A 56,988-nucleotide genomic window follows, 5' to 3' on the forward strand; every position below is an offset into this window, starting at 1 on the left:
GCTGCGCAGCAAGGCCTGGCCGGCGGGGACTTCGCCAAAAACGGTGATGCAGATATTGAGCGGGCCTTGCGTGGTGTCGCCGCCGACCAGTTCGCAGCCGTGCGCATCGGCCAGGGCCAGCAGCCCGCGCGAAAAACCCGCGAGCCACGCCTCGTCCACGTGTGGCAGCGCCAGCGCCAGCGTGAAGCCCAGCGGCCGGGCGCCGCAGGCGGCAAGGTCGGACAGGTTCACGGCCAGGGCCTTGTGCCCCAGCGTCTCGGGCGACACGTCGGCAAAGAAGTGGCGGCCCTGCACCAGCATGTCACTGGAGACGGCCAGGTGCATCCCGGGCGCGGGGGCCAGCAGTGCGCAGTCGTCGCCCACGCCCAGGGCGGCGCGCTGCACAGGGCGCGTGAAGTAGCGTGCGATCAGGTCGAATTCACCCATGGACCGAGCATAGGCCATATGCCAGCACTATTGCTGCAGCTCGGCGACAGGGCCATAGTGGCCGCCCCATTGGCTTGTTTTGTCCGGAGGTCGTATGAGTCGTGTCTCTCGCATCGCAGCCGTTGTGGCGGCAACTTCTGGTGTGCTTTTGGCCGCCGCGCTGCCCGGGGCCGCCTGGGCGCAGGGGGCCAATCCCTTTGTCGGCAAGTGGACCGTGACATGGGACGGCAAGAGCCGGCCGCAGCAGGCAAATCTGGAGATCACCGAGTCGGGCGGCACCTGGAAGACCCTGGGCGCCAAGAGACTTGATGCCTGCATCTGGCCTGCGGCGCCCATCGAGGTGCGCAGCGCCGGTGCCAAGGAAATGGTGTTCACCATTCGGTTTTCCGAGGCGCTGCAGGGCTGCAAGGACAGCGAGGTGAAGCTGACGCAGCAAGATGACGGCCGCGTCACCGGCGAGCGCAGCGGCAACCGGGATCTGACGCTGACGCGCAGATAGCGCCGCACTGCGGGCGCGCCGAGTCTCGTCTACAGTGGCTGGCCACGAAAGCGCTGCGCCGCCTGCCGGCTCACTTCGGCCAGCAACTGCTCCTTGCGCTGGCGCTCGCGCAGCCAGCGCGCGTCATTCTGGCCCGCTTCGGCCTCGGTGCGCAGCATGTGCATGGCGTTGGCGGCGCCGTGCATGGCGGCGTGGGTGGCGATCTGGTCCATGGTCATGCGAATATGGTCGCGCAGGGGCATGTGGCTGCCGGTGGAGGGGTCCACATACACGGCGTCCATGCCGAAGCGGCAGGCCTGGAAGCGGTTGTAGGTGTAGACGAGGTAGTCGTCCTCCTGCGGCATGAACGGCTGGTCGGCCAGGAACCAGGCCCCCAGCGACTGCACAAAGCCCGCCAGCGCGGCGGCGCGCTCGATGGTCAGCGGGGTGTCGAACACGCGGATCTCGATGGTGCCGAACTCGGGCTTGGGGCGGATGTCCCAGTAAAAGTCCTTCATGCTCTTCACAACCCCGGTGTGCGTCATCTTGTTGAAGTACTCCGTGAAGTCGTCCCACGTCAGGGCAAAGGGGGCACGGCCCGACAGCGGAAAGGCGAACACCGAGTTCAGCCGTGCCGAGTCGAATGCCGTGTCCTGCCCCTGCACGTAGGGGCTCGACGCCGACAGCGCGATGAAGTGCGGGATGTAGCGCGACATGCGGTGCAGCATGAGCAGCGCGGCATCCGCATCCGGGCAGCCAATGTGCACGTGCTGGCCGAAGATGGTGAACTGCTTGCTCAGATAGCCGTAGAGCTGCGAGAGCTCCTGAAAGCGGGGCTTGTCGTAGATGCGTCGCTCATGCCATTGCTGGAACGGATGGGTGCCTCCGCCCACCACGGCGATGTTCAGCTTGTCGGCGCTGCGCACCAGTGCATCGCGGATGGGGCTGAGCTGCCCCAGCACTTCGCTGGCCGAGTGGCAAATGCCGGTCGAGACCTCGATCATGCTGTTCGTCATCTCGGGCACCACGCTGCCGGGCAGGGGCACCTTGCGCATCAGGCGCAGCATGTCTTCGGCATAGGGGGCCAGATCGTAGTCGTGGGTGTTGACGAGCTGCAGTTCCAGCTCGACGCCCAGCGTCAGGGGCTCGGAATGGTGAAAGGCTTCAAGGCTCACTGGTATCTCCATTGCCGCCGCGCGAAAGCGGGGCCCAGGGTTTCGAACTCTCGCCTGCGCGGTAGACCGCCACGGTGGCGATCACCGCGCCCAGCACTTCCATGAGCAGGATGGCGGGCAGCGCCACGCGGGAGATCAGGTGCCCCGTGGAGGGCGACGCCACCACGAACTGCGACGCGATGAGCAGGGCGATCGACGACATGGGCGTCATGGCGCAACCCACCCACAGCGCCTGTCGCCAACTCGCGCCGCTGCCCACGTTGCCCAGGCCCACGCCCACGGCCTTGGCGAGCAGGCGCACGGCAATCAGCGCCAGCACCACGCCGGCGACGGGCCCGCTCCAGTCGGCCTGTGCCGCCACGGTGGAAACCAAAACGAACATCAGCATGGTGAGCAGCGATGAGGCGTTGCCCAGTTGCCGCGGCCAGGCCCAGGGGCGTGGATTGAGTTGCTTGAGCAGCATGCCGCCCAGCAGGGCCGCCAGGGGAGCAGAGCCCCCCATGTGGGCTGCGACGGCGGTGCCCGCGGCGATGAGGGCCAGCAGCAGCATGGAGGTGTTCTCGCTGGTCGGGCTCATGAAGCGCAGGGCCATGCGCAGCAAAAGCGACAGGACCGCGGCCACGATGATCGACACGCCCAGCACCACGACCACCGGGTACACGGTGTCCATCAGCGTGATGCTCTGGCGGTTGATCTGCTCGGCGCGTGCGCTGCCCAGCGTCAATGCATACAGCGTGGACAGGGTGGCCAGAACGATGGCACGCTCGGTGACGGGGCCGGCGGCGCGGGTGTCGGCCACCACGCGCGTCAGCACGGCGGGCGACGCGGCCAGGGCCACCAGAGCCAGAGGGCCCGCCACGCGCGTGGGCACGTCCAGCCATACCAGTACCCAGTAGACGGCGAAGTAGGTCAGCGCCGATTCGGCAATGCTCTGCACGAGCACCATGGGGTTGTGGCGAAACCAGCGCAGTGGAATGCGCGCGCCGCACTCGAACAACACAATCGAGACGCCCAGCTCCAGAAGGAACAGCCCGATGCCTTGCAGCGGCCATACCGCGCCGCTGAAGCCCGCCAGCCCCGCAGCCGTGCCCACCAGCGAATAGCCCACGACCTTGGGCAGCCCCGTGTGCCGCTGGCACAGATACCCGGCCACTGCGGCCACCGCCAGCAGCAGCGACCATTGCACGGTGGGCAATCCGGCCGAAGGGCGCAGCCACTGCGCCCAGAAGCTCAGGATGTCATTCATGTCTTGGATCCTCTTCATCAGACGGGCTGTAGCCCGGTGGGGGGAAGGCAGGGCACGGCGGCTGGCCGCGTGGTGGTCCTTCCCGGCAGTGGGCAGAATTTACATGCGGAAACGTTAAGCGCCTGTAGGACAGGAGCGTTCGTGTCTTCGCAGGCGGAGTGCCCGAATTGCCCCGAATCAGCTGGCCTGGCGAGCAGGCAGAAAAAAACTCAGGGGCGCGTTGCGCACACGGCGGCGCATCGCCGCGTAGATGCGTGACCGATCCACGCCGCTCACGTCGTGGGCGCGCAGGGCCAAGCGAAAAGCCAGATAAAAACTCACGCCTACGTTCAGGGCACCCAGCAGCGGAAGCGTGGCAACCGCCCACCAGAATGCGCCCAGGTGCAGGATGCTCCAACCCAGCGAAGCGGTGGCAGCGCCGATCTGGCCCGAAGACAGTGTGACATGGCGGACGTCGAGGCCCAGTCCGAAAAACCCTGCAAACGCGGGGACGAGGCCGAGCATGAAGCCCAGCGAAATGTTGGCAGCCAGGCCGGAAAGGTTCTCGCGCAGGAAGCGCGCCCAGCGCGCCGCGCGCTCCTTGCCCAACCACGCCGTGACGCGCGGGTTGTAGTGCATGGCCGAGTCGAGGCGGTGCAGTACGAACCAATTCTCGGTCCAGCCCGCGATGATGCTCGATGCGAACAACAGCACCCCCGTGAAGGCGGCGAACAGCAGCGATGGCCCGAGCAGGTGCAGCGATGCCAGCACGTGTGCGGCCTCGTCTGCACTGACGGCGGGCGATCCCTTGGCCCAGCCGATGGCCAGCGCGAGGCACAGCACCAGCGGAAACACCACCAGCACGTTGCCCAGCACGGCGGCCACCTGCGAGCGCACCAGGTGCGTGATCTCGTCCACAAAAGACTCGATGGCATCACCGGAGACCAGTTCCTTGAGTTTGGCTGCCATGGCGGGCGCCGTCATGGCCGGCTGCTTGGTGGCCACGGTGAAATGCAGCAGCTGAACCAGCACAAAGCTCAGCGCGTAGTTCAGCCCTGCCCAGAAGCCGCCCCAGAATGCCGAGAGGGCCAGCGCATACAGCGCAAACTTGACCAGTGTGGTGAAGGCCATCACGGCCCCGCCCCCGGCCGCGTTCCTCACCATGGCGAGGTATTCCGCCCGGGTGCGCGTGATGTAGTACTCGCCGGTTTCGGCGCTGCGTTCGGCCACCTTGGCGGCCAGCAGCGATGAGTTGGTGGCCACCAGGGCGCGCAGGCTGCGCCGCTCTTGCCCCACCGCCACAAGGTGCGCCAGCAAGCGGGCGGCAGTAGCGGCGGGCTCGGCCGCAAGCAGGCAGTCCAGCAGATCACGCACCCGCAGGATGCGGGCATCCAGCTGGCGCAGGCGGAAGACGAGGTCCACCGAAATGCCGTTGTCCTCGAAATGGCTGTACACCGTGGCAGCGGCGGCACGGCACGCTTCCAGCCGGTCCTGCAGGCGCTGGGTGGCCTCGTGGAGCCGTTCGGGCGTGCGCAGGGCATGCAGCACTTCCACGCGAAGGCTTTCCACGTCGCGGATCAGCGCATGGAAAGGCTGCGCCTCGCGGGCGGATTCGCTCATGCGAAGGCGCATCCCAGGCGCAAAACCGGTCGAGAGAATCTGGCCCGCGCAGTAGGTGATGGCGTCGAGCAAGGCACGTTGCCAGGGCGAGGCCCCTTGCGAGGAATCGGGCACCAGCACCGCAGCCAGTCGTTGGAGTGTTGCGTCGTCCAGAGCGGCAAGCCATTTCGCATCGAAGGCGCCAGGCAGGGCCAGCACGAACAGCTCGGATGCATCGATGGTTTCCGGGCTGCGCGGCAGCAGCTTGTTGCGTATCTGCTCTGCCGCCTCGCTCAGCAGGGCGGTGCCCCGTGCAAAGCCGAAGTCGGCCAGCAGGGTGGTGATGTCCACGGAATTCACCAGGGTGGTCCACCACGCCTGCAGCCGGTGCTGGATGTCAGGACGGGCCTCGACCGCCTCGACGAACAGTTGGACGCGGGCCGTGGCGCCGGCCACCGAGTCGGCGGGGCCGCGCACCCATGCGAGAAGTTCGATCAGCCAGACATGCCGCTGCGCCAGACCGGCGTGGGGGTCGAGCGTGGCCAGCAGCTCGGTCAGGTCCGGCGCTTGGCGCTTCAATGCAGCACCCTTCCGCTCAATGGCTGCCCCGCAAGGCCTGGCTGGAGGGCTTCGAGCACAAACAGCGGAACGGGGCAGGGGAAGGGCTCGCCATCTTCAGCCACACAGTGGAAGGTGCCGTGCATCGTTCCACTGGCTGTGCGCAGGCTGCACCCGCTGGTGTACTGGAAAGACTCGCCAGGCTTGAGCAACGGTTGTTGTCCAACCACGCCCAGGCCCTTGACTTCCTCGGTGTGTCCCCTGGCGTCACTGATGATCCAGTGGCGCGAGATGAGCTGTGCCGGCGCCTCGCCCGCATTCGTGAGGGTGATGGTGTAGGCGAAGCGAAAAAGCTCCTCGTCGGGAGAGGATTGCTCCGGCAGATACTGCGGCTGCACGTGCACGTCAAACTGGTACTTTGGCATGAGCGAATGGTAACTGCGACAATCCGGCCATGAGCCGAACCTTTCGCATTGCCCCCTCGATCCTTTCCGCCGACTTTGCACGCCTGGGCGAAGAGGTGCGCAACGTCGTCGCCGCAGGCGCCGACTGGATCCACTTCGACGTAATGGACAACCATTACGTGCCCAACCTTACTTTTGGCCCCATGGTCTGCCAGGCGCTCAAGCCGCATGCCAAGACGCCCGCCGGAGTGCCCGTGCCGGTGGATGTGCACCTCATGATCCAGCCGGTGGACGCCCTGGCGGCGGCTTTTGCCGATGCCGGTGCCGACTACATCAGCTTCCACCCCGATGCGTCGGGCCACGTGCACCGCAGCATCCAGGCCATTCGTGCCAAGGGTGTCAAGCCCGGGCTGGTGTTCAACCCCGCCGAACCGTTGGATGTGCTGGACTGGGTGATCGAGGATATCGACCTCATCCTCATCATGAGCGTCAACCCCGGCTTTGGCGGCCAGAGCTTCATCGATTCAGCGCTTCGCAAAATCGAGTCCGTGCGCAAGCGCATCGATGCGTGCGGCAAGGACATCCGCCTGGAGGTCGATGGCGGTGTCAAAGCCGACAACATCCGGCGCGTGGCCGATGCGGGTGCCGATACCTTCGTCGCGGGCAGCGCGATTTTCGGCAAGCCCGACTACGCCAGCGTGATCAAGGCAATGCGAGGTGCCCTGGCCAGCTGACGCGGTGGGTGCAAACAAAAAAAAGGCCGACAGCAATGTCGGCCTTTTTTGTTGGACGCGCACTGGTCAGCGCGCGTTTTCCTGGTACCAGAAGCGGCGCTTGCGCGGTACGCCCAGCAGGGCGGTGGATTTGCCTGCCTCGATGCCGGACTCCTTCGCGTTGGGGGCGCCGATCACGAATTCCTTCTGCTTGGTCACTTCCGTGGTCGTGCCGTCCGCATTGGTTTGCGTGTAGGTGATGGTCACGAATCCGGCCACGGGGCTTGGTGGCAGTCCGCCGCCATTGAGCTTCTGGCTCGTTGCCGCACGGCAGAACAGGGGCGCCGCGTAGGTGCGTGCCTCGCCCAGGTTGGCCGAGCAGGTTTCGCCCGGAGGTGTCGGCTTGTTGGTCCCGAAGTAGGTCTGCCCACGGAAGGTCGTTGCGGCATTGACGATCTTCTCGCCGGCCGTCATCGGGATGTAGCAACCCGCCGTCATGTCGTCCGTCGTCCCCGATCGGCCGAGCGCTGCCGCCAGGATGGGGGTGAAGCCCGTCAAGGTTCCCTTGGAGATGCGGTCGTCGAAAACGGTGAAGAACCGGTCTGCTCCTGCCGTCGTTGTCTGCAGGGGTTTTTCGCGGTCGCCAGAACCCACTTGCACGGCGGTGAAGGTGCGGGTGGGCACCACGTCGGGGGCGTAGAAGAATTTGCGCGTGTCAGTGCCTGCCAATGACGCCAGTTTGTACATTCCCCAGTTGGCCACGGCGCTCGAAGTGGAGGTTTCCAGATCGATGCGGTAGACGTTGCCGCCCGTGTCCACGGCGTAGGCGCGGTCGGTATAGCCGTCATAGTCGGAGTCGACCAGCGTCACATCGGCAGGAACGCTGCGTGCCGTATCGAACCGCTTGAGCACCGCACCCGTGAAGGCGTCCAGCACGTAGACGGCGTTGCCCATCGTGGTCGTGCCGGGGGTTGAAGCGTCTTCCGCGGCGGCGTCGTAGCCACCGCCCATGATCAGCACGGGGTTGGTGTTCCCCTTGATCTTCGCGACGCGGGCCTCGGACCACGTCTGGCCCAGCACGCTCCAAAGGCTGTCGGAGTCGGTGCTGGACTTTTTCCACAGGAACTTGGGCTGTGCGGGATCGGTCACGTCCAGTGCATAGATGAACCGGCCGCCGCGCCGCATGCCAACGTACATGTACACCTTTTCGTTGGTGCCGTCCGCAGCGACCTTCTGGTAGACGCTGATGGGGCCGTCCACGAAATAGTCCCGTGGGCGGGGCTTGGACGGGGATGTCTCGTCGGGCACGATCGTGGTGGAGATGCGGATTTCTGGTGTGTTGCTGCGCAGTCGCGCGAGCTTGCCGAAATGCTCTTCAGGGATGAATCCCCACAGTTCCTTGCCTGCGTCGGTTCCGGTCTGGTTGCCATTGATGGCGCGCAGCATGCCGTCGTTCGAGCCGTAGAACACCACCACACCCGTGCTGCCACCATAGTTCACCACCGCAGGTCGTGAATGCAGGATGTCGCCATGCACGCTCGGACGGATGGTGGTGGCCGGAGTGGTAGTGGGAACAGGTTCGCCTGCATTGTTGGTGCCGCGGACCCAGTTGATCGTGTTGGCGTCCAGCGTGGATGGCAAGGAGTTGTTCGAGGTCGCGAACTTTGCAGATGCCGTGGTGGCCAGGTTGGTGTTGGCTGCGCAACTGATGCAGGTATAGATGTTGCGCCCAGTCTGACTGGTCGCGTAGGCGCTGCGGATCAGTTGCGCCACCCCCCTTTTTCCACCACTTCGCCGTCGGGCGAGTCGGAGGATGTGGGGGGGGTTCCCATCGGCTCCTTGGTCCAGAACGTGCTCGAAGACGTCCAGAAGGAAATTGCCGTGGGCGAGATGAAGCCCGAAGCGCCGCTGACGGCAGCGTTGCCGTCGGCCCCGGCCAGGAACAGCGTGTCCGTGGGTATGTCGTAGCCGAACTTGTACTGTTTGAGATTACCACGCCAGCGGGGCTGCGAGTCAGGGTCAGGGCGGAACATGCCCATGAACACCTGGTTCTGGTAGGTGCCGCGCGCGTTCACACTGACGGGCAAGCTGGCAGACGAGAACACGCTGTCGCTGGGCTGGAGTTGGTTGAAGATGGACGTGAGTTTCAGGGCCAAGTCAGTCCCTGCAGAGCTGACGGCGAAATACTCGCCACCGCTGTGGGTGGCCATGCTGCTCAGCAGTGCGCTCCACCCAGGCCCTTGCCCCGTGGTGATGGGATCCACGTCCAAGGTGTAGGTTGTGATCTTGCTGGGGGAGCTCTTCATGAACCACGCCCATTCGTCCGCGTAGTTGCCCTGCGAACCGTTGGGCGTCAAGTCCGTGATGTCGGCGGGGCGCGCAAGCGGAATGGCAGCGTAAGCGTCTGAAAGGCGCCTGGATGCCTCGGCGTTGTCGGCGTTGTTGTCTTGCGCGGCGCCGTTGCTGATGTAGATGATGAAGTTGCGCGCGCAGGCCTCGATAAAGGGGCTGCTATAGGGCGACCCCGGGAACGATGGTAGGGCGTTGTTGGGCAAGGCGTAGATGGCTTGGGAGGCCGCAGCGCCAAAGACGTTGCCCGCATAGTCCGCCTTGACCTTGTTGTTGCCCGAGTTGGGCGCCGCCCCGGTGAAATAGTAGTAGGCCTCGGCCATGGTCTTGCCGGCCTTGCCCCCGTTGGACTTGTCGCCCAGTTTGTCGAGGCTCAGGAGCAAATCGGTGAATTTCGTCTTGTAGACATCGTCCAGGGGGCGAACGGCGGCGCGAATGTACCCGCCGTCAACATTGCTATTAGGGCTTCCCGTTTCCGTGAAAAGCATCAACCCCACGCGGTATTTGTTTGCTGGAAGGGCCCTGATTGTGCTGACGATGGCCGCAATTTCGTTGGTGAAGGCGTTGTTCCAGTTGGCGGTGTTGTCCAGCAGGATGAGCACATTCGGTGGATCCATCGTGGACGTGCCGCTGTAGATGTCGATGTCGCTGGTGTATTGGGCCAGGGCAGGCAGAGAAGCGGCGAGACCGATGGCCAAGATGGTCCACCGGCGCAGATGGCGTGTTGTGAAACCTTGCATGGTGAAACTCCTGGTGGTTACTTGCAGAAACTGGACACTTCGTTGCCAAAGACGACGATGGCGACGCCCTGGTTCACTGCAACCTTGGTCTGCGTCTGGGGATCGCTGACCTGGGCTCTCACGTTCCATTCGCTGTTGGCACAGCTTTCGGGGTCAACCCCTGTTTCGGGCGTCTCACGGTCGACGAACGTCCCCCCTTGCTTGGGCGAGGGGCGGCATGGCGCATAGACATCCACTGTTGTGGGGTTCTTCGGTGCTGCGGGCAGGTCGCCCGCCAGGATCGGCTTGGCGCGTGTGCACTGCGGCTTGGGCGACAGCACGGCCGTGTAGTCCGTCGTGCCGTTGCCGTCCATGTCGACCAGGATGGGCGATGCAGCCACCCCGTCTGGATTGGTGTGGAATGTGGATGAGCTGATGGTTTTTTCCACCGCCAGCTGCGCGGCCGACAAGCTCTCTTGACGTGCTTGCGTATTGCCGACGATGCGCATGTTGCCCGTCGAGCTGTTGAAGGCGCTGATGGCGAAGAGGCTCATCAGCACCAGAAAGATCAAGGCAACCACCAGGGTGGCGCCTCGTTGGGAGGCTAGGGTTTTCATGGCGATGACGGTGATGACGCCGGGGTGGGGGGCGGTGGAACCTCGCGCAGGCCTGCCACATTCGTCAGACGCACGGTGGTGGTATAGACGCGGCGCTTGAACCCGCTGTTGTCTCCGGTTGAACTGGCGGGGCCGAGAACGTAGGCTTTCGCGCTGTCGTTGTAGTCGGGGGATCTCTCGGTGGTTCTGGAGAGCAGGTGCAGGCGCACCGCCACGACGTTGGCCCAGTCGTTGTCACGGGCACCCACCACTCCGCTCAAGCCGGTGCGGAAAATGTCGGGCGTGCCCTTGCTCGTGTCCGTGGCGGGGTCGGCGTCGGCCGGGTCCGTGGTGTCGAAACCGTATTCGAGCACCATGTTCTCGATACCTTCGGCCAGGGGTACGACCGTCATCTGGGTGCCGCGCAGTTCCGCCATCTTGAGCGTGGGCGTGGTGTCGCTGCCGCACTCATTGCAGTCGGCGATGTAGTAGATGCGCGAGACGTACTGGCGGACCTGGTTGGTGGCGTTGCACTGCAGGTTCTTCAGGGTGAAGTCAGCTGCCGTGGCGGACACGATGAACGGGTCGGCGACGGGGTCCGTGACGCAGCGGGACGTCTGGACGTGAGGCGCGCTGGCAGTCACGGCTGCCGGGGCTACCGCATCCGCGCCGAGCCGGTGGACTGCAAATGCGACGGTTCCTGCCTTGTGGTTGGCCACGCAGGTGGCGGGCAGCGCATCGACTTCTGTGGGCGAAAGGCCCATCAGTGGCAAGGGAACCTTGGGGTCGGATGGCGCCGTCTTGTCCCACCCGAGGCTGTTCAAAGCCGTTGCGCACACGTCTGGGGTGGTGTAGCCCAGAAAATCGGTCGGAACTTCACCGTAGAAGCCCGCCAGGCTCAGATCGTCGTGCAGCAGTTCTACGGCATAGCGGCCGTTTTCGATCTGGCGGATGCTCTTCTCCAGTTCGTTGCCTGACTGGCTGCTGTTCGCAAACAGCAGTGAAAGGCCGGCCACCAGGACCATGCCGATCGTGAGTCCCACCATCAGTTCCACCAGCGAGAACCCCCGGTGCATCCGGGGCTGGAATGGCTTCAAAGGGAAAGTTCGGGTACGTTTCATGGCCGTGTCAGGGGGTTGGGTCGACAAGTTGAGCGACCTGCATCACGACAGAAACGACACGGCGGGTGTCTTCGCTGCTGTATGCGTTCAGACCACAGGTGTTGGCGGGGGCGCCGCTGGGTTGCATGCCTTGCCACGCCACTGCGATGAGGTATTGATTCGCTGCGGGGCTGGTGATGCAGCCACGCGCATTGAGCATGGCGCCCACCTTGGTTCCCCCTTGGATTTCTCCGGCTCCTCGCAGTGCCGTGGCCCACTCGCAGGCGTCTTTCTGGGCTGCGGTGAGGGCTGGGTCTGCGCAATTGCCTGGGTCGGTGGTTCCGATGTTGTTGGCCACGTAGGCCGCAGCGTTGGCGCGGTTCAGCCGCATGCGTTCTGCCATGTCGTTGGCGAGAATCAGGGCTTGCGAGCGCTGGTATCCCTCCAGGTTGGCCACGGTGGTGCGCGCCTGCAGTCCGACAAAGCCCAGCACGCCAAATGCCACGATCAGCATGGCGATGAGTGCTTCGATGAGGGCAACGCCCTCTTGCGTGCGTAGATGTATTTTCACGTTGGGCATGCCGTTGTGGCGCTCTTGGGACGGCCCGATGGATCAAGTGAGATGCATCGGTTGCGAGTGGCGCTGCTGTTGGTCAGCGAGAAGCGCGCCACCGCCGTGGCGCTCGAAACCCGCCCGTTGCGATCAAATGTGACGGTGGCCGGACCGCTGAAGGTCACGCCGTTGCCCACAGGGTTCTTTTTTGCCACCACTTCGGTGCCCACCGTCACGCTCCAGCCCGACTCCCAGTGCGCGGCATCGCCCGACGCGGGGCGCAGAGTCACGGGGGTGGCGATGGAACCGCGCTTGAGCGCCTCGTTGCGTGCCAGCGTCAGGTCCGCCATCAAGTCAAAGGCCGCCGCGCGCATGCGTTGGGTTTCCAGCAGGGATTGGAACGACGGCGCGGCCAAAGACATCACAACCGCCAGCAGGGCGACCGTGACCATCAGCTCGACGAGCGTGAATCCGGCGTTGGAGGGGCGGGCGGCGACGGTCATGGCAAGTCCTACCAGCAGCCCGTCTGGGCGCTTCCGTTTTTCACCGCGGTCTTGGCGCCCGTGTGGTCTATGCCCAGCGTTCCGCACTTGTCGGCGGTTTGGCCGCCTTGAGGGGTGGCCGTGGCTGTGAAGGAGGGCGGCGTGCTGGCGGGTGCCGCAATGTCGATCGTGTAGAAGGACGTGACCTGGGTTGGAACGGTGATGGCGAGAGACGCCGCGGTGGCTGCGTAGTTGCGGGTGTCGAGCAATCGCTGCTGTTGGCGCGTGCCGATATTCATGAGTACCGATTGCGCCTCAGCCCTGCGGGATTTACGCAAGTGGTCCTGGTACGACGGGTAGGCAATGGCCGCCAGGATGCTCACGACTGCTACCGCAATCATCAATTCGATCAGGGTGAATCCCTTGTAGCGCTCCATGCCGTTGTCCCCTTTGCCGAAATGCGGCACTGATGTGTATGTGAAATTATCACATTTGAAGAAATGTTAACGGTTGCTGCCGATGAGCGGCGTTGAATTGGGGATGAGCGGTAGGGTGGCATTACCCGTGAATCCGTTGGATCGGTGACACGCAGCGGACCGCCGGGCTCTTGGGCTGGCTGGCAAAGGCGCAAAAAGTCGAGGAAAATGCCGAGCTATTCCGAAGATTCATGCAAGACCGACTTTCCTGGACCCAAGCCGCCTTCGAGCGCATCCTGCGACCGGCGGTTCGGCTCGCCCTGGCTATGGGGTTGAAACATGCGCAACTTGAGGAAGTGCTGCGGGACCTGCTGCTGGACGAGGCGCGCAGTCTTTGGCTCAAGCAAGGGGAGGCGAAACCCAATCTCAGCCAACTGTCCACGACCACCGGGCTCAACCGTAAAGATGTGACGGCGCGCGTGCGAGCAACCCGAACGCCTTTACCTGCGACGGAGGGCTCTGCCGCGGCAAAGGCCTATACAGCCTGGCTGCAGCTCGTTGCGGAAGAGCCCATGCACCGGCGGTTGCCAGTGGCCGACAGCGGGGATGGCCCATCGTTTGAACTTTTGTCCCGGTTTGCGACCCGAGGCAATGTGCACCACCGTGCGGTTCTGGACGAATTACAGCGACTGAATCTTGCGACCGTGGCCGACGGGATGACAGAAATGGCGGGGGATGGGTTTGTGCCAGCCGCCAGCCTGCAGGACATGCTGGCCTTCCTGGGAGACAACGTGCGAGACCATCTGCAGGCCGCGGTGTCCAATACGCTTGGAGAGCAGCCCCGCATGCTCGAACGCGCTGTGTACGCGTCGGGGCTGGCGCTGGAAGACTGCGAGCGCATCCACCAGCTTACCCGCGAGCATTGGGACACGGTCCACCATCGGCTGGTGCGGGAGATGGCGGAATCGGTGAACCAGGCGGACGGCCAGGGGGGCGGCCGTCTGAGGGTGGGCATTTATACCTATTATGAAAAGAGCCAGAACCTGGGGCAGGAACTGGATGGCCCCCGGGCCGAAACCATCAAATAAATCGGAATTTCCATGGCGATGAATATGTTGGGTCGTGCCTTTGTGCTGGTCGTTGCGATGGCACTGACGGCTTGCGGTGGCGGGGGCAGCAGCTCTTCGACTGGCTCGGGTGGCGCGGGCGGCGTGGTCGTTGGTGGCTCGGGCGGCTCCAGTTCACCGGACGGCAATGGCTCCAGCGGTTCCGACGGCTCAGGCTCAGGTACGGGCGGCGCGGACAGCGGTTCGGGTGGCTCCGGCGGCAGTGGAACCGGCGACAGCGGCACCGGTGGGGCTGGCGGCGGTACGGGTGCGGGGAGCGGTGGCGATTCATCCGCATCCGGCCCCGGGGACTCCGGGGGAGTGGGCTCCGGCGGAACTGGCGCAGCCGCAGCTTCTGTGGCGGTGGGTGTGGCCGACGGGTTTGGCAGTGTGATCATGAATGGGGTGCGCTTCAACGTCGACACCGCCCACGTCGTGACCGAAGATGCTGTGAGCCTGCAATTGGGCATGACGGCCAGCGTGCGTGGATCCATCGACGCGGGGCTGACGGCGGGCACGGCAACTGAAATCCTGTCGATCCCCGAGTTGCGGGGATTGGTCAGCAAAATTGACGTGGCTGCGGGTCAGTTGGAAGTCATGGGCGTGGTTGTCTCGGTCGATGAAGCCACGGCGTTCGCGGGGGTAACGGCTTTGAGCGATCTGAGGGTCGGCGCGATGGTTCAGGTCTATGCGCTGCCCAACGGCCCCGGCCGCATGCGCGCCACCCGGATCGAGGTCAGCACTTCGGGGACGCACACCCGTATTCGCGGCGCCATCCAGAACTTGAATGCGACCGCGCGCACTTTCCGTGTGGAAGGATTGACGGTGAACTATGCCGCTGCCGACTTCGCCGGAGGGCTCACGCCCTCGGCCCTGGCGGAGGGGATGGCCGTCTATGTTCGCGCCTCGGGCAGTCCGTCGTTGGGGGTGCTCACGGCGACCCAGTTGTACCGCGGGCACACCCTGCCCACCCAGAGTGCCGCACCTGTCACTCTGCTGGGCATGGTGACCGACTATGTAGCGCTTGGGTCGTTCAGCCTGCAGGGAGTGCCGGTGGACGCCAGCGCCGCCCAGGTGACGGGGGGACGAGAAGCTGCCATCGGCAACGGGGTCAAGCTCGATGTCACGGGCACCATGGCCAATGGGGTTCTAGTGGCCTCAAAAGTCCGCATCCGCAACGTACCCGGTACGGGCGGTCCCGTGTCCTTTAATGTGATCGGCGTCGTTGCGCAGTTCAAGTCCGCAGCCAGCTTTCGAGTGAATGGTCAGCCGATCAATGCCAGTCGGCCGGCAGTGACGTTTGTCAATGGATCGGCTGCCAATTTGCGAAACGGAGTCCAGGTCAATATCAAGGGCGATCAGGTGGTCGAGGGCGTCTTGCAGGCCAATGAGGTCCGTTTTGAATGAGCCATCTCCCCGGATTTCGCCAATGCAATTGGCGCAGAAGATGCGTTAGGTTTGCGGGGCGCCATGTGAGTCAGAGTCGTTTTCACTGTCTCGATGCGCTGCAGCTAATGGGGTAAGCCTTTCAGCGGCCTGTTGAGCATTGCGCAAACTGGTGGTGTGTTTCCTTGCGGTATGGCGCGTAGATGCGCAGGTCGCTTGAAAGGAAAGCTCTGATTCAGCAGTTGGGTATTCTGGGAGCGGCCTCTTCGAATGTCTCAGGGGCTGCAGGGGGCCGCCGTGCGTCTGGACTATTTCTCATCCACGGGGCCGCGAGGTACCGAGCCCAGTTGCCGCTGTATATGCGTTAGCAGGCCGTCGCAGGCATCTTCCAGCAGATCCAGCACATGCTCGAAACCTTGGGCATTGCCGTAATAGGGATCTGGTACCACGGGGCTGCGGGTGTGCAGGCAGAACTCGGTCAGGAGCCGCAAGCGGTATTGCAGTTCTGGAGGGCAGCGGCGGCGCAACTCCTCCAAGTTGCCGTAGTCCATGGCTAGCAGCAGATTGAATGAGCAGAAATCGCTGTTGGTGAGTTGGCGTGACCGCCGATCGGCCAGTACATAGCCGCGCCGCGCGGCATGGGCCAGCGCGCGCGGGTCCGGCGGCTCCCCCTTGTGGGCGCTGTGGGTGCCAGCTGAGTCAATGCGAACGCTCTCGGCAAGACCGGCCGCTGTCGCGCGCTGGCGCAGCACCTCTTGCGCTGTGGGGCTGCGGCACAGATTGCCCATGCAAACGAAGAGGACGGAGAACCGACTCATTTCAACGAACGCTGCCTCGGAGAGAGTGCAGACGAGATTGTTGGATTCGGCTCATTGGGCATGAAACCTTTGCTGTGTTCATTCGTGCAAACGGACGCATGGAAACGTGGACGTACGAGGCAAATGACATAAGATCATAGGGCGGTATGGGTTCCGCCATGAAGGCAGGACTCTGGGATGCAATGATTCATGAGCGCGCCTGGCACGCAACATGGCATGAACAGATTGGACGCGGATCCTCCATGGCCTCATCCTCTGAAAGCAACGTGATTCTGGTAACCGGTGGGGCTGGCTACATTGGTAGCCATACCTGTGTCGAGTTGCTTGTGGCGGGCTATGAGGTGGCGGTGTTCGATAACTTCAGCAACAGTTCGCCAGAAGTATTGGCGCGCGTGGAGCTGTTGACGGGCCGTCGGGTGCATCTATACCGTGGCGACATCCGCGATAGCGGCGCACTGGACCACGCGCTGGCGGACAGCGGTGCTGGGGCTGTGGTGCATTTTGCGGGGCTGAAGGCGGTTGGCGAATCAGTGGTACAACCGATTCGCTACTACGACAACAATGTTGTCGGCACGCTGCGTCTGCTGGAGGCCATGAGCCGTGCAGGGGTCAAGTCGCTGGTCTTCAGTTCTTCCGCCACCGTGTACGGCGAGCCGCAGTCACTGCCGCTGACGGAGGAGCACCCGTTGGCGGCGACCAATCCTTATGGTCGGACCAAGCTGGTGATTGAAGACATGTTGCGGGATATCCACCATGCCGACCCTTCCTGGCGCATCGCCATCTTGCGCTATTTCAATCCTGTGGGAGCGCATGCCAGTGGACAGATTGGCGAGGACCCCATGGGTGTGCCCAACAATCTGTTGCCCTACGTGGCTCAGGTGGCAGTTGGGCGGCGCGAATACCTCAACATTTGGGGCGGAGACTATCCCACGCCCGACGGCACCGGCTTGCGCGACTACATCCACGTGGTTGATCTTGCGCAGGGCCACCTCAAGGCCTTGGAGCGCCTGCAGACTGCGGCGCAATGCTTCAGCGTCAATCTGGGCACAGGGACGGGCTACAGCGTGCTTGAGATCGTGCGTGCTTTCGAACAAGCCAGCGGCCGCGCCGTACCTTACCGCATAGCGTCTCGGCGCTCCGGCGATGTGGCCGCCTGTTATTCCGATCCGCGCCAGGCCGCCGAATTGCTGGGCTGGCGCGCTGAGCGCGATCTGGCCAGGATGTGCCAGGATGCATGGAACTGGCAGAGCCAAAACCCTCAGGGATTTACGCGGGCTGAGCCGCGTTGAACCGCAGCGGCCTCCATGCTTGCAGACATACGGGGAGACACGCAAACCATGTTGATCCAACCGGTGGTGCTGTCGGGCGGTTCGGGCACGCGCCTGTGGCCGCTGTCGCGTGAAAAATACCCTAAGCAGTTGCTTTCGCTCACGGGAGAGGATTCGCTGCTTCAAGCTACCCTGCGGCGGTTTGAGGGCGTGGCGGGCATTGACAGCGCGCCGCCGATGGTCGTCTGCAATGAGGAATATCGATTCGTGGTTGCGGAACAATTGCGCCTTATCGGAAAGCAAGGCAGCATCGTTCTGGAGCCAGTGGGCCGCAATACTGCGCCTGCGTTGACGTTGGCGGCGCTGGCGGCACAGTCCGGCGGAGGCGATCCGGTGCTGCTGGTCATGCCCGCTGATCACGTCGTTGCCCAGCCAGCGGTATTTCAAGAGAGCGTGTGCCATGCCGCGCGGCTGGCCCAAGATGGTGCCATCGTCACTTTCGGCATCACTCCGGACCGACCCGAGACGGGCTATGGCTACATACAGACAGGCGCCTCGGTGGATGAGGGTGGTGCATGTTTTATTGCACGTTTCGTTGAAAAACCCGATCTCAGAACGGCAGAAGGCTATGTGCAAGCGGGAGACTATTTTTGGAATAGCGGGCTGTTCGTGCTGCGTGCCTCAGTCTGGTTGAAAGCGCTGGCACTGTGCCGTCCCGACATCCTGACTGCCTGTGCAGCGGCGTGGAAAAACGGCGAATCCGACCTTTCGTTTTTGCGTGTGGGTGCAGAGGCATTTGCCGCCTGCCCGGGGGATTCAATCGACTATGCCGTAATGGAGCGTCTGGCCGGCGCCCAAGCAGTGGCCGGCTTGCCGCCGGGTGTGGTCGTACCGCTGTCGGCGGGGTGGTCCGATGTGGGCTCTTGGGATGCGCTTTGGCAAATCCTGCCCAAGGATGGGGACGGAAATGTGGCGCAGGGTCCAACCTTGATGCAGGACAGCAGCAATACCTTGGCACTGTCTTCTGGACGCTTGCTGGCGTGTGTGGGCTTGCAGGGGATGGTCGTGGTGGAAACGCCCGACGCGGTGCTCGTGGTGGATCAGCGCCACACCCAGAGTGTGAAAAAAATTGTCGATCGTCTCAAACGGGACGGTCGCTCCGAGGGATTGCTGCACAGAAAGGTATACCGCCCCTGGGGTTGGTATGACGGCGTTGACGGGGGCGAACGTTTCCAGGTCAAGCGGATCATGGTCAAGCCTGGCGGCAAGCTGTCGCTGCAGATGCACCATCACCGCGCCGAACACTGGATCGTTGTGCGTGGCACGGCTCGCGTGACCAAGGGCGACGAGGTTTTTCTTCTCTCTGAGAATCAATCCACGTACATCCCTCTGGGTGTGACGCATCGGCTGGAAAACCCGGGCCAAGTGGAGCTGGAGATGATCGAGGTGCAGTCTGGCTCCTATCTGGGTGAGGACGACATCGTGCGGTTCGAAGACTTGTATGGGCGCTGATGGCGGCGCGGGACTATCTGGTAGGAGCTACCTTCCATGAAGACTGAGCGAAAGCCCCAACACGTTCTCTTGACCGGTGCGGCCGGGTTTATTGGCAGTCACGTAGCCGCGCGTCTGCTGGAGCGCGGTGACCGGGTTCTGGGCCTGGACAACGTCAATGACTATTACGACCCTGCGCTCAAGTGGGCCAGGCTACGGCGGATCGAGGGGGCTCCGGGTTTCCGTTTCGTGCGGCTTGATCTGCACGATCGTGCACGCATGGCCGAACTCTTTGCCACTGAACGTTTCGACGGCGTCATTCACCTTGCCGCCCAGGCCGGGGTGCGCTACAGCATTACCCATCCCCATGCCTACCTGGATTCCAACCTCACAGGATTTGGTCATGTCCTGGAGGGGTGCCGCGCCCAAGGCGTCGCGCACCTTGTATATGCGTCGAGCTCCAGTGTCTATGGCGGCAACACCAAGATGCCGTTTACTGAAACAGACGCCGTTGACCGCCCCGTGAGTCTGTATGCTGCCACGAAGAAGGCCAACGAGCTGATGGCCCACACATACAGCCACCTTTACGGCTTTCCTACCACCGGGCTGCGCTTTTTCACGGTCTACGGCCCCTGGGGCCGGCCCGACATGGCTTACCACCTCTTCACCCGGGCCATTCTGGCGGGTGAGCCGATCCCGGTCTTCAACCACGGTGACATGCGGCGTGACTTTACCTACATCGATGACATCACCGAGGGCGTGCTGCGCGTGCTGGACAGGCCGGCTACTCCTGAACACGTGGGTACAGCACCTTACCGCGTGTTCAATATCGGCAACAGCGAGCCCGTGCAACTGCTCGATTTCATAAACTGCATCGAAAGCGCGCTTGGCAAAAAGGCCATCAAGCAACTGCTCCCCATGCAGCCGGGTGACGTGCCGGCAACCTATGCCAGCACTCAGTCCCTGAGGGACTGGGTAGGTTTTGCTCCATCCACGCCGCTGGTTGAAGGCCTCAGGAAATTCGTGCACTGGTATCGGGATTACTACCGCTGCGGCTGAGCTTGCCTGCCGACGGTGCGCGCTGAAGAGCGGTCCCGGAACCGCCATCCAGTGCGGGCATGGTTTCGTTTCATGGCCTCGAAAGCCGTTCGAGAGTCGTGCCAGGGGCACAGCTGAACATGCACGGCAAAAAATGCATTTACGCGTAACATTCTCTAGGAGTATGCTGCGGCGAGGCTTGGTCATATTCACCTTGCCACTTCAGCGATGTTGAGGAGTTGCGCCATGCAGAAATTCGTTTCGAGGCTCCTGAATTCATTGGTCCGCGTCGTGGCAATAGCGGCCATGGCAATAGCGGCGGGCGGCTGCGCGGGGATGCGGGGGGGGGATAATCCAGCCGCGCCAGCCAAAGCTTCCACCCCGGATTACAACTACGTCGTAGGGCCGGGCGATACGCTCAATATCATCGTTTGGCGCAACCCTGAGCTGTCACAAATAGTGCCGGTGCGTCCTGATGGCCAGGTGTCCACGCCGTTGGTGGACGGGCTCGTAGCGCAAGGTAAAACTTCGGCGCAGATCGCTCGGGATGTGGAAAAAGAGTTGGGTAAGTACGTAAGGGATCCGGTCGTTACCGTGATCGTGACCAGCTTCGTCGGCCCCTACAGCGAACAGATTCGCGTGGTGGGGGAGGCGGCCAAACCGCAGTTCCTGCCCTACAAGCAAAAAATGACGGTGCTGGACGTCATGATCGCAGTAGGCGGTTTGACCGATTTTGCCGATGGCAACCGCGCTACGCTCGTGCGCTCGTCCGATGGCAACAAGCGCTACAACGTGCGCTTGAATGATTTGATCAAACGTGGCGATATCGGCGCCAATGTGGACGTGCTTCCCGGCGATATTCTCATCATCCCCCAGGGGTGGTTCTGACTCACTTAAGCAAGGGTTGGCGACAGTAGGCCGCCCGGCGGAATTAAGGGGGATGGAATGGATGAGCTTCTAGGCCAGATCACCACAACCGTGCGCGGTATGTGGATCTATCGCCAAATGGCAATGTTGACCACCTGGTTGGTTGGCGCTTTGGGCGTTAGCGTGGTGCTCATGATGCCGGACCATTACCAGGCGTCGGCGCGGGTATTCGTGGATACCCAGTCCATCCTGCGCCCCCTTATGACCGGGATTGCTGTACAGCCGAACATTGAGCAGCAGGTGGCCATGCTGAGCCGCACGCTCATTAGCCGGCCTACCGTGGAGCGTCTGGTGCGCATGGTTGATCTTGATCAGGGCGCACAGTCCAAGGCCTCGAAGGATGCGGTGGTTGATTCCGTGACCAAAGCCATCAGCATCCAGACTACCGGGCGCGACAACCTTTATACGTTGGCCTATCGCGATCAGAGCCCCGAGGCGGCGCAACGTGTCGTTCAGGCGCTGCTGACCATCTTCGTCGAGTCCAGTTTAGGGGCCACTCGCCAGGATTCGGATAGCGCGCGCCGCTTCCTTGAGGAACAGATCAAGAGCTATGAAGCCAAGTTGACAGACGCCGAAGGGCGTCTGAAGGCATTCAAGCTCCGTAATATCGAGCTGCAGTCGGCGGCGGGCCTGGACTCTGCAGGGCGGGCTGCAGAAATTGCCGGTCTCCTGAGCCAGGCAAGACTTGAGCTGCGTGAGGCCGAGAGCGCACGCGCAGCGGCGGCACACCAACTGGAGTTGCTGAGGTCGCAGGCGCGTAGTCCCGCCTCAGGGGCCGCGACCAACGTGCAAACGCCTGAAATCGATGCACGCCTCAATGCGCAGAAGCGCAATTTGGATACGCTGTTGCAGCGTTACACCGACGAGCATCCCGATGTGACCAATGCACGTCGCCTGATCAATGAGCTTGAGATCCAGAAGCGCAACGAAATGGAGGAGTTGCGGCGCAAAAATCAAGCGAATCCACCTGCGCCTGTGGCTGGAGCCAACCCGGCGGTGGTGGAGCTCAGTCGTATTTACTCTGCCGCTGAAGTGCAAGTGGCGTCGCTGCGAGCGCGAGTAGCCGAATATGAATCGCGCGTTAGCCGTGCCAATGAACAGCTGAAGGTCGCGCCGCAGTTGGAAGCCGAGTTGGCACAACTCAATCGTGACTATCAGATTCACCAGAAAAACTATGCCGATCTGGTGGCCCGCCGTGAGTCTGCGCTGATGTCGGGTGAACTGGAAAACAGATCAAAGGTGGCTGATTTCAGGGTCATCGACCCGCCACGGGTCACCCCTAAACCTGTTGCACCCAACCGGATATTGCTGTTGCCGCTCTCGCTTTTGGTCGCGATAGGCTCCGGGCTGGGTGTGGCGTTTCTGATGAGCCAGATCAAGCCGGTTTTCTTCGATGGTGCTGCGCTGCGCCAGGTGACTCATCTGCCATTATTGGGTGTCGTTGAGCTGATTTCCAGCGATGAGTTGCTTCAACGCGAATCGCGAAACCTGAAGCGTTTCATGATGACGTTCCTCGTGCTCATCCTCCTTTACGTGGGTGGCATGGCGGCGCTTTCCTACCACTCGGGCGTCCTAAGGTGATAGGCAATCATGACCAGCTCCATTGAAAAAGCAGCCCAGCGGCTGGAACAGTTGCGCAAGGCGGGGGCGTTATTGCCTGACGGGATTGTGCAGTCGGAAGATGCGGCCACACAGCAAATGACAAGGCCCATATCGCCTGCAGCAATCACCGCCACCGACGCTCCGATCGCAACGCCCTCGAAACCGAGCTCCAAGACTGTCCAAATCGATCTAACCGCGTTGGCTGCAGCGGGCTTTGTCACTCCCCATGCGCCGCGCTCCGCCACCACGGACCAGTTTCGCGTCATCAAGCGACCGCTTTTGGACAATGCGACAGGGAAGGGCGCATCGTTGGCGGTCAATGGCAATCTCATCATGGTGACCAGTGCTCTACCTGAAGAGGGCAAGAGTTTCACGGCCATCAACTTGGCGATGAGCATGGCCATGGAGCTGAACCACACCGTGATGCTCGTGGATGCCGATGTGGCGCGCCCTTCGATTATGAAGAAGCTGGGTTTGCAACCGGCGCCGGGCTTGCTGGATTTGCTGCTGGATAGAGAAGTCGGCTTGGCCGATGTGCTGCTGCGCACCAATATCGAGAATCTCACGCTGTTACCCACGGGCCTTCCGCACCCGCGTGCGACGGAGTTGCTGGCGAGTGATGCCATGGCCACTCTGCTCGAAGACATGGCGAAGCGGTACAGCGATCGCATCATCATCTTCGATTCGCCCCCCTTGCTGATCACTACCGAGGCGCGGGTTCTTGCCAGTCACATGGGCCAGGTTGTCATCGTGGTTCAGGCTGAAAAAACGCTCCAGTCCGAGGTCCAGCAAGCCTTGGCCACCATAGAGAATTGCCCTATTCGGCTCATGGTGCTAAACCAAGCGCGCAGCCGCGGTTTGGGCGCCTATGGGTACGGCCACGGTTATGGGTACGAACAGGTCGTCGCAGAGAACAAGCCAGTCTCTGCTGTCGCTTGAAGAAAAAAGGGAGGGTTCGCATGCACCTGCCACATCATTGCCAAGCACGTAACTCCGCCGTTCGCTGCAATGCACTGGAGTTGGCGCTGGCAATCGCGTCTGCGCTGTTGCCTGGTACTGCTCTTGCCCAGCAAGATGATGCACAAGCTAATGCACAGGCCACTCCCTACCAATCCAGCCTGTGGTTGGAGCCGCGTGTTTCGGTGCAGCACACTGTTACCAGCAATGCGCGGCTCGACGCTTCGGGTGTCAGCGACCATGTAACAGAGGTGATTCCCGGGTTGCGGCTGGTCAGCAACACGGCCCGTGTCAAAGGCTTTTTTGATTACTCGCTGCACGGTGCATATTACGCGCGAGAGTCGGTGCCTCATCATGTCTGGCACAACCTGAATGCCAGCGTAGTCCTCGAAGCGATCGAACAACGGGCGTTCATCGATGTGGCTGGCGTTGTTGCATCTCAGCCCATATCGGCGTTCGGGGCCCCGGTGGACGGTTCTCCTGCAAACCCCAACAACTCGCAGACATCGAGTTTTCGCCTGTCGCCTTACTTGCGAGGGAGCATGGGGAGTTCGGTGGACTATGAGGCCCGCTACGCTGTTCAAGATACACGCACCGATGCGGCCAATCGCTCCGGCGTCACAACGCAGGATTGGCTCTTGCATCTGGGCAGCAGAAAGAATGGGCAGATTCTGGGATGGTCGGTGGATGCGAGCCAGCAGACCGCAGACTTTTCGCTCGGTCGGCGTATTGACACCACGACGCTGCGTGCTCGCGTGAGTTACGCTGTCTCGCCGCAATTGCTTCTCTCAGCGGTGGGCGGAACAGAATCCACCAATCAGCTTTCGCCGACCCGGGAGTCCCACGCCATTGGGGGTATTGGCGCCGTCTGGCAGCCATCGGAGCGTACCCGATTGTCTTTCGAACGCGAGAGCCGCTACTTTGGAGAGGCCCACAACGTGGTGCTTGAACACCGCACCGGGCGCACCGTTTGGCGATACACCGATCAGAAGGGCATTTCCAATGGACTGGGCGCGCAGGCAGCGTCGTTGGGATCGCTTTTCGACCTTCTTGACGGTTTTTACTCTCGGCTCGAAGCCGATCCCATTCGACGCACCCAACTCGTGCTTGCGGAGATCGAACGCCTGGGTCTGCCTGCCAATCTTCAAGTGTTCCAGGATTTTCTCAGGTCATCGAGTACGGTACAGCGGGTGCAGCAACTGTCTTTGGCACTGCTGGGCCAGCGCAGTACGGCGACGCTGGCTATTTCGCGTTCTGATAGTCGACTGCTCGATGGTTCGCTCCACCTGGGTGACGATTTCGACACCAACACCCAGATTCGTCAGCATGGTTGGAATCTGCTGCTTGCCCACCGTCTTACGCCGAACTCCTCCATCCATGCAAGTTTCGGCGAACAGCGCAGCGTGGGTACGGTGCCTGGACTCGAGACTCGGGTGCGCGCATTCATATTGGGCTGGAATACGTTGCTGACCCGCCGTACCAGCGGCACCATTCAGATCCGCCGCGTTCTGTCGGATGGCCCCGCCAGTCCCTATAGCGAATCGGCCATCATGGGAATCATCACACACCGGTTCTGATCCATGTACGAAGCGTTCTATGGGTTGACCAGCAAACCCTTCCAACTCAACCCCGATCCTGGCTTCTATTTCAGTAGCAAGCAGCACCAGCGCGCGCGCGCTTACCTAGAGTACGGCGTCATGTGCTGCGAAGGTTTCATCGTGATCACAGGTGAGGTGGGTGCAGGCAAAACCACCATTGTGCGCGGGCTGCTCGACAGTCTGGATCCGGATACGGTTGTGGCAGCCCATCTGGTGAGCACGCAACTGAGTGCAGAGGATACGCTTCGCCTAGTGGGCGCGGCTTTTGGAGTCCATGTGCATGGCGTCTGCAAAGGAGACCTGTTGCTTGCGCTGGAGGCATTCTTCGTCGCCCAGACGCTACAAGGAAAGCGTTGTTTGCTCATCGTCGATGAAGCACAGAACCTTCAGCCGCAGGCAGTTGAAGAGCTGCGCATGCTGTCCAACTTCCAGAATGGCCAGGACGCACTGCTACAGACCTTTCTCGTGGGCCAGCCCGAGTTCCGACAAATTCTGCAAAGCCCTGGCATGGTGCAACTGCGTCAGCGGGTCACCGCGACCTGCCATCTGGGGCCTCTGGACGGCGATGAAACCCGAGAGTACATCCTGCATCGATTGAAGTGCGCGGGCGCCACCGACAAGCCTACTTTTGATCCGGACATATTCGACGGCGTCTATCGTTTCACGGGAGGAGTTCCGCGGCGCATCAACACGCTGTTCGATCGAATCCTGTTGCAGGGTTTTCTCACCGACCGGACACACATTGACCTTGAATTGGTCACTGAAATCATCCAAGAGATTCAGTCCGAAATGCATGTGCCGCCCAAGGTCGCCCATCCCTGGGAGATGTCACTGAGAACGGCGGCTCGAGGCGCAGTGCACGAAGATCCAGCTCACAGCGATCCGGAATCTGATGGATTGGACCTGGATAGCACTTTGGCAGACAGTGTTTCCCGCCACCTTGCGCACGTTACGGCCGAGCAACTGAGTGCGCGGTTGTTGCGTATTGAACGCAGCGTTTTGCGCCAGGAGCGTGTGAGTCTGGAAATCTTGATGAACCTGCAGAAGTTGGTGGCCGCGGGGCGGCATCCGCGTTCAGACAGTGCCGCCGGCTAGACCCTGGAGTCCTCGCCATGCACAGCACGTCCCCCATTACCAACGCGCTGACCATCGACGTCGAGGACTATTTTCAAGTATCGGCTTTTGCTCCCTACATCGACCGCAGCGAGTGGGACTTGCGCGAATGTCGAGTGGAGCGCAATGTTGATCGCATTTTGGCTTTGCTCGACGAGTGCGACACCCAGGCCACTTTCTTTACGTTGGGATGGATTGCCGCGCGCTATCCTGCGCTGGTGCGCCGCATTGTGGATGGAGGGCATGAGCTTGCCAGCCATGGTTACGGCCATGAGCGTGTGAGCGACTTGTCCGAGGTGGAGTTCTTCGACGACATCTATCGAGCCAAGGCCCTGCTGGAAGACATTGCCGGTATGCGGGTGCAGGGCTACCGTGCCCCCAGCTTTTCGATCGGCTCGGGTAACCTGTGGGCGCTCGATACGCTGCAGCGTGCCGGCTACCGCTACAGCTCCAGCATTTACCCCATACGGCATGACCACTACGGTATGCCGGACGCACCACGTTTTGCCCACCGGATACGTGATGGATTGATTGAGGTTCCCCCTACCACCCTGCGGATGTTCAACCGCAATCTGCCGTCCAGCGGGGGGGGGTACTTTCGCCTTTTCCCTTACTCGCTATCGCGCTGGATGCTGCACCAAGTCAATAGTCAGGATAGCTCGCCCGCCGTTTTCTACTTCCATCCCTGGGAAATTGACGTCGGGCAACCGCGAGTGGATGGCATCGGTTTCAAGACCCGCTTCAGGCACTACGTGAACATCGGTCGCATGGAGCAGCGGCTGGAGTTCTTGCTGCGGGACTTCCGTTGGGGTCGTATGGACCACATTTTTCTTCCCTCGCATGCGCAGGAGGTGGCCCTTGTCTGATGTCTCCTCAGCGCTCATCGTCCGCCGGCTCGATTTGCACAGCACCGGTGAAGCTGCCCGCTGGGACGCGTTTGTGCAGAGTTGCCCGAATGCCACTTTCTTTCATCGCGCGGGTTGGCAGGTGCTGATCCGCGAAGTGTTTCGTCACGACACCTACTTTCTCTATGCAGAGGCCGCTGGAAATATCCGGGGCATATTGCCGCTTGGGCATGTCAAGAGCCGGTTGTTTGGCAACGCGCTCACCAGTCTGCCTTTTTCCGTGTATGGAGGTGTCGCAGCCCTGGACGAGGACGCTGCTTCGACGCTGGAACGGGAGGCCGAGCATCTGGCTCAGCGCCTGGATGTGGACCACCTGGAGTTGCGCAATGTGCAGCGCTGCCACACCGACTGGCCTGTTCAAGACCTCTACGTGACGTTTCGCAAGTCTATTGCACAGAAAGAAGAGGACAACCTGCTCGCCATCCCGCGCAAGCAGCGTGCGATGGTGCGCAAAGGTATCAAAAACGGTCTGACTTCCCATATTGATGTCTCGGTAGACCGCTTCTTTGCACTTTATGCCGACAACGTACACCGCCATGGCACGCCAGCCCTGCCCAAAGCTTACTTCAACGGACTGTGCCGCGTATTTGGGCCTGACTGCGAAGTGCTCACCGTTTGCGCGCCCGATGGTCGGCCCGTCAGCAGCGTACTCAGCTTCTATTTTCGCGACGAGGTGCTTCCTTACTATGCCGGTGACGACGAGGCGGCAAGGGAACTGGCCGCCAACGACTTCAAGTATTGGGAGCTCATGCGCCTGGCCTGCGCGCGTGGTCTGAAGGTATTCGACTACGGACGCAGCAAGCAGAACTCAGGGTCGTACGCATTCAAGAAGAACTGGGGCTTCGAGCCTACACCGCTTCACTATGAATATCGTCTTTACAAAAGCGATAGCGTGCCGCAGAACAACCCCGCGAATGCCAAATACCGTCTGCTGATCGCCGCGTGGCGTCGTATGCCGATTGCGCTGGCCAACTGGCTGGGACCCAAGATTGCGCGCAATCTTGGATGAGCACCGTTCTAATGCATAACCGCCGTGAGCAACATTCTCTACTTGGTGCATAGACTGCCATACCCCCCCAACAAGGGGGACAAGGTGCGGTCTTACCACTTGCTGCGTCACTTGCAGAAGAGCCATCGCGTGTTCCTGGGCACCTTCATCGACGACCCGGAGGACGAGGTGTACCTCTCTGTACTCCAGGCTATTTGCCCCGACTTGCACGTGGAGCGCATCGATGCGCGCAGCGCCAAGATCAGGAGTCTGAGCGGTCTCGTGACGGGCGATGCGCTCACGCTTGCCTACTACCGCAACGCCGGCATGCAGCGTTGGGTGGCACAGACAATGGCAGAGCACAGCCTGCAGGTCAGCGTGGTCTTTTCCTCGGCCATGGCGCAGTACGCGCAACCGCTTTTGCCGCAGGTGCCCATGCTGGTGGACTTTGTTGATGTGGACTCCGCCAAGTGGACCCAGTACGCGCCCGCACACCGCTGGCCCTTGTCCATGCTGTACCGCTTGGAGGGGCGACGTCTTCTCGCCTACGAGCGTGCGATGGTCGCAGTGGCTCGGCGCTCGTACTTCGTGACACCCCACGAGACGGCCTTGTTTTTGTCCCAGGCGCCGGAATGCCTGGGGCGCGTGCAATCCATGGGCAATGGCGTGGATACCGACTTTTTTAAGCCGGACCCGGAGCGGCTCAACCCATTCCAGGCTGGCGAGCAGGCCATAGTGTTCACTGGCGCCATGGATTACTGGCCCAACATTGACGGTGTGAGCTGGTTTGTGGCCGATATGCTCCCGCGCCTGCGTGCCCGCTGGCCGCTGGCGCGGTTTTATATTGTGGGGCGCAGTCCGTCTTCTCAGGTGCGGGCGCTCGCCTGTGAGCATGTGGTGGTCACGGGCACCGTGCCCGACGTGCGACCTTATTTGCAGTACGCCAGCGCGGTGGTGGCGCCGTTGCGTGTGGCGCGCGGCATTCAGAACAAGATTCTGGAAGCCATGTCCATGCAGCAGCCGGTGGTCGCGGTCAGTAGTTGCGCAGATGCAGTCGGCGCGGCGGCAGGGCAGGGGCTGCTGCGCGCCGACACGCCCGAAGAATTCGTAGAGGCCTTGCAGCCGCTGCTGGAGTCGCCCTACAACGCTTCAGCGCTGGGTCGGCAAGCACGTCGTTACGTGGAGCAGGACTGCAGCTGGCAGGCGCACCTGAGTGGAATCGACAGTTGTCTAAGCAGTCAGAGCGCCACCAACCAGCGGAAGGTGTCTGCACATGTCTGACGCCCCACAAGTTCTTGACTATGGCTATAGGCGCAGGTCGCTGGCCATGTCGCGATGCCTGCCAACCTGCACGGGCTGGCTGCTTATGCGGGGCGCAGCAGGGCCGTGGCTGGCGGGCGATCAGGCTGCCGTGCTGCTACCACCGGGGTGGAGGTATTGAGCATGTGTGGCATATCGGGCTTGTTCGACACGCAGGGACAGCGCCAGTTTGACCATGCTCTGGCTTCGCGAATCAACGATATTCAAGCCCACCGAGGTCCCGACGAGGACGGACTGCATATTGAACCCGGCCTTGTTCTGGGCCACCGGCGGTTGTCGGTGATCGACCTGGCTAGAGGCCAGCAACCGCTTTTCAATGAGGACGACACCGTGGGTATCGTCTTCAACGGAGAGATCTACAACTACCAAGAGCTTGTGCCAGAACTGCAGGCAGTGGGCCACCGCTTCAAGACCCAAAGCGATACGGAAGTCATCGTACATGCCTGGGAAGCCTGGGGCCCCGCCTGTGTGCAGCGACTGCGCGGCATGTTTGCCTTTGTGCTGTGGGATCGCAATCAGCAAACGCTGTTCCTCGCACGCGACCGCATGGGCGTCAAACCTATGCACTACGCATGGCTGACCGACGGCAGCTTCGTATTCGGTTCCGAGCTCAAGGTGCTCACAGCCCACCCGGCGTTCGTTCGCGAGATCGACCCGCTGGCGGTAGAAGACTACTTCTCGTTCGGCTATGTGCCCGACCCGCGCTGCATCTATCGCAGTGCTCACAAGCTGCCGCCTGCCACCACCCTCACGTTGCGCCGCGGCCAGTCACACCGTGCAGAGCCCGTTCCGTATTGGGACGTGCATTTCACCAATGACAACCGCATGGGCTTGGCCGATGCGCAGGCAGAGCTGCGCGATCGTGTGCGGGAGTCGGTGCGACTGCGCATGATCGCGGACGTACCACTTGGCGCATTTCTATCCGGAGGCGTTGATTCGAGTGCCGTGGTGGCCACCATGGCTGGTCTGTCCAGGGTTCCGGTGCGCACCTGCACCGTCGGCTTTGACGATCCGCGTTTCAATGAGTCCATCTTCGCGCAACAAGTGGCCGATCGGTACCAGACGGATCACCGCCTGGAGATCGTTAAAGGCGACGACTTCGACCTCGTCGATACCCTCGCTTGGCTGTACGACGAGCCTTTTGCCGACAGTTCGTCCATCCCCACCTATCGCGTCTGTCAGATGGCGCGTAAACAAGTGACTGTGGCGCTTTCTGGCGATGGAGGTGATGAAAGTTTGGGAGGCTACAGGCGCTATCGCATGCATTTGGGCGAAGAGGCTGTGCGCGGCTGTCTGCCGCAAGGCTTGCGCCGCTCTGTGTTTGGCGCTTTTGGTCAGCTATACCCCAAGGCGGACTGGGCTCCGCGCATGTTTCGAGCCAAGACCACCTTCCAGGCGATGGCCATGGATACGGTGCAGGCTTACCACCACAGCGTTTCATACCTGCGGTCTGACCAGCGCAAGCGCCTATTTTCCTCGGCGTTCCAGCGTACTCTGGACGGCTACAACGCACTTGACGTATTTCGTAACCATGCACAGCGCGCGCAGACGGACGACCCGCTCGCGCTCATCCAGTACCTCGATTACAAGACCTGGCTTGCAGGCGACATCAATACCAAGGTGGACCGCGCCAGCATGGCCCATTCACTCGAAGTGCGTGAACCATTGATGGATCATCCGCTGATCGAATGGTTGGCCACGCTGCCGAGTTGCTTGAAGATCCATGGGGGTGAAGGCAAATATGTCTTCAAGAAGGCATTCGAGCCCTTGTTGCCGCGCGATGTGTTGTACCGGCCCAAGATGGGTTTTTCGGTACCCATGGCCCGCTGGCTGCGCGGACCGCTGCTCGCACGCACGCGCGCAGCGGTGTTGAGTGAGCGCATGCTTGCCACTGGCTATTTCAATGCAGAAGTGCTGCAGACGTTGATCAGCCAGCATCTGTCCGGTCAGCGCGACCACGCGACGCAGCTATGGATGCTGATCATGTTCGATGCGTTTCTGCGCCAATATCACGCGCCAGTGTCATGATGACCGCGCAGCCTCGCCGGCGCATTGTTCATGTGGTGTACCGCTTCGGTGTCGGGGGGCTGGAAAACGTCGTCGTGCAACTCATCAACTGCTTGCCAGCTGATCAGTTTGAGCACGTAGTGCTGTCGCTGACGTCGGTCAGCGATTTCAGAAATCGAGTCATGCAACCCGACGTGCAGTTCATTGAACTGCACAAGCCGCCCGGGCATGCCATCCCGCTGTACCCGCGCATTTTTCGGCTGCTGCGAGAGGTCCGACCCGATGTGCTGCATACCTGCAATCTGGCTGCGTTGGAAATTGCCCCCCTGGCTTGGCTTGCACGCGTGCCATTGCGCGTCCATGCAGAGCATGGTTGGGATGCACATGATCCCAAAGGAGAGAGCCGGCGTTACCAACAGGTACGCAAACTCTACAAGCCTTTTGTAAGCCATTACGTGGCTGTTTCCGAAGAAATCAACACGTACCTCAGTCGGGTGATTGGCGTACCGGTCCATGAGCGATCCCTGATTGCCAACGGGGTCGATACCGACCACTTTTCACCAGCCTCTGGCTCGCGCGTAGCGGTTCAGGGGTGTCCGTTTGACTTGGAAAAACACTGGCTCGTTGGCACCGTTGGACGTCTGCAGACGGTCAAGAACCAGCCGCTTCTGGCCCGGGCTTTTGTGAGCTTGCTACGCAGCCATCCGGAAGCCATGGATCGCATGCGCCTGGTCGTGGTGGGCGAAGGGCCGTTGCGCGCAGAGATCGAAGACATTCTCTCGCGAGCAGGCGTTCGGCAATTGGCATGGTTGGCCGGTTCCCGAGATGATGTGGCAGAGATTCTGCGAAGTCTGAGGTGCTTTGTCCTGCCGTCGCAGGCGGAAGGAACATCCTGCACGCTTCAGGAGGCGATGGCCAGTGGTTTGCCGGTGGTTGCAACTGCGGTTGGCGGAACGTCCGATTTGGTCGAGCCGAACGTTACGGGGAAATTGGTGCCGCCCGACGACGAAGCTGCGATGGCAGATGCAATCTGGAGTCTGTTTGGCAGCGCTGAAAAGGCTGCGATTTTTGGCCGAATGGCGCGGGACCGCGCTGTGAAACGCTTTCGGCTCGATGACATGGTTGCTCGTTACGGCCAGCTGTTTTCGGGTGAATCGGTGAGCCAGGAGCATCGCCCGAAATGACCGAAGCCGTCAACTACAAAAGTGCCCTCATCAAGGGGGCCTTCTGGACCGTTGGGGCACGTTGGTCCATCAAGGGTATTGGCTTTCTCAATACCGCCATCATGGCGCGGCTGCTGGTACCGGCTGACTACGGTATTGTGGCCATGGCGATGCTGGTGGTCGGCTTGATCCAGGCCATCGTAGATTTCGGGGCTTCAACTGCTCTGCTTCGAAAAGGTACGCTGGACACTGACTACATCGACTCTGCCTGGACGCTCTGCTTGTTGCAGAGCGTCGGTATCGGTGTGCTGGTGCTGGCGGTTTCTCCGCTGGCAACCTTGTATTTCGAGGAACCTCGGGTCCAGGGCATTCTTTGGGCGATGGCGGTTTGTGTTCCGCTCAATGCTGCCTCCAACATCGGCTTGGCCCTGGCGCAAAAGGATCTGCAATTCTCACTGGATTTTCGCGTCAGCGTGGCCTCGCGCCTTTTGAGTGTCGCTATCACGCTGGTTGCCGGATTCCTGCTGCGCGATTTCCGCGCACTGGTCATCGGCATCTGTTCCAACTACGTGGCGCAGTTTGTGCTCAGCTACGTGATGCATCCTTACCGTCCGCGTTGGAATATCCGCCGGATTCCTGAAATCTGGAAAGTCACCAAGTGGTTATTGCTGGCAGGTGTCGGAGCATTCCTGATGCGCAAAAGCGACGAGGTGATTGCCGCCCGCATTGGGGGGGCGCACGACTATGGCATCTACAACGTTGGCGCTGATCTAGGCAGCCTGCCCATCGGCGAGCTTGGACCGGCCATGCTTCGCGCCTTTCTGCCAGTCCTCTCGTCGATCAAAGACGATGCTGAACGAACTTCCCGTGCAGTGCTCAAGATCTTTGCGGCAGCCAACTCCATCACATTGCCGATCGGCTCAGGTGTTGCAGCAATTGCGGGGCCCATGACTCTGGTTATTCTTGGTCCGAAATGGACAGAAGCAGGGGTGTTCGTTGCGGGCTTTGCGTTGGTGGCAACGGCTCAGTTCGTGATGCACCCCTTGAACAACCTGCTGCTTCTGCGTGGACTCACCCGTTTGCAGAATCGCATTGTTTGGGTGGAGGTGTCAGTGTTCATCTTCGCTGTGGCGCTATTGACCCCCCAAATGCACCTCATGGGATTGCTTGCGGCCCGCGCGGCGGGGGCTGCTGCCAACCTGGGGACTACGGCCTACTGTACGTGCAAATACACGAGCGTGACATTGAAAGACATCATGCATGGCGTTTGGAGGCCCCTTTCTGGTGCGGTGCTGATGCACTGGTTGGTGGCCTGGGTAGTTCAGTGCACGACCGAACCGGTTGTTCAGCTGCTGGCCGGCATTGCTACTGGCGTTATGACCTACGCCGTCTGGCTGGTCTGCTCTTGGCTTATGTCAGGCAGGCCGGAAGGCCTGGAGTCCACCGTTCTGGACTTGATTGGAAAGACGCTAAATATCAAGATTCCACTCTAGATCATGCAGCGGAGATATTGCTTGCATGACATTGCTCAGATACCGTAGCAGGGGGAGGCTTTTCAATGAAGGTGATGCTCGTCTTTGGCACCCGTCCCGAGGCCATCAAGCTTGCTCCGCTGATCAAGGCGTTGAAGGCACAAGCGCCCACTTTGCAGACGGTGGTGTGTGTCAGCGCTCAGCACCGGGAAATGCTCGATCAGGTGCTGCAGCTTTTTGACATCGCACCTGACCACGATCTGAACATCATGAGGCCGAGGCAGGATCTGTTCGATGTCACTTGTGGCATCCTGTCCGGTCTCAAGCCTGTGCTGCAAAGTGAGCGGCCCGATCTGGTCTTGGTCCATGGTGATACCACCACGACGTTGGCGGCCAGTCTGGCTGCTTACTATGCAGGCGTTCCGGTGGGGCATGTGGAAGCGGGCCTTCGGACGGGGAACAAACATGCGCCGTTTCCTGAGGAGATCAACCGACAGCTCACGGGCGCTATCGCAGACCTGCACTTTGCGCCCACCAACGCTGCCCGTGCCAATCTCTTGCGCGAGGGGGTTGGCCAGGACCGTATCCATGTGACCGGTAACACCGTCATTGATGCATTGGTTGCGGTGGTGGAGCGGCTGCATGGCGATGAGGTTTTGCGTGCCGCGTTGGACCGCAAGTTCTCTTTCCTGGATGCTGAAAAGCGCCTGATTCTGGTTACCGGCCACCGCCGGGAGAACTTCGGCCAGGGATTCGAGCAGATCTGCCAGGCATTGACCGACATCGCGGCAAGCGAACCGAATGTCGAGGTGCTCTATCCCGTGCACCTCAATCCGAATGTGCGCAAACCGGTGACCGAAATTCTGGCCACCCAACACCTGACCAACGTGCATCTGATCGACCCGGTGGACTACCTGCCTTTTGTCTATCTCATGAATCGCGCCCACCTCATCATCACCGACAGTGGCGGGGTGCAGGAGGAGGCGCCTTCCCTGGGTAAGCCCGTGCTGGTGATGCGCGACACAACCGAGCGCCCTGAAGCCGTAACGGCCGGAACGGTGATTTTGGTAGGGACCTCGCGCGACCAGATCGTCAAGGAAACTCGGAACCTACTGCGCAACCCAGCGGCATACGCGACCATGTCGCATGCCTATAACCCCTATGGTGATGGCAAGGCTGTAGGGCGTATTGTTCAGTTGATATTGTCGTTCAAGCAGAAGTGAGGACCGGCATGGCACGCATTACCCAGAAGATCATTGTCATGGGGCTGGGATACATCGGTCTGCCCACGGCATCCATGCTCGCCACCAAAGGGCATCAGGTGTTGGGCGTGGATGTCAATAAGGATGCTGTGGAAACCATCAACTCCGGCCACATCCACATCGTCGAGCCGGACCTGGATGTCCTCGTGCGTTCAGCGGTCAACAGCGGCAATCTGAAAGCCTCCAAGGAGCCGGAGGAGGGTGACACTTTCATCATCGCCGTTCCCACGCCGTTCAAGGAGGTGGATGGCAACCCCAAGGCGCCTGACCTGTCCTACGTCGAGGCTGCGACTCGGACCATCGTGCCTTACTTGCGGCCAGGCAATCTCGTGATCCTTGAATCCACGTCGCCGGTCGGTACCACCGAACTGGTCTATCGCATCATTGTCGAGAGTCGACCTGAGCTTGAGGGGGAAGTCCATGCGGCGCATTGCCCGGAACGCGTTTTACCCGGACACATCCTGCGTGAACTGGTGGACAACGACCGCATCATCGGCGGTCTCACCAAGGCCGCCAACGAGCAGGCCAGGGCGCTTTACAAGAGCTTCTGCAACGGCGCCATCCTCCTCACAGACAGCAGAACGGCGGAGCTTTCCAAGTTGGTCGAAAACTCCTTCCGTGACGTCAATATTGCGTTTGCCAATGAGCTCTCGGTCATATGTGACCATCTAGGCATCAACGTTTGGGAAACCATCGCGCTGGCCAATCGCCATCCCCGCGTCAACATTCTTCAGCCAGGGCCTGGCGTGGGTGGCCATTGCATTGCCGTGGATCCGTGGTTCATCGTGTCCTCTGCGCCGCAGCAGGCACGGTTGATTCGTACCGCCCGCCAAGTAAACGACGACAAGCCGCACTGGGTCATCGAGAAAGTGAAAGCCAAGGCTGCTCGATTCAAATCGCCGGTAATAGGTTGCCTTGGCCTGACTTTCAAGGCCAATATCGATGATCTGAGGGAATCTCCGGCGCTCGATATCGTGCGTGAACTCCTGCGCCTGAATATTGGGCAGCTTCTCGCGTGTGACCCCAATGTCCAACCGGGAAAACTGGAGTTCGCCCTGGCCCCGCTTAAGCAGGTGCTCAAGGATGCCGACATTCTTGTGCTCCTAGTGGACCATGGCGAATTCAAGGAAATCGATCTGGACTCCATCCGCGACAAGGTGGTGATCGACACACGGGGCGCGCTGCGCTGAATTTTTCATGAAAATTCTCTACCACCACCGCACCGCTTCCCGCGATGGTCAGGTCGTCCACATCGAGGAGATGGTCGATGCCCTGCGCCTGCTCGGGCACGAGGTACGGGTGGTGGCACCGGCGCTAGGGCGTGCTTCTGGTGCGCAAGGACAAATGGGTGCCGACAGTGGGTGGGTTGATCGCCTCAAGGCCGCCATGCCCAAGGCTGCTTACGAATTGCTGGAGTTGGCTTACTCGTTGCAGGCCTACAGGCAGTTGCGTCGGGCGACAAAGGATTTCCGGCCGGACTTCATCTACGAGCGCTACAACCTTTTTCTGCTGGCTGGGCTGATGCTCAAGAAGCGCTTGGGGATTCCATTGCTGCTGGAGGTCAACTCGCCACTGGTGCATGAACGCTCGTTGCACAGTGGTGGTCTTTCCTTGAAGCGGTTGGCCGAGTGGGCTGAAGAAACGGTCTGGCGAGGTGCCGACGTCGTGCTCCCCGTCACCCGTGTCCTTGCGACCTATGTTGAGGCACGCGGGGTTCCTGTGCAACGGATTCGCGCCGTGCCCAACGGCATCAACGAGGCACATTTCAGTGTGGCGCCATCGGTCGAAGTCGCCAAGGCGAGGCAGGGACTGCAAGGCCGGTTGGTGCTCGGCTTCACCGGGTTTGTGCGTGCTTGGCATGGTGTGGATCGCATTCTGGATTGGATGGCGACCCCCTGCGCACCCGACTCGGCCCATCTGCTGGTGGTGGGTGATGGGCCTGTGCGCGCGCAACTCGAAGATCAGGCGCGGCGCCTGGGTTTGGGCGACAGGATCACGTTCACAGGCGTGATCCATCGTGATCAGGTGCCAGCGCATGTGGCGGCGTTTGATGTGGCCTTGCAGCCAGCCGTCACTGCTTATGCATCCCCTCTCAAGCTCATGGAATACCTGGTCATGGGAAAGGCGATCATCGCTCCGGACGTGCCCAATCTGCGAGAGGTTTTGTCTGATGGGGTCAACGCCGTGCTGTTCGACGAAGCATGCGCTGGCGGCTTGGAGCAGGCGCTGACCACCCTTTGCCTTGATCGCGACCTCAGACTGCGGCTGGCACAGGGAGCGAGGGAAACCATCACTCGCCTGGATCTCACGTGGCTCGGCAATGCCCGCCGGGTTGTCAGTCTGGCGGAGTCGCTGAAATGAAAGTACTCCTCTTCAGTACCCTCTATCCCAGCGAGCAGAGACCCATCCATGGAATTTTCGTGGAGACTCGCCTGAGGGAACTGATGAACACCGGACGCGTTGATGCGCGTGTGGTGGCGCCAGTTCCCTGGTTTCCGTTCAAGAGCGACCGCTTTGGCGAATACGCGAAGTTCGGGGCTACCGCGCGGCATGAGATTCGATATGGCCTGGAGGTCCATCATCCCCGCTATTTTTTACCACCCCGGATAGGCATGACGCTGGCGCCCTTCAGCATGGCGCTGGGGGCGCTCGGGACGGTTCATCGCCTGCGGCGCGAAGGTTTCGACTTCGAGTTGATCGACGCACATTATTATTACCCCGATGGCGTGGCTGCAGCCTTGCTGGCACGTTGGTTCAGCACGCCGCTGGTCGTGACTGCGCGCGGAACGGATCTGAATCTCATGCCTCAGTATGCGATCCCGCGGCGCTTGATTTTGAACACAGCCAAGTTGGCGGGTGCCTCTATCGGAGTTTGTCAGGCACTCATGGATCAGCTCCAAGAACTTGGTGCCGATCCTGGCAAGCTGCATACCCTGCGCAATGGTGTGGATCTGAAGAAATTCACGCCTGAACCCCGGGACGAGGCACGGCGTCGTCTTGGGCTTGACTCTGGCAATCGCTACCTCTTATCGGTGGGGCATCTCATTGAGCGCAAAGGGCACTTCGTTGCCATCGAGGCGCTGGCTCTCATGGCGCCCGATGTGTGTCTGTTGGTTGTTGGAGAGGGGCCGGAGCGGGCTATGCTGGAGGCTCAAGCCAAGCGTCTTGGGCTTGGCGCACGGGTCCACTTTGCAGGCATGGTGGCGCAGCAGGATCTGAAGTGGTGGTACAGCGCCGCCGATGCCCTGACCCTTTGTTCCAGCCGCGAAGGCTGGGCCAACGTGCTGCTGGAGTCCATGGCTTGCGGCACACCCGTGGTCGCCACCAACATCTGGGGGACTCCCGAAGTGGTCAGCAATCCGGCGGCAGGCGTCCTGATGGAGTCGCGCACTCCGAAGGCACTGATGCAGGCCTGGACGAAGCTCGCTAGCGCATACCCCGCGCGCGAGGCTACGCGGCTCCATGCCGAGAACTTCTCCTGGGAGTCCACCACGGAGGGCCAATGGGCACTTTTTCAGGAACTGGTGCGGGCCCATCGGGCAAGTGCCGTCCGTTCGTTTCCCACACCCTGAAGCGGCTCCAACTCCATGCGCAGTCTGTTTCTCACCGTTGTCTATCTTTTGATCATCGCGTTGGGATTCCAGGCTTCCTACGTCTGGATGCTGGGTTACGTATGGGTTGACATCTTCACTCCGCAACTGGTCGCCTATTCGCTCCTGCCGTCCATTCCGGTATCGATGATCCTGGCCGTGTTCGTGCTTTTCGGGCTGCTTCGATTGCCGAAGGATCCGGATGTGGTGGCCCGCAGCGTTACCGTGCTCACGGTGCTGCTGGGCGCATGGATGTCTCTGACCTTGCTGTGGGCTGAAGTGCCCGATGCTGCCTTTGCAAAGTGGAACTGGGCCATCAAGAGCGTTCTTTTCTCATGCTGCGTGCCTTACTTCCTGCGCAACCGTATCCACATCGAGGCGTTTCTCTGGACGCTGGTGTTGTCGGGTATCGCGCACTGCCTGCCATTCGGCGCAAAGGTGCTGATCTCGGGGGGGGGTATGGCATGCCTCTTGGCTTGGTGAATATGAACCATGGATATGGCGAAAGCAGCACACTGGCGATGTTTGCCGTCAGTCTGGTGCCCATCTGCCTCTATCTATACAAGTGGCAGATCTTGCTGCCCCATCCGAGGCTGGTGCGGCTCCTGTTGGTTGGATTCATCATCTTGGCCCTGCTGACCTCGATCGGAACATACGCCCGTACTGGCCTCATCAGCATGGGCGTGCTGGGGATGCTGCTGATGCTCCGGTCCAGGCGGCGTTTGCTCTACCTCGTCGTGGCACCTCTCATTCTGATGCTACTTCTCGGTATCACCAGTGAAAGCTGGATGAATCGGATGTCCACGATTGGCGACAGTTCGGAAGAGTCGGCAATGGGGCGCGTGGCGGTCTGGCTGTGGACGCTCAAGTACGTCATGGCTCACCCCTGGGGGGGCAGCTTTGACGTCTTCCTGATCAACGAGATGACGATTCCGCTGGCTGACGGCTCCACCCTCACGGTGCTTTCAAAGGCTTTTCACAGCATCTATTTCGAGATTCTCGGGGAAACCGGAATTCCAGGCTTTGCGCTGTTTCTGGCCATAGTCTTGGTCACCCGGCACACGTTCGTGGTACTGCGGAACGAGCGGTTCGGCCCCGGTGCGGAATGGCTAAGCGATGTCGGACAGTACCTGTTGTTCACGCTGTATGTCTTTCTGGCTGGTGGGGCCTTCATTGGCATCGGCTTTCAATCCTATTTTTATTATCTTGCCGCTCTGTCGGTCGCGCTGTTCAACATCCGGCAGAAGATGCGCCGTAGCATGTAGATAAGTGCTGAAGAGGCGGTTCCAATCATGAAATCCGGCAACATCTCTGCGCTGACTGGTTTGCGTGGGTTGGCAGCCTGGCTGGTGGTGGTCTACCATTTTCGGGAGGTGCTCACCGGGAGATTCGGGGGCTGGGCCTTGGCTTTCGTAGACGAGGGCTTTCTGGCGGTTGATCTTTTTTTCATCCTCAGTGGCTTCGTGCTCTACGTGAACTACGGCATTGATTTCGGTCGTTTGCGGCTTCCGGAGATGCTGGCGTTCTACGGCAAGCGGCTGGCCCGCATTTACCCGCTGCATTTGGTCATTCTGCTGCTGTACCTTGCCAATCCGGTCGCGCTGTATTTTTTTTCGAATACCGGCCAGCTTGGCGAGCGGTATGACCCGCTGTACTACCTGGCGTCCTTGCTGCTAGTGCAGAACTGGGGGTGGACTGATCGCCTGGCCTGGAACGTACCGGCCTGGTCGATCAGCACGGAGTTTGCCGCGTATCTGCTGTTTCCGTTTCTGGCGCTGTTCTTGGGGCGCGAACGATGGCGCGCGGGGGCGCTGGCGACGGGCCTCGTTTTGCCTGCATTCGCAATCGCTGCGCTCTATCACTTGGCGGAATTGCCCTCGCTGGGCAGCGGCATCGGGCAGTTCGGCATATACCGATGTGTGGCTGAGTTCTTCATGGGCATGACGATCGGCAAAGCCTATGGGCAATGGCAGGATACCCGTCGACTCGCCTGGTACGCAGGTGCAGCGCTGTGTGTCTGGCTCATGTCAGTTACGTTGTGGCAGCTGCCGGATACCGTGTCTGCCCCCCTGGGATTTGTGCTGCTGATAGTCGTGTTGCTTGACGGGCAAGGCACCGTGGCTCGATGGTTGGGCTCCCCGGTGCTGGTTCGCATCGGGGAGTGCTCTTATTCGACCTATCTGGTCCACTATCTGGTGAAGGATTGGGTCAAGTTCTTATCCACAGACATCGGACTGCTGCAGTTCGGGACCTACCTGGCAGTGGTGGCGCTGCTTTCGATCATCCTGTATCGGTTGGTTGAGGTGCCGGCCAGAACCTGGCTGTATGGTCTCATTGTCACGAAAAAAGGGGTGATCCATGCTGGATAACATCTCGATCGTCGTCTCTGTCGGACTATTGATATACATGTTGGTCCTTGCGATACGGAAGGATCGGTGATGTTGCTCCCCTGCCTGAAACTGCTATCGCGTGGCAAGCTCACGGTGCTTCTCTTCCACAAGGTGCCGGCCCGTCTCGATCCGATGGTCCGTGCCGAGTTCGATCTGGCCGCCTTTGAGCGGTTGCTGGCGTCAATCACCAAACTATTCCGTATCATCCCGTTGGTCGAGGCATCCCGCGCCCTTCGCGCGGGTAACTTGCCTGGACGAGCGGCCTGCATTACCTTCGACGGCGGCTATGCCGACTGGTTGCACGGGGTGATACCCGTGTTGGAGAAATATGCTGTCCATGCCACGTTCTTCATCGCCTCCGGCCAGCTTGCAGGGCGACCAATGTGGAGCGAGCGGACTCTGCATGCAGTCCGGAGCGCGCCTGCAGAACTGCAGGACATCGCGTTGTCGGATGCCGCTTCGCCTCGTGTCGACTTCGGCAGCCTGGATGCGAAGACGGAGGCGCTGATCCGCCTGGACCGCTTCCTCAAATTCCAGAACCCGAAGCGTCGCGAGGAACTGCTGCAGGAGCTTGAAGGACTGGCCGGAACGACTCTGGGTGATGTACCCCATATGTCGGTTGCCGATCTGCGGGCCATCCATGCCAAAGGTTTCGATATTGGAGGCCACTCCGTAGATCTTCCCATCTTGACGCGTTGTTCAGTGGAGCAAGCGCGGCACGAAATTGGCGCGTGCAAGGATCATCTCGAATCACTGATCGGGGCTCGGGTCGCCGCATTCTCGTACCCGAACGGCCTACCGACCGAAGACTTCAACGAAGAGCATGTCAAGCTAGTCGAGCAGTGTGGTTATGAAGTGGCCGTGACCAGCCACAGAGGAACCGCCAACGAACAGAGCTCGGTGTTCCAGATACCACGGCATACGCCAACAGGGAACGCTGGACCCCGGTGGGAATTCCAGCTTGCCCGGAGCCTGATCGAGCCGCACAGGCAGATCGCCGTGCCGGAAGACGGGCTTCGACGGGTGTTAATGGTTGCTTTTCATTTTCCACCTCAGGCGGGCAGCAGTGGCGTCCTGCGAACGCTCAATTTTGTGAAGCACCTGCCATCGGGCCAGTGGTCTCCGGTTGTGTTGACGGCATCGTCTTCTGCATACGAGGAGCAGCGTAATGACCTGATTAGTTCAGTGCCGCCGAACACGCCGATCTTGCGCGCTCTCGCTCTGGACGCAGCCAGGCACCTGTCAATTGCCAAGAAGTATCCTGGTGTCCTGGCGCTCCCCGACCGCTGGTCCACATGGTGGTTTGCTGCGGTGTTCAAGGGCTTGAAGGCCGTCAGGCAGTACAGGCCCGCGGTCATTTGGAGCACGTACCCCATCTCAAGCGCTCACATGATTGCGGCGACGATCAGTCGCCTGACGGGATTGCCCTGGGTGGCCGATTTTCGCGATCCCATGGTTTCGGCAAGTTCCCCGGCACCTGGGATGCAGCGCCAGGTCATGACGTGGCTGGAGGCCCGCGTCCTTCACCGCGCAGCAGCCTGTGTTTTTACGACGGAGCGTGCTGCAAAGGAATACGCGAGGCGCTATCCGCTTGAGGCGCACAAGTGCAAGGTGATCGCCAATGGATACGACGAAACGGTCTTCGCTGGGGTCACTCCTGCACGATCAGGATTGGAACGGCGGACGCTCTTCATGCTCCACAGTGGTCTCATCTATCCGAGGGATCGCGATCCGTCCACGTTCTTTGCTGCAGTGCAAGGGCTTATCGATGACGGCAGCCTGGATCGGGAACACCTGCAAATTCGCTTCAGGGCTCCCAAGCATGGCGCGGAAGTCTCCGACTCTGCGGCCAAACATGGCCTAAGCGACGTCGTCGAGATATCTCCGCCAATTCCCTATGACGAGGCCATCGCCGAAATGCTGGGAGCAGACCTGCTGCTTGTCTTCCAAGGCTCCAATTTCAATGCGCAGATTCCAGCAAAGGTCTACGAGTATCTCCGGGCGCAATCCCCGTTGTTGGCCGTGCTGGATCCAGCTGGAGACACGGCGGGCCAGCTGCGTCCGTTCGATGGCGTGTTTCTGGGAGACATGGCGAGCAGCGACGATATTCGGCGCGCGCTATTGCAGTGGTTGGCGATCCGAAAGCTGCATGGGGGAGGCATTCCGCCCAGATCCTTGGATTCGGTTCGAGTGTTTTCCAGGGAGGCTCAGGCTGAGCGCCTTTGCGAGATGCTCAATGCGCATGCAAGCCCGGCTACGAATGAAGCGGCGGAGCGCATCGCTTGAGGGCTTGCCACAGTTCGCCACAGTGTTGATACTTGCCACAAAGTACTTCAAATTGGCGAAGGAGCTTGCATGAACAGCACGGAGGCGTTTCGTGTCCCATCGTTTGCATGTCGCCACTGCGGTGCAACCGTCGTCTTGCCGTTTGCCGACTTGGGCATGACGCCCTTATGCCAGACACAGATTGCTCCAGAAGACTTTGACAAGCCCGAGCGCTACTTTCCGTTGCAGGCGTATGTGTGTACGCAATGCTGGTTAGTTCAATTGCGTGACTGCATCAGTTCTGGCGACGTTTTTACAGAGAACTATCCTTACTTTTCCTCTTACTCTTCGAGCTGGGTTCAGCATGCCAAGTGCTATGTGGATCGCATGGTTGGCCAGCTGGGGTTGTCGGCCAGCAGTTTGGTCGTGGAATTGGCCAGCAACGACGGCTACTTGTTGCAGCATTTCGCCCCGCACGCTGTTCCGGTGCTGGGCGTAGAACCCTCGCGCAGCGTGGCTGAAGCAGCTCAACGCAAGGGCATCCGCACGGAGACCTGTTTTTTTGGCCGGGACACGGCACGCGCCTTGCGCGATGTTTACGGTGCGGCCGACTTGGTGGTTGGGAACAATGTTCTGGCGCACGTGCCAGATATCAACGATTTCGTCGCAGGAGTCAAGGAAGTGTTGACGCCGGGCGGTACGGTCACCTTCGAGTTCCCGCACCTGCTCAATCTCATCCGATTCAACCAGTTCGACACCATCTATCACGAGCATTTTTCTTATCTGTCGCTGCATGCTGTGCAGGCAGTATTTCGCACCGCCGGCCTTGCACTGTACGACGTTGAGGAGCTGAGCACCCATGGCGGGTCGTTACGGGTGTTTGGTCAGCATGCGGGTGGTGTGCTTCCCCTCAGTCACGCGGTGGCGGCGCTGCTTGAGAAAGAGCGGATTGCGGGAATGCTCGATGGGCATGTCTATGCCAGATTTGCCGAGCAGGCCTGCGCGAGCAAGCGCGACATTCTGAGCTTTCTGATTGATGCCCGTCGCCGTGGCAAGCGCGTTGCGGGGTACGGGGCGCCGGGGAAGGGCAACACGTTGCTGAATTTCTGCGGCATTGGCACGGATCTGATCGATTTCACGGTGGATGCCAATCCGGCCAAGCAGCACACATTTGCACCGGGAAGTCGTATTCCGATCTATCCTCCCGCGCACGTCCGGTCCATGAAGCCCGACTATCTTTTCATCCTGCCATGGAACCTGAAAGAAGAAATCATGGCCCAGACGGCATACATCCGGGAGTGGGGAGGGCAGTGGGTAACGCCCATACCTGAGCCAAGGGTCTGGACTGAGCCAGTTGCTCCCGTTCAGGAGGGGTGAATCATGAAAGTCGTGTTGTTTTGCGGCGGAATGGGCACTCGGATGCGAGAGTTCTCAGAGACCATTCCCAAGCCACTGGTCCATGTCGGGCATCGGCCCATCATCTGGCATCTCATGCGTCACTTCGCGTACTTCGGACACAAGGATTTCATCTTGTGTCTAGGCTACAAGGGAGAAATGATCCGGGAGTTTTTCCTCAACTACAAGCCGCACATGAGTGAGGACTTCCGGCTTGAGCAAGGGGTGCCAAAACTGCGCTCCAACGTGACTGATGTGCGTGACTGGAATATCGAATTCGTCGATACAGGACTTCGGCGCAATATCGCCGAAAGGCTCGTCGCGGTCCGGCACCTTCTCCGAGGGGAAGAGGTGTTCCTCGCCAATTACTCGGATCAGTTGTGTGACATTGACTTGGAGCAGTACATCGGACTGGCCAAAGCGCAGCAAAAAATCGCCAGTTTCGTTTCTGTGCGGCCGGCAGGTAGCTACCACACCGTCGTCACGGAGTCGGATGGAATGGTCCGGTACATTGGCCCGTGGGCAGATGCCGAATTGTGGATCAATGGGGGTTACATGGTGCTTCGCCGGGAGATCTTCGAGCACATTGAACCCGGAGAGGAACTGGTCGAGGCCCCCTTCCAGCGCCTCATTGCGCAAAAGCAGTTATTTTCATACCGGCACCAGGGGTTCTGGAAGGCCATGGATACCTACAAAGACAAACTGTCTTTTGATGAGGATTACGAGAGTGGCTGCCGGCCTTGGGAACTCTGGAGCCGTGGCTGAAACCTCATCCACCGTTGGTGTGCGCGCTTTCAGCCGAAACGAAAGATGAGCAGCACGCCGGCTGTACCGATGATCATCGCATGCAGAAGCAGTACCTTGCCGCTCAGTTTGCTCATGCGCCATACGAGATCAGTGCCCAGAAGTAACACGGTCAAAAAGACCAGTGCACAGACTACTGGCCAAGCGAGCCGTTCCCCTTCGATGAGGAATTCCATCATGGGGCTTTCACCGGGTTTTTCAGAATGATGGTCTCGCCCGCCACCGTGCGTTGCCCTTCTTCGACGTCAAACGCATAGCGTTCGTCGACTTCAATGACACAGGTGCTGCCGAACAGCATTCGACCCATGCGTTGCCCTTTCTCCAGATGGCTTCCGACCGGATGGAAAAATTCGATGCGCCGAGACAGATAGCTGGTGATAAAACGAATCCGCGCCAAGCCGTATTCGGTCCGGACTTCCATGTAGCGCTGTTTGGGTGAGCTTTTGTCGCGAAGAAAATAATAGGGCTCGTCACGCAACGGGTCTGAGCGGTCGCTGTCGACGATGTCGCCATGTTCCATGTAGCCCGTGATGGTCCCAGGGAAAGGCATACGGCCCACGTGGACGTCCCAGACGTTCAAGGATATGACCAGGAAGTTGCGCTGGTCACGGGTAAGCTTGGCCAGCACGGTCCCGTCGACAGCAGCAGTCCATTCGTCACCCTGTGGTATGCGGCGTTCCGGGTCGCGCAGGAAGAAGCGCAGGAAGCCCGGGTCTGGAGACCCGTCTTCCACCCATTTCCAGAGTTGCTCGACAGGCCACCGCTTCATCGGTGGAAGGAAGGGCGCCACAACCCGGGAGGGAAACGGGAAGCGCATCGCGTAATCAAGTAGCAGGAAAAGACAGGCGAAGACGATCACCAATTGAACCAGCAGAACCCAGTCAAGTTTCATGGCTTTCTCTTTGATCTGATGGCAGGCAAGCGGATGAGGAGGACCACTACGGGGGGCATTGAATATGCTCTGCTTATTTTGCAATGGAGCAACGTCATGGGGTTGGCCGTCGGTGACGGTGAATCCTGGACCACAGGAATCCCCCGTAGTGGATCAGGCCAGGGAGCGGGTCGGTCAGGCGGAAATGGGCATCCGTGGCGGCGCAGTCCCGGGTGTGATCGATGCGAGGCGGCGCCTCCTGCCGTGAATATCGGGTGGCCGGGTAGTCGATCCAGCTCCGTGATTTTGAGTAAGGCTTCTGAGCGGGGACAGGGCGCTGCATCATGTCGAGGTAGGCCGCATAGAGCCAATCCGAACCATTGAGTGCCGCGACTTCGTGCTGGTAATCCGTGCGATAGACCGTGGGCTCGATGAGGTAAAACGCGCCGTCGCGGATGTCGCGCTTGTATTCAATGCCTATCAGGCCGCGAAAGCCCATGCTCTCAAGGAAATGTTGGCTGAGTTGGGTGATGGCTGAATGGTGCTCCGGAGCCGCAATGCAGGCTGCTGTTCCTCCAACGGCCGGCGGCCAGCATAGTGTCTTCCTGCCAACGAAGCTGCGAAGCAGTTCCCCGGATCTGCCCACATAGAGCAGATTGAAATAGATGTCGGAATCCTCACCCTCGATCCATTCTTGAACGACCATGGGCACGGACGTTTGCTGCATCTCCTTGAGTAGTCGTTGCAGCTCTGCCCGGTCATCGATCCGGTAAGCTTTTTTGAAGCGCTGCGAATAAGCTTCATTGCGGACGGCGGGTTTGAGGACGCAAGGAAGCCTCAGAGTAGCCGTCCGCGCGTAGTCTGCGGGACCCATGATGGTGGCGGTCTTTGGCGCCGGGGCTCCGTGGTCGCTTGCCAGTTGATCGCAATCGGTCTTGTTCAGCAACCGGAGCGCCAAATCGGGACAAAAAAGATAGGTGCGAAAGCAGGTGTTCCACTGATCCGGTTGGGCGGAGATGGCTGCTACATCGTTTTCTTCTGTCAGAAAGAGTGCGCATTGCCTGTTTTGCAGGCCCAGAGCTGACACCAGATAAGACGGATCAAGAGAGCTGCCGGATTTCAGCTGTCGGGCCACATGGCGGGAGTACAGCGCGGGTCCCTTGCCCTGGTGTGACACCACCGCGCAATGCACGCGGTGGGCCGCTAGCGCACGCAATACGCCCAGCGCATTGAGGCCGCTGCCCAAGATGACCGCATTGATCTCAGCCACCGAGCACTACCTTGCGCGCGTGAAAGGCTTCCGCGCAGCCAGATTCGGCGCGGCATTCGATGCCGCGCAGGTGCATCAGACCCGTGAATACCTGCTCTCTGAACCAGTCCTTGGACCGCTGGGATCCGAAGTGTGTCATCAGGTGCCGCAATTTGTGGTCGGCGTGTTTACGGGTCAGCGGAACATATAAATTCGGTTGCCCCAAGTCACCTTCATACTTCGGAATCTCATATTCAAGGATCAATTGGTCGCGCCAGGTCTGCCAGGTCATTTCTGAAATCAGCCGATGATCCTGATGCCGGTCGTCCAGCCTATGCGTCAGGACGACGTCTGGAATGAACCTCTCCCGGACCGATGCCAAGAAGTTTTTTGCCGCGCTGAACTGCGCCGGGAGATACCCGTCATTGAAGTTCCCAAGGATGACCTGAGTGAGCTTGTTGCCAAGCAAGGCGCGTGCGCTCTTTCGAGCCTCCTTGGCGCGCAAATCATCCGTACTCATCACCACCCAGCAGATCTGCAAGGCCGGGTAGCGCTGGCGCCACTCCAGCAGCGTGCCTGCGCAACCTATCTCGATGTCATCGCTATGGGCACCGATGCAGAGAACGCGGGGCGCCGATGGCGGAAAGCCAAGAGCAATCATGGGCTGGGGGATCGTTTGGTCGATGCATGCCACCGGCCAAGCCGGCTCAATTGCAGAAATGAGGCAATTCCGTCAGGAATGTCCCGGAACAGGCGACCGCGTTCCCAGAAACACATCTTGGCAATGTAGTGATACGCCTGTCGCTTTTCAGCGGCTGCAACAGGTGTCTGGCTGACGGCCTTCTGCCATCCCAGAAAGAGGCGCCACGCAGGGAGCAGGGCGCGCAAGTCCGGGGCCGGGTAGTGGTGTCGGATATCGTCCTCTTTGGTCATCAAGATCGTGGCGGTTCGTGGATCCATTCTGCGCAGGAGTACCGCTTCAGGTACCAGGGCTAACTTGCCTTGCAGTGCCAAGCAACTCATCATCACGATATCGGCTTGCATGTAGTGGTCGATCACCGGGTGTCGTACCCGCAGCGCTGCAGAGCGGATCAGACCATTCATTGCATTGTTCAGCTTGATGGTTTCGATCAGCCTTTGGAAGCGCTTTGCTGGCGAATCGTCCATTACTTCGATGTCCCCAGCATAGGGCATGGCATCGTCTGGATTGGCTTCGAACAGGCGTGTGGTCGGCGCGGCCAGGACCACATCCGGATGCGTGTCGAGAATGGTGACGCAGTGTGCGAGGAAGTCTGGCGAACACAGATCGCTGCATGTGGACCACTTGAAGTATTCACCGCGCGCAGCATTCACCACGGCGCTGAAATTACCATTGGCCCCGACATTGAAACTTTGCCGAATCAGCCGGATTCGTGCGTCCCGCTGGCAATAAGACTCGATGATGCGGACGCTGTCATCCGTGGATGCGTTGTCGGAAATCACCAGTTCAAAGTCGTCGAAGCACTGCGCAAGCAGGCTGTCGAGCGACTGGGCGATCGTCACCGCGCCGTTGTACACAGGCATGCCAATGGTGACGCGTGGGGTAGCGGGTTGATTGATCACGGCAATTCCCCGAGCTATGCGATCCAAAACAGATCATCATCGATTTGATGCGTACGTTGCAGATAATGCAACTGCTTTAAGCGGGTGAAAGAGCGCCAAGCGTACAGATCTTTTGAAAAATCGATGCGCTTGAATAGACGAGCCAACTCCACTGCGCCATCGTGTGCCTTCCAGCGGGCCTTGAAGCCTGGAAGACGCGAAGCGATCTTGTCGAATGACACCCGATAACTGCGGTTGTCCGCACTGGGGGGGCCAGACGTGACTTCGCAGCCTGGAAAGGCCTCGGCCACGATGGCAGCGATTTCGCGAACACGGTAATTTTCGCTATTGGCCCCGACGTTGAATACTTCACCGTTAACCGCTGCGACCGGCGCTTCCACGGCGCAGGCCATAGCCTGGCAAATATCCTCGATGTGAACGATGGGTCGCCATGGGCTGCCATCGCTGGTCATTGCGATCCGTCCTTGGGTGCACGCAAGGGCGCAGAGGTCATTGAGCACGATGTCGAAGCGCATTCGAGGCGACGGACCGTAAGCGGTGGCATTGCGCAGGAACACTACGCAGAAATCGTTGCTGGCCATGGTGCGCACATCCCGCTCCACGTTGACCTTGCAGTGTGCATAGGCTGTTTGCGGATTTACGGCGGCGTTTTCGTCCAGGAATTCGCCCGTGCCCGCTCCGTAAACGCTGCAGGATGACGCGTATACAAAGCGCCGCACACCGGCCGCCCGGGCTGCACGTGCGATGCTGACGGAACCTTCGTGGTTGATTTTGTAGGTGATCTCGGGACGATTCTGGCCCAGCGGGTCGTTCGACAGTTCCGCCAAGTGAATCACGGCATCAAATCCTCGCAAGTCACTCTCAGAAACTTTGCGCAAATCCTTGTATACCGTTCGCGGCGCATGGGGCATTCCGCGTGTGTCGATGTAGAGCGTGCCGTCCATATAGAAGCCCGTGTCGAGACCGGTTATCTCGTGTCCGCGTGCCATGAGGATTGGCGCCAGTCGCGCACCAATGTAGCCTTCAGTTCCTGTCAGCAAAATTTTCATGGTTGCATCCTTCAAGAGTCTCAAGGTGTCAGGTCGTGTGTCCGTAGGTGGGTAGCTCGCTTCCGGATATGGTGCACAGATCCAGGCTCAGTGGTCCAGGTGACAGCAGGCCAGACTGCTCGGCCAACTCCGCCGCGTGCAGCAACGTCTGGAAATCCATTCCCGATGCCTCGGCTATGTCGAGCAGGCTGTGCAATCCGTCGGAATAGTTCAGGACCCAGAGCAGGGCATGCTGCAACGCCCCAATGTTTGTGTAGCCCCCCATCATCTGATAGAGGCCGCGCCGGCCGAGTTGGGGCTCGCCAAATGGCGACAGATTCAGGTAACGGCGATCGGACTCCAGCACGCATAGGATTCGCATGATCCGTTGCAGAGAGTCCGTCAGATGCTCTGCTTGCACCAAATCCAGGTTGTCGGCTGATGTGTGGTACTGGGGGTACGCCCCGTTGGGCGATCGCGTGATGCGGCCGACGGGCAGATTGATGCCTGGGGAGCAGAATTGACGCTCGTCGTAGCCCCACGGGGAGAAAGGCAGGACCGTTCCGGGCTTTTCGCCTTGGCACACGATGTTGGCGGCTGCCCGGTCGATAAGGGAATTGCCGTGGCGTGATCGCTTGTAGGTAATGGCGCCTGGGTCGCCGGCCACAGAAACGATCAAACCTGCCTTGATCTGGCCCAGATGTCCCTGGTTGCGGCTGAGCCATGTGATCGATCCGATGGTGGCCGGGGCGAACACGAGGCGATAGGTCCATTGCAGCTGGCTTCGCCGGAGATACTGCCCGAGGGCCGCCAGGAGAACTACACCTGAGAGGTTGTCGTTGCAAAGGGAGGGATGGCAAGTGTGGGCAAACAGCAGGACTTCGCTCGGGCTGGCCCCTGGAATGACGCACTCCGCATAACTCAGGCTGCCCGGGCGCAGATCTGCATCAATGCAGACCTCGTATTCACCTTCTTGCAGCGAGAGCAACTGCTGGTGTGCAAGGCAGAAGCCCCAGGTTTCACGGTAGTAGCTGGTGCGGTACGGAATCCAATCGGGGTGTTCGGGATCGCTGTGCAGATGTTCCTTGAGTTCCCGCAGGCCCAGGCGCCGGTGGACGGGGATGCTGTAACTGACCACATGCAGGTTGGAGCGTTTGAAATCGACGATGCAGACCCCCGATGAGTCCTTGATCCAGGCGTCACGAATCGTCCATTCATTGGGCACAGTCCAGTCGAATGCAGGCGTGCCGGTGGGGACTTCGCTGCGCACGAGGGGCAGGCTTTCCTGCAGGATGTCTAACGTCTGGCGCACGCCTTGGCCCGTGATGCTGCGGCAAATGGGGTAAAGGCGTTCCATGAGTGCGAACATGCGCGCGCCCACCTGGGCTGCATCCAGTTGCTGAAGTAGGTTCTGCAGTCGTTCCATGATGGGTTGGTCAATAGCGGGCGCGAGTCCAGAGCGTCGGACGCTCGGGGCCCACCCATTCGGGGTGGTTTTCTCGGCCCGAGTGATCTGAAATATCGCCGGGAGTCGGGTTCATGTTCAGGTACCAGAGGCTTTGCTGGCCAACTCTCGTGCTGCCTGGCACACGTGCCTCTTGATCCATGTCGTCCACAGAGAGGCAGGCCTGATAAATCTGGAAGCTGCTGAGCACTCCGTGCCACACCTCGTTGCCTGGCGCCCAAGGAGCGTCGCCCCAAGTCAGTGTCGGCCGGGGCGGGCTGGCGTTGCCCCAGTGCGCCGGGGCCGTGAAGATGACGCGATGCGGGGCATTGGTGAACGGAAGGTCCCAGTAGAACTCGTGGTGTTTGCCGAGCGGGCTCGCCCATGCGCGGAATCCCTGCACATACCAGCGGTCGTAGTCGACGGGCGCTCCCAGCAGATCCTTTTGCAGGATTGATATCTCCCAGCGGTGATCTGCTCCGGCCGGGGCTGGCTGAGGGTAGGGGTGCGCGCCGTAGTAGGCATCAGCCGTGCCTCGGCGGGTCCACAGAAAAGTCCTGAGATCGTCTTGGCCGTCGTCATTCCCCCAAAAGAATGCGGTGTAGTAGCCGTGTTGGCGTTGTGGACGGGCTCGCCATATATAGGTTGCCGGGTAGATGGCCAGCGGCTGGGTGAAGCGGAATCGCATGGTGTGCCGTACCCCCGCAGAACCAGGAAAATCCAGGCCGGTGTCGGGCAAGGCGAAGACGGTATGGGGCTCACTGTCGCAACCTGCGGTAGCAAGCGAAGCGGTTGCCGCTGAGGCGGCCAGGAAGTCGCGGCGTCGCCAGTTCATATTCTTATCCTTCCGGGCCATCTACGCGTCGCAGCCAAATTTCTCGCCAATAGGTATTGGAGGCGCGAGGGCAGCCGATGCGTTTGGGCGTGCACTCGGCCCGGCAATACACATCTTCGAGTTGGATGCAGGGACTCTTCATCTGCATCATCGTGCCGGTTTTCTCGTTGATGAGCTTGTCCACTCGCATCTGCACTCGGTGGCGCTCTCCGCAATATTTCGACATCTCCAGGTCATAGCGCATGCCGCGGTTGAAACCTCCTCGCGTGATGGTCTGAAGGATCTCGGATATGGGCTTGATCTCGACCCACTCACCAGGGCGCAGATTGAGTGTCTCCGTTGGCGTGGGGTGTCCATCAGCGATCACGCCACTCCCCAGTGGGTAGGGCTTGCCGCCGCGCAAGCGCTGGAAACGATTGAAAGCGGAAACCAGAAGACGGTACCCGTATCCGGTGTTCACGAGGTGGCGATAGCCTGCGAACAACAGCAGCTTGGTCATATGCCAGGCATCGTGGTTGCCGCTCGTGATGTCTCGAATGTACTGGCGCAGATCCCACCAGTGCAGCTGCGTCGTGGCCTCGTACAGTGCGGTGGTTTGACACACGTAAACGGGTTCTCTCGACGCATCTTCCTGGGGCACCATTGCATGTCGTCGCACGTCGGCTTGGGACACCATGGCTGGCGGAGGCTGGGCAGGCGTGGTGTCGCTGGCGCGTTTGAGCCAGGCCTCCTTCCAGAAGAAGACGCAATCTGCCATGCAGCCGCCATGCACTGAGCCATTGCATCGTGCGTGCTCCAGATGCACTGCATTGCGCATGCGTCGCCCCCCTGTCTTCTCGATGTTGTCGCAGGTTTTATGTGCAACTTTGAAAACTCGTAACTGCTGACCGCAGAAAGCGAGCATTTCAGGCTGGAAAGGAAGGTTGTCGAGGCGCGCCCTTTCGTCGAGCGTGCCCAGTATCTCCTCGGCTGATCGGACGGTGACCCATTCGCCAGCGTGCAGGCCTAGTTCGTGAGGCCACCTGAATTTGGATTCACTCACTGTGTCTGCTCCTGGTTCTTTTGAGCTTCAGACATGGCTGGAACCGGTACGAAGTTTGAAACGCTGTGCCCACTCCTTCGCCAAGCGTTGCAGCAGCATATGCTCGGCGCCCACGGGGCGCCCTGCAACATGCCACACCAGCAGCACCGCGGCGACGTAGGTACCCAGCGCCACGATGCTGCCCGCCAGCAACCAGATGAAGGTCGATACGAAGGTCGTGCCAACACGATAGGGGGGAATGACCCACTGCACCATCAGGATCAGCAGCGCCGATGCCAAAGCGGGACGTGTCGCGGCCTTGATAAACAGAAATGGCTGCAGCCCCAGGCAATGGCGGAGCTGGTACAGGTAAACCGGTGTGGACAGCAGCGAAGTCAGCAGTGCCGCATAGGCGGCACCTTTCACCCCTATGCTCTTGTCATACTGAAAGATTCCAGCGAGTAGCGCCAGCAGCATTGCCGTGTAAAAGAGATTGGCATACATCACTCGAGCGGGGAAACCACGGCCGATCAGCACGGCACAAATCGAGGCATGGAACAGCAGGAGCGCGCCGTTGAAGGCCAGCAATTGCATCAAGGGCACAACGTCCAGCCATTTGTTCCCCAACATCACGGGAATCAGATAAGGGGCAAGGGCGTGCATGCCGGCAGCGATGGGCAGAGCCACGAGTGCGAGAATTCCAACCGCGTTGGTGTAGGCGCTGGAGACTTCGGCTGGTCCGTGCATCTTGGCAAAGCCAGGGAGAAGCGCCCGATTGATTGGTGCCCCGATTTCCGTCGTGGGTAGGTTTGCGAGTTCGTAGGCGAGGTTGTAGGTGCCCAGTGAGTTGGCGCCGATCATTCGTCCCACGAAAAAGTCGGCTGCACGTTCCTTGAAGAATCCGGCGGCGTTGTTGACCAGGAGCCAACGCGAAAAAACGAGCAACTCGCGTGCTTTTGAAAAATCTAGCCGAGGACGATACGGGTGCATCAGATAACTGATGAGGACTCCCCCGAACTTCGACACCAGGATGCCTGCGACCAAGGCCCAGTAGCTTCGAAAGAGGAAGGCCAGCGGGACGACGATGCAGAAACTGATGAGCTTGCGGCTGACCTGGAACCTGAACTCGCGCCGGAAGTCCAGTTCCTTGAGGAAGGCCACAACGCCGATGTTCTGTGCTCCCGTGAACAGTGGCCCGAAAGCCAGTGCGATGACCACCCAGGCCAGTTCCGGCCTGTTGTAGAAAGTGGCAATGGGAACTGCCAGCGCGATCATCACCAGTGTGATCACGAGTCCCAGTAGCAGACTGCAGGTCCAGGCGCTGTTGTAGTGTTCCTGGGTGGCTTTCTGATTCTGGATGATGGCCGTATCGAAACTGAAGGCACTCAGGAGTTCGGCCATGGCAATGAATGACATCGCCATGGCTACCACACCGAAGTCTTCGGGCATGAGAAGGCGCGCCAGAATCAAGGTGCTGATCAAGCCGAGGCCTCGTTCGACCAGCTTGAACAGAATCATCCAGACGGCGCCTTTGGCAATCTTGGTCTGAGTGCTGTGAGGCATGTCGCGGGCGTCTCAGATAAGTGCAAAGCGTAAAGAGATGATGGGTCGTTTCAGGTGCGCGTGGCACTGATCCGAAGAACCATCCTCCATTCCCCTGCTCGTGCGAGCACCGGCCTGCAGCCGGACCGGACCAAATGCTTGATAGACGACACTTTTCCTCCTTCTTGCGGGTACAACTCTCGCAAATGAATTCAAAGCATCTTTATGATCAACTGATCCGAAACTATTTGCAACAGCAGTTTCGCACTCGTTTTGTCTTCCGTATAAGGGGCACCACTGCGACGATGGCTACGTAGCAGGTTCTCGGAAAACCTTTCTAAGGGCATTGGTTTTGGGGCCTTGAAGGCCCCAAGGCAACGTCGAAATGACTTGCTGAGGTGGTCGTCCGCTCATAGGCCTTTGGTTGTCATGGGCTCCAAATAAATTGGGGAGGGACTCGACATGAAGCCGTTCACCATTGCTCGCATTCTCCGTAAGGAACTGTGCGGGCAAAGTCCACGTGCCGTGTATTGGCGCTGTGCGACATTCCTCCGACAGGTCGGTGCGCTGTTCTGGCCGCGCAACCAGGGGTTTCGAAAATTAGTCGTAGGGGAGATGGGGCGATATCTGATTTCTGGCAGCAGACCGGTCGTAGGGGAGACCGAGAGTCGCATGCGGGCTGCCGTGGACTGGATATTGCGAGCCAAGGCAGCGGCTGGTGATGGCGGTGTCGCATTCGGTTACTTTCCCTGCGGACGAAATGACACTGGATGGATTTCTTCGTATCCGGAGACCACGGGCTACATCATCACATCGCTGTTGGGCTACTCTAGGCGATTCGGAGATCCGGCGGCCTCCGAGGCCGCGATGCACATGGCTTATTGGGAGGTATCCGTTCAGATGCCTTCTGGTGCCGTTCAGGGGGGGGCTGTATGCCCTCCGGAGCGTCAGACGGCGGCGGCTTTCAATACAGGCATGGTGCTTGATGGTTGGTGTTCCGCCTACATTCACTCGGGGGACGCGGTTTTCCTTGAGGCAGCGCGCCGTGCGGCAGACTTCCTGGTGCAGGATTTGGATGAGCAGGGCTTTTTCCAGACCAATGGCGCTTTCGTCAGTTCGGGGGAAATCAAAACCTATACCTGCCTGTGCGCGTGGGCGATCTACCGGTTTGGTGATATTGCCAATGATGATCGTTATCGGAATGCGGCCGTTCGCAGCATGGAGGCCGCGCTGCGCCAGCAGCAATCCAATGGCTGGTTTGCACACAACTGCCTGAATCGATCCGATGCGCCGCTGACGCACACGATCGGATATACGCTGCAAGGAATCCTGGAGGTGGGCATTCTCGTGAAAAGGCACGATTGCATTGCAGCCGTCGAACGTACGCTGACACACCTCTTGCCCAAGAAGTCTGCCGCTGGATATTTGCCTGGTCGCTTCTTCGCCGACTGGGAGCCGGCCGGGTTTTCATCATGTCTCACCGGGGCAGCGCAAATTGCCATCGTTTGTTACCGGCTGGCCGATTACACCCGGAATCGGGCGTACCGCGAGCACGCGGATCAACTGGTGAACTTCCTGAAGGCGCATCAACAGATGCAAGGGGATGATCCCGCATTGGTCGGCGCACTCGCCGGCTCTTACCCCCTGTTCGGGAGCTACATGCGCGCTGGTTATCCCAACTGGGCAACGAAGTACCTGCTGGATGCGCTCATGCTGCAATCAGCCTGAACTATTCGTT

General features: G+C 60.3%; 51 protein-coding genes and 1 pseudogene. 29 read left to right on the plus strand and 23 right to left on the minus strand.

Annotation, left to right across the window (positions count from 1 at the left end):
• On the minus strand, positions 1-426 hold a 426-nt coding region (locus ACDELDRAFT_RS02380), incomplete at its 3' end, for an AIR synthase related protein (protein ID WP_040327838.1).
• A 148-nt stretch (positions 427-574) separates the two neighbouring features.
• On the opposite strand from ACDELDRAFT_RS02380, the gene ACDELDRAFT_RS02385 reads away from it, so the two are divergent.
• Positions 575-925: a hypothetical protein gene (locus ACDELDRAFT_RS02385; protein ID WP_157764855.1), complete on the plus strand. Its 351-nt coding sequence runs from the start codon at positions 575-577 to the stop codon at positions 923-925.
• A 29-nt stretch (positions 926-954) separates the two neighbouring features.
• Here ACDELDRAFT_RS02385 and ACDELDRAFT_RS02390 read toward each other — a convergent pair whose 3' ends face one another.
• The 4 genes from ACDELDRAFT_RS02390 to apaG all read right to left on the minus strand — a co-directional run bounded on the left by ACDELDRAFT_RS02390 (position 955) and on the right by apaG (position 5,886).
• Positions 955-2,079, minus strand: a complete 1,125-nt coding sequence (locus ACDELDRAFT_RS02390; RefSeq protein ID WP_040327820.1) for a YbdK family carboxylate-amine ligase — start codon at positions 2,077-2,079, stop codon at positions 955-957.
• A complete protein-coding gene (locus tag ACDELDRAFT_RS02395; RefSeq protein WP_005793156.1) occupies positions 2,069-3,325 on the minus strand; it encodes a cation:proton antiporter in 1,257 nt (418 codons plus the stop codon). The genes ACDELDRAFT_RS02390 and ACDELDRAFT_RS02395 overlap by 11 nt, the downstream gene beginning before the upstream one ends.
• A gap of 177 nt (positions 3,326-3,502) precedes the next feature.
• Positions 3,503-5,482: a site-specific recombinase gene (locus tag ACDELDRAFT_RS02400; RefSeq protein ID WP_005793158.1), complete on the minus strand. Its 1,980-nt coding sequence runs from the start codon at positions 5,480-5,482 to the stop codon at positions 3,503-3,505.
• Positions 5,479-5,886, minus strand: a complete 408-nt coding sequence (gene apaG, locus ACDELDRAFT_RS02405) for a Co2+/Mg2+ efflux protein ApaG (protein ID WP_005793159.1) — start codon at positions 5,884-5,886, stop codon at positions 5,479-5,481. The genes ACDELDRAFT_RS02400 and apaG overlap by 4 nt, the downstream gene beginning before the upstream one ends.
• A gap of 29 nt (positions 5,887-5,915) precedes the next feature.
• Between apaG and rpe the strand changes: the two genes are divergently transcribed.
• On the plus strand, positions 5,916-6,599 hold the full coding sequence (rpe, locus tag ACDELDRAFT_RS02410) for a ribulose-phosphate 3-epimerase (RefSeq protein ID WP_005793160.1): 684 nt from the start codon (positions 5,916-5,918) through the stop codon (positions 6,597-6,599).
• Between the two features lie 66 nt (positions 6,600-6,665).
• On the opposite strand, the gene ACDELDRAFT_RS23535 is transcribed toward rpe, so the two are convergent.
• Genes ACDELDRAFT_RS23535 through ACDELDRAFT_RS25960 form a run of 7 tightly spaced genes read right to left on the minus strand, consistent with a single transcriptional unit; the run spans position 6,666 to position 12,844 of the window.
• A complete protein-coding gene (locus ACDELDRAFT_RS23535; protein ID WP_005793161.1) occupies positions 6,666-8,351 on the minus strand; it encodes a pilus assembly protein in 1,686 nt (561 codons plus the stop codon).
• Complete coding sequence (locus ACDELDRAFT_RS23540; RefSeq protein ID WP_005793162.1) at positions 8,339-9,667, minus strand: hypothetical protein; 1,329 nt, start codon at positions 9,665-9,667, stop codon at positions 8,339-8,341. Before ACDELDRAFT_RS23540 ends, ACDELDRAFT_RS23535 begins: the two co-directional genes overlap by 13 nt.
• Positions 9,668-9,684: 17 nt before the next feature.
• Positions 9,685-10,263, minus strand: a complete 579-nt coding sequence (locus ACDELDRAFT_RS02420) for a pilus assembly PilX family protein (protein ID WP_005793163.1) — start codon at positions 10,261-10,263, stop codon at positions 9,685-9,687.
• On the minus strand, positions 10,260-11,363 hold the full coding sequence (locus ACDELDRAFT_RS02425) for a PilW family protein (RefSeq protein WP_198403202.1): 1,104 nt from the start codon (positions 11,361-11,363) through the stop codon (positions 10,260-10,262). Before ACDELDRAFT_RS02425 ends, ACDELDRAFT_RS02420 begins: the two co-directional genes overlap by 4 nt.
• 7 nt (positions 11,364-11,370) lie before the next feature.
• Positions 11,371-11,922 carry a type IV pilus modification protein PilV gene (gene pilV / locus ACDELDRAFT_RS02430; protein WP_005793165.1) on the minus strand — a complete coding sequence of 184 codons (552 nt, stop codon included), beginning with the start codon at positions 11,920-11,922 and terminating at the stop codon, positions 11,371-11,373.
• The gene (locus ACDELDRAFT_RS02435; RefSeq protein WP_005793166.1) at positions 11,910-12,398 is read right to left on the minus strand and encodes a GspH/FimT family pseudopilin; all 489 of its coding nucleotides are present in this window, start codon (positions 12,396-12,398) and stop codon (positions 11,910-11,912) included. The genes pilV and ACDELDRAFT_RS02435 overlap by 13 nt, the downstream gene beginning before the upstream one ends.
• Before the next feature lie 8 nt (positions 12,399-12,406).
• Entirely contained in the window at positions 12,407-12,844 is a 438-nt protein-coding gene (locus ACDELDRAFT_RS25960) for a type IV pilin protein (RefSeq protein ID WP_269763807.1), read from the minus strand.
• Positions 12,845-13,044: 200 nt separating this feature from the next.
• On the opposite strand from ACDELDRAFT_RS25960, the gene ACDELDRAFT_RS02445 reads away from it, so the two are divergent.
• Positions 13,045-13,881 (plus strand): DUF6502 family protein, encoded by an 837-nt coding sequence (locus tag ACDELDRAFT_RS02445; protein WP_005793168.1) that lies wholly within the window; start codon positions 13,045-13,047, stop codon positions 13,879-13,881.
• A gap of 12 nt (positions 13,882-13,893) precedes the next feature.
• Entirely contained in the window at positions 13,894-15,306 is a 1,413-nt protein-coding gene (locus ACDELDRAFT_RS02450; RefSeq protein WP_005793169.1) for a DUF5666 domain-containing protein, read from the plus strand.
• A 287-nt stretch (positions 15,307-15,593) separates the two neighbouring features.
• On the opposite strand, the gene ACDELDRAFT_RS02455 is transcribed toward ACDELDRAFT_RS02450, so the two are convergent.
• Complete coding sequence (locus tag ACDELDRAFT_RS02455; protein ID WP_005793170.1) at positions 15,594-16,103, minus strand: low molecular weight protein-tyrosine-phosphatase; 510 nt, start codon at positions 16,101-16,103, stop codon at positions 15,594-15,596.
• Between the two features lie 242 nt (positions 16,104-16,345).
• On the opposite strand from ACDELDRAFT_RS02455, the gene galE reads away from it, so the two are divergent.
• The 24 genes and pseudogenes from galE to ACDELDRAFT_RS02575 all read left to right on the plus strand — a co-directional run bounded on the left by galE (position 16,346) and on the right by ACDELDRAFT_RS02575 (position 45,619).
• Positions 16,346-17,392, plus strand: a complete 1,047-nt coding sequence (gene galE, locus ACDELDRAFT_RS02460) for a UDP-glucose 4-epimerase GalE (RefSeq protein WP_005793171.1) — start codon at positions 16,346-16,348, stop codon at positions 17,390-17,392.
• Between the two features lie 48 nt (positions 17,393-17,440).
• A complete protein-coding gene (locus ACDELDRAFT_RS02465; protein ID WP_040327824.1) occupies positions 17,441-18,883 on the plus strand; it encodes a mannose-1-phosphate guanylyltransferase/mannose-6-phosphate isomerase in 1,443 nt (480 codons plus the stop codon).
• 36 nt (positions 18,884-18,919) lie between these two features.
• A complete protein-coding gene (locus tag ACDELDRAFT_RS02470) occupies positions 18,920-19,921 on the plus strand; it encodes an NAD-dependent epimerase (RefSeq protein ID WP_005793174.1) in 1,002 nt (333 codons plus the stop codon).
• A gap of 225 nt (positions 19,922-20,146) precedes the next feature.
• Positions 20,147-20,788, plus strand: coding sequence for an XrtA/PEP-CTERM system exopolysaccharide export protein (locus ACDELDRAFT_RS02475; RefSeq protein ID WP_005793175.1), 642 nt, complete (start codon positions 20,147-20,149; stop codon positions 20,786-20,788).
• A 57-nt stretch (positions 20,789-20,845) separates the two neighbouring features.
• Entirely contained in the window at positions 20,846-22,408 is a 1,563-nt protein-coding gene (locus ACDELDRAFT_RS02480; RefSeq protein ID WP_005793176.1) for an XrtA system polysaccharide chain length determinant, read from the plus strand.
• A gap of 9 nt (positions 22,409-22,417) precedes the next feature.
• Entirely contained in the window at positions 22,418-23,368 is a 951-nt protein-coding gene (locus ACDELDRAFT_RS02485; RefSeq protein WP_005793177.1) for an XrtA-associated tyrosine autokinase, read from the plus strand.
• 20 nt (positions 23,369-23,388) lie between these two features.
• Complete coding sequence (locus ACDELDRAFT_RS02490; RefSeq protein ID WP_005793178.1) at positions 23,389-24,963, plus strand: TIGR03016 family PEP-CTERM system-associated outer membrane protein; 1,575 nt, start codon at positions 23,389-23,391, stop codon at positions 24,961-24,963.
• Positions 24,964-24,966: 3 nt separating this feature from the next.
• Entirely contained in the window at positions 24,967-26,079 is a 1,113-nt protein-coding gene (locus tag ACDELDRAFT_RS02495; RefSeq protein WP_005793179.1) for an XrtA/PEP-CTERM system-associated ATPase, read from the plus strand.
• Positions 26,080-26,096: 17 nt separating this feature from the next.
• On the plus strand, positions 26,097-26,963 hold the full coding sequence (locus tag ACDELDRAFT_RS02500) for an XrtA system polysaccharide deacetylase (RefSeq protein ID WP_005793180.1): 867 nt from the start codon (positions 26,097-26,099) through the stop codon (positions 26,961-26,963).
• The gene (locus tag ACDELDRAFT_RS02505) at positions 26,938-28,011 is read left to right on the plus strand and encodes a FemAB family XrtA/PEP-CTERM system-associated protein (RefSeq protein WP_050784113.1); all 1,074 of its coding nucleotides are present in this window, start codon (positions 26,938-26,940) and stop codon (positions 28,009-28,011) included. Before ACDELDRAFT_RS02500 ends, ACDELDRAFT_RS02505 begins: the two co-directional genes overlap by 26 nt.
• Before the next feature lie 15 nt (positions 28,012-28,026).
• The gene (locus tag ACDELDRAFT_RS02510; protein WP_040327826.1) at positions 28,027-29,271 is read left to right on the plus strand and encodes a TIGR03087 family PEP-CTERM/XrtA system glycosyltransferase; all 1,245 of its coding nucleotides are present in this window, start codon (positions 28,027-28,029) and stop codon (positions 29,269-29,271) included.
• A gap of 162 nt (positions 29,272-29,433) precedes the next feature.
• Positions 29,434-31,338 carry an XrtA/PEP-CTERM system amidotransferase gene (locus ACDELDRAFT_RS02515; protein ID WP_005793183.1) on the plus strand — a complete coding sequence of 635 codons (1,905 nt, stop codon included), beginning with the start codon at positions 29,434-29,436 and terminating at the stop codon, positions 31,336-31,338.
• A complete protein-coding gene (locus ACDELDRAFT_RS02520) occupies positions 31,335-32,501 on the plus strand; it encodes a TIGR03088 family PEP-CTERM/XrtA system glycosyltransferase (RefSeq protein WP_005793184.1) in 1,167 nt (388 codons plus the stop codon). Before ACDELDRAFT_RS02515 ends, ACDELDRAFT_RS02520 begins: the two co-directional genes overlap by 4 nt.
• On the plus strand, positions 32,498-33,973 hold the full coding sequence (locus tag ACDELDRAFT_RS02525) for an oligosaccharide flippase family protein (protein ID WP_005793185.1): 1,476 nt from the start codon (positions 32,498-32,500) through the stop codon (positions 33,971-33,973). The genes ACDELDRAFT_RS02520 and ACDELDRAFT_RS02525 overlap by 4 nt, the downstream gene beginning before the upstream one ends.
• Positions 33,974-34,038: 65 nt before the next feature.
• Complete coding sequence (wecB, locus tag ACDELDRAFT_RS02530; RefSeq protein WP_005793186.1) at positions 34,039-35,175, plus strand: non-hydrolyzing UDP-N-acetylglucosamine 2-epimerase; 1,137 nt, start codon at positions 34,039-34,041, stop codon at positions 35,173-35,175.
• Positions 35,176-35,183: 8 nt separating this feature from the next.
• Complete coding sequence (gene wecC / locus ACDELDRAFT_RS02535; RefSeq protein ID WP_005793187.1) at positions 35,184-36,404, plus strand: UDP-N-acetyl-D-mannosamine dehydrogenase; 1,221 nt, start codon at positions 35,184-35,186, stop codon at positions 36,402-36,404.
• A 7-nt stretch (positions 36,405-36,411) separates the two neighbouring features.
• The gene (locus tag ACDELDRAFT_RS02540) at positions 36,412-37,575 is read left to right on the plus strand and encodes a glycosyltransferase family 4 protein (protein ID WP_005793188.1); all 1,164 of its coding nucleotides are present in this window, start codon (positions 36,412-36,414) and stop codon (positions 37,573-37,575) included.
• Positions 37,572-38,786 (plus strand): glycosyltransferase family 4 protein, encoded by a 1,215-nt coding sequence (locus ACDELDRAFT_RS02545; protein WP_005793190.1) that lies wholly within the window; start codon positions 37,572-37,574, stop codon positions 38,784-38,786. Before ACDELDRAFT_RS02540 ends, ACDELDRAFT_RS02545 begins: the two co-directional genes overlap by 4 nt.
• A gap of 15 nt (positions 38,787-38,801) precedes the next feature.
• Positions 38,802-39,313, plus strand: a pseudogene (locus ACDELDRAFT_RS24910) (DUF5935 domain-containing protein); the annotation flags it as partial.
• Positions 39,314-39,325: 12 nt separating this feature from the next.
• Positions 39,326-40,069 (plus strand): O-antigen ligase family protein, encoded by a 744-nt coding sequence (locus ACDELDRAFT_RS02555; protein WP_269763809.1) that lies wholly within the window; start codon positions 39,326-39,328, stop codon positions 40,067-40,069.
• A gap of 27 nt (positions 40,070-40,096) precedes the next feature.
• On the plus strand, positions 40,097-41,173 hold the full coding sequence (locus ACDELDRAFT_RS02560) for an acyltransferase family protein (protein ID WP_005793193.1): 1,077 nt from the start codon (positions 40,097-40,099) through the stop codon (positions 41,171-41,173).
• A gap of 69 nt (positions 41,174-41,242) precedes the next feature.
• Complete coding sequence (locus tag ACDELDRAFT_RS23545) at positions 41,243-43,480, plus strand: polysaccharide deacetylase family protein (protein ID WP_005793194.1); 2,238 nt, start codon at positions 41,243-41,245, stop codon at positions 43,478-43,480.
• Positions 43,481-43,549: 69 nt separating this feature from the next.
• The gene (locus ACDELDRAFT_RS02570) at positions 43,550-44,836 is read left to right on the plus strand and encodes a class I SAM-dependent methyltransferase (protein ID WP_005793195.1); all 1,287 of its coding nucleotides are present in this window, start codon (positions 43,550-43,552) and stop codon (positions 44,834-44,836) included.
• A gap of 3 nt (positions 44,837-44,839) precedes the next feature.
• Positions 44,840-45,619, plus strand: a complete 780-nt coding sequence (locus tag ACDELDRAFT_RS02575) for a sugar phosphate nucleotidyltransferase (RefSeq protein ID WP_005793196.1) — start codon at positions 44,840-44,842, stop codon at positions 45,617-45,619.
• Positions 45,620-45,648: 29 nt separating this feature from the next.
• Here ACDELDRAFT_RS02575 and ACDELDRAFT_RS02580 read toward each other — a convergent pair whose 3' ends face one another.
• The 10 genes from ACDELDRAFT_RS02580 to ACDELDRAFT_RS02625 all read right to left on the minus strand — a co-directional run bounded on the left by ACDELDRAFT_RS02580 (position 45,649) and on the right by ACDELDRAFT_RS02625 (position 55,271).
• A complete protein-coding gene (locus tag ACDELDRAFT_RS02580; RefSeq protein ID WP_005793197.1) occupies positions 45,649-45,837 on the minus strand; it encodes a hypothetical protein in 189 nt (62 codons plus the stop codon).
• The gene (locus ACDELDRAFT_RS02585) at positions 45,834-46,550 is read right to left on the minus strand and encodes a phosphatidylserine decarboxylase (protein WP_005793198.1); all 717 of its coding nucleotides are present in this window, start codon (positions 46,548-46,550) and stop codon (positions 45,834-45,836) included. The genes ACDELDRAFT_RS02580 and ACDELDRAFT_RS02585 overlap by 4 nt, the downstream gene beginning before the upstream one ends.
• 94 nt (positions 46,551-46,644) lie before the next feature.
• Positions 46,645-47,799, minus strand: a complete 1,155-nt coding sequence (locus tag ACDELDRAFT_RS02590; protein ID WP_005793199.1) for a carboxylate--amine ligase — start codon at positions 47,797-47,799, stop codon at positions 46,645-46,647.
• Positions 47,792-48,439, minus strand: a complete 648-nt coding sequence (locus ACDELDRAFT_RS02595) for a PIG-L deacetylase family protein (RefSeq protein WP_005793200.1) — start codon at positions 48,437-48,439, stop codon at positions 47,792-47,794. The genes ACDELDRAFT_RS02590 and ACDELDRAFT_RS02595 overlap by 8 nt, the downstream gene beginning before the upstream one ends.
• Positions 48,436-49,380 carry a glycosyltransferase family 2 protein gene (locus ACDELDRAFT_RS02600; protein WP_157764861.1) on the minus strand — a complete coding sequence of 315 codons (945 nt, stop codon included), beginning with the start codon at positions 49,378-49,380 and terminating at the stop codon, positions 48,436-48,438. The genes ACDELDRAFT_RS02595 and ACDELDRAFT_RS02600 overlap by 4 nt, the downstream gene beginning before the upstream one ends.
• A gap of 14 nt (positions 49,381-49,394) precedes the next feature.
• Positions 49,395-50,429 carry an NAD-dependent epimerase/dehydratase family protein gene (locus tag ACDELDRAFT_RS02605; RefSeq protein WP_005793202.1) on the minus strand — a complete coding sequence of 345 codons (1,035 nt, stop codon included), beginning with the start codon at positions 50,427-50,429 and terminating at the stop codon, positions 49,395-49,397.
• 28 nt (positions 50,430-50,457) lie between these two features.
• Positions 50,458-51,834: a DUF4910 domain-containing protein gene (locus ACDELDRAFT_RS02610; RefSeq protein WP_005793204.1), complete on the minus strand. Its 1,377-nt coding sequence runs from the start codon at positions 51,832-51,834 to the stop codon at positions 50,458-50,460.
• Between the two features lie 10 nt (positions 51,835-51,844).
• The gene (locus tag ACDELDRAFT_RS02615; RefSeq protein ID WP_005793205.1) at positions 51,845-52,687 is read right to left on the minus strand and encodes a hypothetical protein; all 843 of its coding nucleotides are present in this window, start codon (positions 52,685-52,687) and stop codon (positions 51,845-51,847) included.
• 4 nt (positions 52,688-52,691) lie between these two features.
• Positions 52,692-53,729, minus strand: coding sequence for a hypothetical protein (locus ACDELDRAFT_RS02620; RefSeq protein WP_005793206.1), 1,038 nt, complete (start codon positions 53,727-53,729; stop codon positions 52,692-52,694).
• Between the two features lie 27 nt (positions 53,730-53,756).
• Complete coding sequence (locus ACDELDRAFT_RS02625) at positions 53,757-55,271, minus strand: lipopolysaccharide biosynthesis protein (protein WP_005793207.1); 1,515 nt, start codon at positions 55,269-55,271, stop codon at positions 53,757-53,759.
• Positions 55,272-55,712: 441 nt separating this feature from the next.
• On the opposite strand from ACDELDRAFT_RS02625, the gene ACDELDRAFT_RS24915 reads away from it, so the two are divergent.
• Positions 55,713-56,978, plus strand: a complete 1,266-nt coding sequence (locus tag ACDELDRAFT_RS24915; protein WP_005793208.1) for a hypothetical protein — start codon at positions 55,713-55,715, stop codon at positions 56,976-56,978.
• The last annotated feature ends 10 nt before the right edge of the window (positions 56,979-56,988 follow it).

The organism is Acidovorax delafieldii 2AN (assembly GCF_000175235.1).
Lineage (GTDB): Bacteria > Pseudomonadota > Gammaproteobacteria > Burkholderiales > Burkholderiaceae_C > Acidovorax > Acidovorax delafieldii_B.

Coding starts and splice junctions, on each gene's coding strand:
- ACDELDRAFT_RS02395 (WP_005793156.1), bottom strand. CDS start 3,325: ATGAATGACATCCTGAGCTTCTGGGCGCAGTGGCTGCGCCCTTCGGCC.
- apaG (WP_005793159.1), bottom strand. CDS start 5,886: ATGCCAAAGTACCAGTTTGACGTGCACGTGCAGCCGCAGTATCTGCCG.
- rpe (WP_005793160.1), top strand. CDS start 5,916: ATGAGCCGAACCTTTCGCATTGCCCCCTCGATCCTTTCCGCCGACTTT.
- ACDELDRAFT_RS23540 (WP_005793162.1), bottom strand. CDS start 9,667: ATGCAAGGTTTCACAACACGCCATCTGCGCCGGTGGACCATCTTGGCC.
- ACDELDRAFT_RS02420 (WP_005793163.1), bottom strand. CDS start 10,263: ATGAAAACCCTAGCCTCCCAACGAGGCGCCACCCTGGTGGTTGCCTTG.
- ACDELDRAFT_RS02425 (WP_198403202.1), bottom strand. CDS start 11,363: ATGAAACGTACCCGAACTTTCCCTTTGAAGCCATTCCAGCCCCGGATG.
- pilV (WP_005793165.1), bottom strand. CDS start 11,922: ATGCCCAACGTGAAAATACATCTACGCACGCAAGAGGGCGTTGCCCTC.
- ACDELDRAFT_RS02435 (WP_005793166.1), bottom strand. CDS start 12,398: ATGACCGTCGCCGCCCGCCCCTCCAACGCCGGATTCACGCTCGTCGAG.
- ACDELDRAFT_RS02445 (WP_005793168.1), top strand. CDS start 13,045: ATGCAAGACCGACTTTCCTGGACCCAAGCCGCCTTCGAGCGCATCCTG.
- ACDELDRAFT_RS02450 (WP_005793169.1), top strand. CDS start 13,894: ATGGCGATGAATATGTTGGGTCGTGCCTTTGTGCTGGTCGTTGCGATG.
- ACDELDRAFT_RS02455 (WP_005793170.1), bottom strand. CDS start 16,103: ATGAGTCGGTTCTCCGTCCTCTTCGTTTGCATGGGCAATCTGTGCCGC.
- galE (WP_005793171.1), top strand. CDS start 16,346: ATGGCCTCATCCTCTGAAAGCAACGTGATTCTGGTAACCGGTGGGGCT.
- ACDELDRAFT_RS02465 (WP_040327824.1), top strand. CDS start 17,441: ATGTTGATCCAACCGGTGGTGCTGTCGGGCGGTTCGGGCACGCGCCTG.
- ACDELDRAFT_RS02470 (WP_005793174.1), top strand. CDS start 18,920: ATGAAGACTGAGCGAAAGCCCCAACACGTTCTCTTGACCGGTGCGGCC.
- ACDELDRAFT_RS02475 (WP_005793175.1), top strand. CDS start 20,147: ATGCAGAAATTCGTTTCGAGGCTCCTGAATTCATTGGTCCGCGTCGTG.
- ACDELDRAFT_RS02480 (WP_005793176.1), top strand. CDS start 20,846: ATGGATGAGCTTCTAGGCCAGATCACCACAACCGTGCGCGGTATGTGG.
- ACDELDRAFT_RS02485 (WP_005793177.1), top strand. CDS start 22,418: ATGACCAGCTCCATTGAAAAAGCAGCCCAGCGGCTGGAACAGTTGCGC.
- ACDELDRAFT_RS02490 (WP_005793178.1), top strand. CDS start 23,389: ATGCACCTGCCACATCATTGCCAAGCACGTAACTCCGCCGTTCGCTGC.
- ACDELDRAFT_RS02495 (WP_005793179.1), top strand. CDS start 24,967: ATGTACGAAGCGTTCTATGGGTTGACCAGCAAACCCTTCCAACTCAAC.
- ACDELDRAFT_RS02500 (WP_005793180.1), top strand. CDS start 26,097: ATGCACAGCACGTCCCCCATTACCAACGCGCTGACCATCGACGTCGAG.
- ACDELDRAFT_RS02505 (WP_050784113.1), top strand. CDS start 26,938: ATGCGCAGGAGGTGGCCCTTGTCTGATGTCTCCTCAGCGCTCATCGTC.
- ACDELDRAFT_RS02515 (WP_005793183.1), top strand. CDS start 29,434: ATGTGTGGCATATCGGGCTTGTTCGACACGCAGGGACAGCGCCAGTTT.
- ACDELDRAFT_RS02520 (WP_005793184.1), top strand. CDS start 31,335: ATGATGACCGCGCAGCCTCGCCGGCGCATTGTTCATGTGGTGTACCGC.
- ACDELDRAFT_RS02525 (WP_005793185.1), top strand. CDS start 32,498: ATGACCGAAGCCGTCAACTACAAAAGTGCCCTCATCAAGGGGGCCTTC.
- wecB (WP_005793186.1), top strand. CDS start 34,039: ATGAAGGTGATGCTCGTCTTTGGCACCCGTCCCGAGGCCATCAAGCTT.
- wecC (WP_005793187.1), top strand. CDS start 35,184: ATGGCACGCATTACCCAGAAGATCATTGTCATGGGGCTGGGATACATC.
- ACDELDRAFT_RS02540 (WP_005793188.1), top strand. CDS start 36,412: ATGAAAATTCTCTACCACCACCGCACCGCTTCCCGCGATGGTCAGGTC.
- ACDELDRAFT_RS02545 (WP_005793190.1), top strand. CDS start 37,572: ATGAAAGTACTCCTCTTCAGTACCCTCTATCCCAGCGAGCAGAGACCC.
- ACDELDRAFT_RS02555 (WP_269763809.1), top strand. CDS start 39,326: ATGTTTGCCGTCAGTCTGGTGCCCATCTGCCTCTATCTATACAAGTGG.
- ACDELDRAFT_RS02560 (WP_005793193.1), top strand. CDS start 40,097: ATGAAATCCGGCAACATCTCTGCGCTGACTGGTTTGCGTGGGTTGGCA.
- ACDELDRAFT_RS23545 (WP_005793194.1), top strand. CDS start 41,243: ATGTTGCTCCCCTGCCTGAAACTGCTATCGCGTGGCAAGCTCACGGTG.
- ACDELDRAFT_RS02570 (WP_005793195.1), top strand. CDS start 43,550: ATGAACAGCACGGAGGCGTTTCGTGTCCCATCGTTTGCATGTCGCCAC.
- ACDELDRAFT_RS02575 (WP_005793196.1), top strand. CDS start 44,840: ATGAAAGTCGTGTTGTTTTGCGGCGGAATGGGCACTCGGATGCGAGAG.
- ACDELDRAFT_RS02580 (WP_005793197.1), bottom strand. CDS start 45,837: ATGATGGAATTCCTCATCGAAGGGGAACGGCTCGCTTGGCCAGTAGTC.
- ACDELDRAFT_RS02585 (WP_005793198.1), bottom strand. CDS start 46,550: ATGAAACTTGACTGGGTTCTGCTGGTTCAATTGGTGATCGTCTTCGCC.
- ACDELDRAFT_RS02595 (WP_005793200.1), bottom strand. CDS start 48,439: ATGATTGCTCTTGGCTTTCCGCCATCGGCGCCCCGCGTTCTCTGCATC.
- ACDELDRAFT_RS02605 (WP_005793202.1), bottom strand. CDS start 50,429: ATGAAAATTTTGCTGACAGGAACTGAAGGCTACATTGGTGCGCGACTG.
- ACDELDRAFT_RS02610 (WP_005793204.1), bottom strand. CDS start 51,834: ATGGAACGACTGCAGAACCTACTTCAGCAACTGGATGCAGCCCAGGTG.
- ACDELDRAFT_RS02615 (WP_005793205.1), bottom strand. CDS start 52,687: ATGAACTGGCGACGCCGCGACTTCCTGGCCGCCTCAGCGGCAACCGCT.
- ACDELDRAFT_RS02625 (WP_005793207.1), bottom strand. CDS start 55,271: ATGCCTCACAGCACTCAGACCAAGATTGCCAAAGGCGCCGTCTGGATG.
- ACDELDRAFT_RS24915 (WP_005793208.1), top strand. CDS start 55,713: ATGAAGCCGTTCACCATTGCTCGCATTCTCCGTAAGGAACTGTGCGGG.